48 protein-coding genes, 1 tRNA gene and 1 riboswitch (2 of these 50 only partly in view) are annotated in these 57,671 nt (G+C 71.5%); of the genes, 23 read left to right on the top strand and 26 right to left on the bottom strand.

The annotated features are described in order from the left end of the window. A protein-coding gene (locus G7063_RS09720) for a DUF6493 family protein (RefSeq protein WP_166414222.1) crosses the window boundary here: on the bottom strand, positions 1-1,477 show its 5' end (the start). The gene continues 1,787 nt to the left of window position 1, outside the view; only the first 1,477 of its 3,264 coding nucleotides appear in the window; the start codon lies at positions 1,475-1,477; the stop codon falls past the left edge of the window. Positions 1,478-1,664: 187 nt separating this feature from the next. On the opposite strand from G7063_RS09720, the gene G7063_RS09715 reads away from it, so the two are divergent. Then, positions 1,665-2,372, top strand: a complete 708-nt coding sequence (locus G7063_RS09715; RefSeq protein WP_166414221.1) for a DUF4232 domain-containing protein — start codon at positions 1,665-1,667, stop codon at positions 2,370-2,372. Positions 2,373-2,448: 76 nt separating this feature from the next. On the opposite strand, the gene G7063_RS09710 is transcribed toward G7063_RS09715, so the two are convergent. From G7063_RS09710 to G7063_RS09700, 3 genes are all read right to left on the bottom strand, one after another. Continuing rightward, positions 2,449-3,042: a hypothetical protein gene (locus G7063_RS09710; RefSeq protein WP_166414220.1), complete on the bottom strand. Its 594-nt coding sequence runs from the start codon at positions 3,040-3,042 to the stop codon at positions 2,449-2,451. Between the two features lie 75 nt (positions 3,043-3,117). Beyond that, entirely contained in the window at positions 3,118-3,618 is a 501-nt protein-coding gene (locus G7063_RS09705) for a GNAT family N-acetyltransferase (protein ID WP_166414219.1), read from the bottom strand. A 295-nt stretch (positions 3,619-3,913) separates the two neighbouring features. Continuing rightward, positions 3,914-4,381 carry a hypothetical protein gene (locus G7063_RS09700; RefSeq protein ID WP_166414218.1) on the bottom strand — a complete coding sequence of 156 codons (468 nt, stop codon included), beginning with the start codon at positions 4,379-4,381 and terminating at the stop codon, positions 3,914-3,916. Between the two features lie 320 nt (positions 4,382-4,701). On the opposite strand from G7063_RS09700, the gene G7063_RS09695 reads away from it, so the two are divergent. After that, positions 4,702-5,130 (top strand): hypothetical protein, encoded by a 429-nt coding sequence (locus G7063_RS09695; RefSeq protein WP_166414217.1) that lies wholly within the window; start codon positions 4,702-4,704, stop codon positions 5,128-5,130. Positions 5,131-5,151: 21 nt separating this feature from the next. Continuing rightward, entirely contained in the window at positions 5,152-5,892 is a 741-nt protein-coding gene (locus tag G7063_RS15130) for a hypothetical protein (protein WP_206188136.1), read from the top strand. A gap of 21 nt (positions 5,893-5,913) precedes the next feature. Here the strand turns inward: G7063_RS15130 and G7063_RS09685 are convergent, their stop codons facing one another. Continuing rightward, a complete protein-coding gene (locus tag G7063_RS09685) occupies positions 5,914-6,483 on the bottom strand; it encodes a YdeI family protein (RefSeq protein WP_166414216.1) in 570 nt (189 codons plus the stop codon). Continuing rightward, positions 6,480-6,821, bottom strand: a complete 342-nt coding sequence (locus G7063_RS09680; protein WP_166414215.1) for a hypothetical protein — start codon at positions 6,819-6,821, stop codon at positions 6,480-6,482. Before G7063_RS09680 ends, G7063_RS09685 begins: the two co-directional genes overlap by 4 nt. Before the next feature lie 89 nt (positions 6,822-6,910). Here G7063_RS09680 and G7063_RS09675 point away from each other — a divergent pair, with 89 nt between their 5' ends. Beyond that, on the top strand, positions 6,911-7,417 hold the full coding sequence (locus tag G7063_RS09675; protein ID WP_166414214.1) for a lipocalin family protein: 507 nt from the start codon (positions 6,911-6,913) through the stop codon (positions 7,415-7,417). Positions 7,418-7,444: 27 nt separating this feature from the next. Here G7063_RS09675 and G7063_RS09670 read toward each other — a convergent pair whose 3' ends face one another. After that, a complete protein-coding gene (locus G7063_RS09670) occupies positions 7,445-7,810 on the bottom strand; it encodes a cupin domain-containing protein (RefSeq protein ID WP_166414213.1) in 366 nt (121 codons plus the stop codon). A 241-nt stretch (positions 7,811-8,051) separates the two neighbouring features. Here G7063_RS09670 and ppdK point away from each other — a divergent pair, with 241 nt between their 5' ends. Further along, a complete protein-coding gene (ppdK, locus tag G7063_RS09665; protein ID WP_166414212.1) occupies positions 8,052-10,760 on the top strand; it encodes a pyruvate, phosphate dikinase in 2,709 nt (902 codons plus the stop codon). Positions 10,761-10,919: 159 nt separating this feature from the next. On the opposite strand, the gene G7063_RS09660 is transcribed toward ppdK, so the two are convergent. From G7063_RS09660 to G7063_RS09645, 4 genes are all read right to left on the bottom strand, one after another. Further along, a complete protein-coding gene (locus tag G7063_RS09660) occupies positions 10,920-11,915 on the bottom strand; it encodes a Gfo/Idh/MocA family protein (protein WP_166414211.1) in 996 nt (331 codons plus the stop codon). A 28-nt stretch (positions 11,916-11,943) separates the two neighbouring features. Then, entirely contained in the window at positions 11,944-12,543 is a 600-nt protein-coding gene (locus G7063_RS09655) for a dihydrofolate reductase family protein (RefSeq protein ID WP_166414210.1), read from the bottom strand. A gap of 145 nt (positions 12,544-12,688) precedes the next feature. Further along, complete coding sequence (locus G7063_RS09650) at positions 12,689-13,657, bottom strand: DNA topoisomerase IB (protein WP_166414209.1); 969 nt, start codon at positions 13,655-13,657, stop codon at positions 12,689-12,691. A 1-nt stretch (position 13,658) separates the two neighbouring features. After that, complete coding sequence (locus G7063_RS09645) at positions 13,659-13,925, bottom strand: Rho termination factor N-terminal domain-containing protein (RefSeq protein ID WP_166414208.1); 267 nt, start codon at positions 13,923-13,925, stop codon at positions 13,659-13,661. A 184-nt stretch (positions 13,926-14,109) separates the two neighbouring features. Here G7063_RS09645 and G7063_RS09640 point away from each other — a divergent pair, with 184 nt between their 5' ends. After that, complete coding sequence (locus G7063_RS09640; RefSeq protein WP_166414207.1) at positions 14,110-14,973, top strand: SDR family oxidoreductase; 864 nt, start codon at positions 14,110-14,112, stop codon at positions 14,971-14,973. 54 nt (positions 14,974-15,027) lie between these two features. Here the strand turns inward: G7063_RS09640 and G7063_RS09635 are convergent, their stop codons facing one another. Next, positions 15,028-15,576: a type 1 glutamine amidotransferase domain-containing protein gene (locus G7063_RS09635; RefSeq protein WP_166414206.1), complete on the bottom strand. Its 549-nt coding sequence runs from the start codon at positions 15,574-15,576 to the stop codon at positions 15,028-15,030. Between the two features lie 44 nt (positions 15,577-15,620). Then, on the bottom strand, positions 15,621-15,956 hold the full coding sequence (locus G7063_RS09630) for a YtxH domain-containing protein (protein ID WP_206188135.1): 336 nt from the start codon (positions 15,954-15,956) through the stop codon (positions 15,621-15,623). 163 nt (positions 15,957-16,119) lie between these two features. On the opposite strand from G7063_RS09630, the gene G7063_RS09625 reads away from it, so the two are divergent. Genes G7063_RS09625 through G7063_RS09615 form a run of 3 tightly spaced genes read left to right on the top strand, consistent with a single transcriptional unit; the run spans position 16,120 to position 19,339 of the window. After that, the gene (locus tag G7063_RS09625; protein WP_166414205.1) at positions 16,120-17,235 is read left to right on the top strand and encodes an acyl-CoA dehydrogenase family protein; all 1,116 of its coding nucleotides are present in this window, start codon (positions 16,120-16,122) and stop codon (positions 17,233-17,235) included. Then, positions 17,229-18,593 (top strand): PIG-L family deacetylase, encoded by a 1,365-nt coding sequence (locus tag G7063_RS09620; RefSeq protein ID WP_166414204.1) that lies wholly within the window; start codon positions 17,229-17,231, stop codon positions 18,591-18,593. The genes G7063_RS09625 and G7063_RS09620 overlap by 7 nt, the downstream gene beginning before the upstream one ends. Further along, on the top strand, positions 18,590-19,339 hold the full coding sequence (locus G7063_RS09615) for a glycosyltransferase family 2 protein (protein ID WP_166414203.1): 750 nt from the start codon (positions 18,590-18,592) through the stop codon (positions 19,337-19,339). Before G7063_RS09620 ends, G7063_RS09615 begins: the two co-directional genes overlap by 4 nt. A gap of 55 nt (positions 19,340-19,394) precedes the next feature. Here the strand turns inward: G7063_RS09615 and G7063_RS09610 are convergent, their stop codons facing one another. Further along, entirely contained in the window at positions 19,395-20,570 is a 1,176-nt protein-coding gene (locus G7063_RS09610; RefSeq protein ID WP_166414202.1) for an SLC13 family permease, read from the bottom strand. Positions 20,571-20,732: 162 nt separating this feature from the next. Here G7063_RS09610 and G7063_RS09605 point away from each other — a divergent pair, with 162 nt between their 5' ends. The 3 genes from G7063_RS09605 (at position 20,733) to G7063_RS09595 (ending at position 22,197) form a co-directional block, all read left to right on the top strand. After that, complete coding sequence (locus G7063_RS09605; RefSeq protein ID WP_166414201.1) at positions 20,733-21,212, top strand: histidine kinase; 480 nt, start codon at positions 20,733-20,735, stop codon at positions 21,210-21,212. A gap of 24 nt (positions 21,213-21,236) precedes the next feature. Beyond that, entirely contained in the window at positions 21,237-22,073 is an 837-nt protein-coding gene (locus G7063_RS09600) for a DUF4097 family beta strand repeat-containing protein (RefSeq protein WP_166414200.1), read from the top strand. Between the two features lie 51 nt (positions 22,074-22,124). Beyond that, positions 22,125-22,197: transfer RNA gene (locus tag G7063_RS09595), tRNA-Ala, on the top strand. Between the two features lie 198 nt (positions 22,198-22,395). Here the strand turns inward: G7063_RS09595 and G7063_RS09590 are convergent. From G7063_RS09590 to G7063_RS09545, 10 genes are all read right to left on the bottom strand, one after another. Next, positions 22,396-23,481, bottom strand: coding sequence for a hypothetical protein (locus G7063_RS09590; protein ID WP_166414199.1), 1,086 nt, complete (start codon positions 23,479-23,481; stop codon positions 22,396-22,398). A gap of 1,142 nt (positions 23,482-24,623) precedes the next feature. Beyond that, positions 24,624-26,282: an AAA family ATPase gene (locus G7063_RS09585; RefSeq protein WP_166414198.1), complete on the bottom strand. Its 1,659-nt coding sequence runs from the start codon at positions 26,280-26,282 to the stop codon at positions 24,624-24,626. A gap of 964 nt (positions 26,283-27,246) precedes the next feature. Then, a riboswitch (SAM riboswitch) is annotated at positions 27,247-27,362 on the bottom strand. 294 nt (positions 27,363-27,656) lie between these two features. Continuing rightward, entirely contained in the window at positions 27,657-29,108 is a 1,452-nt protein-coding gene (locus G7063_RS09580) for a tagaturonate reductase (protein WP_166414197.1), read from the bottom strand. Beyond that, positions 29,105-30,559, bottom strand: coding sequence for a glucuronate isomerase (uxaC, locus tag G7063_RS09575; protein ID WP_166414196.1), 1,455 nt, complete (start codon positions 30,557-30,559; stop codon positions 29,105-29,107). Before uxaC ends, G7063_RS09580 begins: the two co-directional genes overlap by 4 nt. A gap of 77 nt (positions 30,560-30,636) precedes the next feature. Continuing rightward, positions 30,637-31,779, bottom strand: a complete 1,143-nt coding sequence (locus G7063_RS09570) for a glycoside hydrolase family 105 protein (protein WP_166414195.1) — start codon at positions 31,777-31,779, stop codon at positions 30,637-30,639. A 106-nt stretch (positions 31,780-31,885) separates the two neighbouring features. Continuing rightward, the gene (gene kduD / locus G7063_RS09565; RefSeq protein ID WP_206188134.1) at positions 31,886-32,650 is read right to left on the bottom strand and encodes a 2-dehydro-3-deoxy-D-gluconate 5-dehydrogenase KduD; all 765 of its coding nucleotides are present in this window, start codon (positions 32,648-32,650) and stop codon (positions 31,886-31,888) included. Further along, positions 32,647-33,525: a fumarylacetoacetate hydrolase family protein gene (locus G7063_RS09560; protein WP_166414194.1), complete on the bottom strand. Its 879-nt coding sequence runs from the start codon at positions 33,523-33,525 to the stop codon at positions 32,647-32,649. The genes kduD and G7063_RS09560 overlap by 4 nt, the downstream gene beginning before the upstream one ends. Before the next feature lie 139 nt (positions 33,526-33,664). Beyond that, the gene (locus tag G7063_RS09555) at positions 33,665-34,975 is read right to left on the bottom strand and encodes an ABC transporter substrate-binding protein (protein ID WP_166414193.1); all 1,311 of its coding nucleotides are present in this window, start codon (positions 34,973-34,975) and stop codon (positions 33,665-33,667) included. A gap of 65 nt (positions 34,976-35,040) precedes the next feature. Beyond that, positions 35,041-35,961, bottom strand: a complete 921-nt coding sequence (locus G7063_RS09550) for a carbohydrate ABC transporter permease (RefSeq protein ID WP_166414192.1) — start codon at positions 35,959-35,961, stop codon at positions 35,041-35,043. A gap of 13 nt (positions 35,962-35,974) precedes the next feature. Then, entirely contained in the window at positions 35,975-36,922 is a 948-nt protein-coding gene (locus G7063_RS09545) for a carbohydrate ABC transporter permease (protein WP_166414191.1), read from the bottom strand. Between the two features lie 249 nt (positions 36,923-37,171). Here G7063_RS09545 and G7063_RS09540 point away from each other — a divergent pair, with 249 nt between their 5' ends. The 4 genes from G7063_RS09540 (at position 37,172) to G7063_RS09525 (ending at position 45,363) form a co-directional block, all read left to right on the top strand. Beyond that, a complete protein-coding gene (locus tag G7063_RS09540; RefSeq protein WP_166414190.1) occupies positions 37,172-38,623 on the top strand; it encodes a Gfo/Idh/MocA family protein in 1,452 nt (483 codons plus the stop codon). Positions 38,624-38,701: 78 nt separating this feature from the next. Continuing rightward, positions 38,702-40,654 carry a DUF6807 family protein gene (locus G7063_RS09535; RefSeq protein WP_240916021.1) on the top strand — a complete coding sequence of 651 codons (1,953 nt, stop codon included), beginning with the start codon at positions 38,702-38,704 and terminating at the stop codon, positions 40,652-40,654. 157 nt (positions 40,655-40,811) lie between these two features. Beyond that, positions 40,812-42,440, top strand: a complete 1,629-nt coding sequence (locus tag G7063_RS09530; RefSeq protein WP_166414188.1) for a UxaA family hydrolase — start codon at positions 40,812-40,814, stop codon at positions 42,438-42,440. A 190-nt stretch (positions 42,441-42,630) separates the two neighbouring features. Then, positions 42,631-45,363, top strand: a complete 2,733-nt coding sequence (locus tag G7063_RS09525; RefSeq protein WP_166414187.1) for a hypothetical protein — start codon at positions 42,631-42,633, stop codon at positions 45,361-45,363. A gap of 73 nt (positions 45,364-45,436) precedes the next feature. On the opposite strand, the gene G7063_RS09520 is transcribed toward G7063_RS09525, so the two are convergent. Further along, the gene (locus G7063_RS09520; protein WP_166414186.1) at positions 45,437-46,024 is read right to left on the bottom strand and encodes a hypothetical protein; all 588 of its coding nucleotides are present in this window, start codon (positions 46,022-46,024) and stop codon (positions 45,437-45,439) included. A gap of 271 nt (positions 46,025-46,295) precedes the next feature. Between G7063_RS09520 and G7063_RS09515 the strand changes: the two genes are divergently transcribed. Together G7063_RS09515 and rnhA are read left to right on the top strand one after the other, a co-directional pair. Next, positions 46,296-48,299, top strand: a complete 2,004-nt coding sequence (locus tag G7063_RS09515) for an Ig-like domain repeat protein (protein ID WP_166414185.1) — start codon at positions 46,296-46,298, stop codon at positions 48,297-48,299. A gap of 253 nt (positions 48,300-48,552) precedes the next feature. Beyond that, positions 48,553-48,984 (top strand): ribonuclease HI, encoded by a 432-nt coding sequence (gene rnhA / locus G7063_RS09510; RefSeq protein WP_166415296.1) that lies wholly within the window; start codon positions 48,553-48,555, stop codon positions 48,982-48,984. 104 nt (positions 48,985-49,088) lie between these two features. Here the strand turns inward: rnhA and mqo are convergent, their stop codons facing one another. Further along, positions 49,089-50,639 (bottom strand): malate dehydrogenase (quinone), encoded by a 1,551-nt coding sequence (gene mqo, locus G7063_RS09505; RefSeq protein WP_166414184.1) that lies wholly within the window; start codon positions 50,637-50,639, stop codon positions 49,089-49,091. A gap of 213 nt (positions 50,640-50,852) precedes the next feature. Between mqo and G7063_RS09500 the strand changes: the two genes are divergently transcribed. The 5 genes from G7063_RS09500 to leuS form a co-directional block, all read left to right on the top strand. After that, positions 50,853-52,820 (top strand): metallophosphoesterase, encoded by a 1,968-nt coding sequence (locus tag G7063_RS09500; RefSeq protein WP_166414183.1) that lies wholly within the window; start codon positions 50,853-50,855, stop codon positions 52,818-52,820. Next, positions 52,817-53,503: a YceI family protein gene (locus G7063_RS09495; protein ID WP_166414182.1), complete on the top strand. Its 687-nt coding sequence runs from the start codon at positions 52,817-52,819 to the stop codon at positions 53,501-53,503. The genes G7063_RS09500 and G7063_RS09495 overlap by 4 nt, the downstream gene beginning before the upstream one ends. Positions 53,504-53,552: 49 nt before the next feature. Further along, entirely contained in the window at positions 53,553-54,242 is a 690-nt protein-coding gene (locus G7063_RS09490) for a metal-dependent transcriptional regulator (RefSeq protein ID WP_166414181.1), read from the top strand. A gap of 87 nt (positions 54,243-54,329) precedes the next feature. After that, a complete protein-coding gene (locus G7063_RS09485; protein WP_166414180.1) occupies positions 54,330-54,977 on the top strand; it encodes a vitamin K epoxide reductase family protein in 648 nt (215 codons plus the stop codon). 98 nt (positions 54,978-55,075) lie between these two features. Next, positions 55,076-57,671: the 5' portion of a leucine--tRNA ligase gene (leuS, locus tag G7063_RS09480; RefSeq protein WP_166414179.1), read on the top strand. 314 nt of this gene lie beyond the right edge of the window; 2,596 of the gene's 2,910 nt are visible here — the first part of the coding sequence; the start codon lies at positions 55,076-55,078; its stop codon lies beyond the right edge, outside the window.

Here is a 57,671-nt window from a genome sequence, read left to right as displayed (position 1 = left end):
AGCTGTTGACGGACGTGAGGTCGAGGCGTGCGAGCGCGAGCTGGAGGTCACCCTCGGACGCGCCCACCCCGGCGCGACCGTAGGCGTCGAGCCGCTCGACGAGGTCGGACGCGACGATGCTGAGGTCGACGTGGCTCGGCGTCGACAGGAGGCACGGCAGCTCACCGAGCCGGTGGACGACGTGCGCGTCGCGGGCCTGCACCAGGTCGCTCGCGTGGAAGCTCCGGTCGAGCTCGTGCTCGAGGGGGCGGCGACCCGTGAGCCACGTCTCGACGTGCACCGCGACCATGCGGAACGACTCGCCCGAACCATGGGGGACGCCCGCCAGGGCCGAGCGGGCACCCTCACGGTCTGCCGCCGCGACGGCGTTCTTCGCATCGAGCAGCTGCTCCCAGACGATGTCGACTGTGCGCTCGGCACCCTGGGCGACCTCGGCGACGAGCGCCTCGAGCGCGCGCGCTGTCGGCTCCACGGGCTCGAACCGGGGAAGGGTCCACGCAGGTGGGGTGGCGTTCCACCGGCCGACGACGGGCTGCGGCGCGGGTTCGTCCTCGGTCGTGACCTTGAGTCGCCACCGCTCGACGAGCGCGCTCGCGGCCTTCTGCACGCCCCGGTCCTTCGACGTGAGGTGCGGGGCCACGAGGGCCGCCACAAGGGCCAGAACCTCCGGGTCCGACGGCGCGGGGCGCTCGAGCGCCGCGGCGAGCACCACACGTCGGGTCTTCGCGGCCCGCACGTGCAGGGTCGTCGCGAGGACGTCGCCGACGAGCGCGTCGTCCGTCGACGCGAGAAGTGCGGGCGCGAACGCCTCGACGAGGGGCGTCTCGCCGTGCCCGAGGACAGGCACGAGACGGTCGCCGGCCGCGCGCACCTCGTCGTCGCTGATGGCGAGGTTCTCGCGCAGGAGCGTCGTCCACGCCGCACGGTCCGACGGCCGACCCACGGTGTCGAGCGCCATGAGCGCGACCTCGACCGTGTCGTCGCGATCGAGCTCCCCGCGTGCGAGGAGCTCCGGGACGATGTGCGCGATCCCTGCCGTCGCGGGGATACCGTGCTCGGCTGCCGCGCGGACGTGCGCGGGCACGTGCCTGAGCACGGCCGACGGCTCGAGGGAGCTGTCGAGAGCCGTCCACGGCTCCGTCTCCGCCCCGGGGTCCGCGAGCCGCTCGAGGACGGACCGGGTGTGGAGCGCCCAGTCCTCGACGTGGGGCGCATGGTCGACGAGCGGCGCGTCGAGCGTCGCGAGGAGCCGCAGCGTGAGAGCCGAGTGCCGGGTCGGGTCGCCGGGACCGAAGCGGTTGCCGTTCCGCGCCAGCTCGCGGACGAGCTGCTCGGCGAAGGCCGGCCCGCGCAAGGCGAGGACGGGCAGGACAGCGTCGTCGTCGACCTTCCACAGTTCTCGCAGGACCCGCGCGACCTTTGCTGCCGGAGCGTGCGCAAGCTCGGGCGGGACGGGACTCATGGTCTCGGCCGTCACGGTGGTCTCCTGTCGTCGGCGATCAGTGAGGGGAGCGTAACGGGAGGGGCGGACAATGCAGGGGCCGGGCCACATGCCGTCCGCGGCCGTCGTCGGACCGCGGCCGCCCCGGTGAGCACGACGTGCGCCCACGAGCGGTCCGCGTCGAGCGAGTATCGGTGCTCGGCTCACCGCCTACGCTCGACGCATGACGACACGCGGCCGGCTAGTTGTTGCGGGGCTCCTCGCGCTCACCTCGGGCACGCTCGCAGCATGTGCGAACCCCGCCGACCCCGCCGCGACGCCGACGCCGAACGCCCCGGCGAGCACGCCCGGACCGACGGAGTCCGACCTGCCCCCGGGGTGGGACGAACCCGGCGACGGCCCGACCCCCACGCCGGCCGACGAGCTCACCGCCGAGCAGCTGAGCTCGATCCTCCGGCTCCCGGCGACAGCGCCGGTCAGCGCGGCGACCTGCACCGATGTCGACGTGCACCTCACGTTCGTCGACGCCGCGACCGGGCACCGGTACGGCATCCTCTCCGTCGAGAACGTGGGCGATGCACGGTGCGAGGTGCGCGGCTACCCGGGCCTCGGCGTGCGCGGGTCGTGGGGCTCGACGTTCGTCCTCGCGCTCGAGCAGCGCGACCCGATCGACGGCGGCACGCAGCAGGGCGTCGTCCCGCTCGACCCCGGCGCGCGGGCCGTCGCGAACGTCGAGTGGACGGGGGCGCTCGCCGGTGCCGATTCCGAGCATGCCGAGCTGCTCGTCGTGCAGCTTGCGGCCGGGGCGACGCCGGTGACCGTGCCCGTCTCGTACGACGGTGGGCACGGGACGCGCGACGTGGGCATCGACATCGGGATGGAGACGACTGTCCGCGTCGGACCGCTCGCACCAGCGACGTCCCTGTCGTGAGAGGGACCGTGCGCGCCTGATCGGGCGCTGATTGAGCAGGCGCAGCGCGACGCGAAGCGTCGCCCGCGACCCGTGCTCACCGTCGGATCGATGCCGCCTCGTGCGACGCCGCGGCCGTGCCCGCCGTGAGTCGCTGCTCGAGCGCGACGACGGCCCCGAGGACCAGCGCGAGCGCATCCGCACGCGCGGCGTCGGACGCCACCGCGAGGCTCTGGTCGGCCGCGGTCGTCGCGAGGACCGTCGGGTCCGGCAGCGTGGCGTGGTACGACGCGGCCGAGAGGATGCGGTCGGTGACGCTGCTCGTCCAGGCCGAGGCGGCTGGCGCACGTGCCGGTTCGGGCACGTCGTGCACGACGACCCGCACCTTGGTGACGGGCGACCACTCGCCCTCCGGTGACGTGCGCACGCGCACCTCGTAGCGGTCCACGACCGTGTGCTGCGGTCCCGTCAGCCGCGTGACGAGCTCCGTCCCCTGCGGGACCCGGTACAGAAGCCACGGGGTCGACGCGCCTGCCGGGCGCAGCGCGACCTCGTGGCCGCGCGTGATCCCGAGAGCCCGGGCCAGCTTGCCGAGGGCACCTGGCGACGCGGGCGTCCACACGACGCGCAACGTCTGCGTCGAAGCCCGTTGCTCGGCCGTGAAGCTCGTGACGGCGGGGTGTCGGGTCATGGAGGAGCCTCCGGGTCGTGGCGTGCGTCGTCGACGCCGACGGTAGCGCGTCCGACGACGGCGGGCGCGGTGGGCTCAGCGCCCCGCGAGCCTCGCGAGCGCCGCACCCGTGACGCGTTGCGTCGTCCACTCGTCCATGCCGACCGCGCCGAGCGCGCGGTAGAACGCGATCGACGGCGCGTTCCAGTCGAGCACCGTCCATTCGAAGCGCGGGAAGCCTCGCTCGACACATACCGCCGCGAGGGTCTGCACGAGCACCCGGCCGTAGCCGCGCCCGCGGTACGCCTCGTCGACCCACAGGTCCTCGAGCCACATGCCCTGCTCGCCCGTCCACGTCGAGTACGTCGTGAACCACAGCGCGATCGCCACGACCTCGCCGTCGAGCTCGACGACGTGCGTGAACGCCGCGGGCCGCTCGCCGAAGAGGGCGTCGGTGAGGCGCTCGACGGTGTTGACGACCGCGTCCGGCTCCTTCTCGTACGCCGCGAGCGACTGGATGCACCGGAGGATCGCCGGCTCGTCGCCGGGTCGAGCCGCGCGTACGAGGGCGCCGCCGGGAAGGGTGGACACAGGCATGCAGAGCTCCGAGCGAGGGGGTGGGGGCGCCTCCGATCCTACGGCGGCGCGACTGCCAGCCTCGTCCCACCGACGCGTCAGGGAACTCCCAGGAAAGATGCGCAAGGTAGTGACCAGCGAGGCCCCGACCCGCCGGGTGGAGCATCCCTGGCGGGTCGGGCAACCTCGCGGCAACGTCCGCCTCAGGCGGGGCAGGAGGACGCGAACGTCATCCTTGCGGGAGCGACCGGTCGCGAGCTCGACGAGGAGCGCGAGTCGCCAGGCTCGAAACCCAGCCGCTTGGCGAAGAATCCCATCAGGCGTCCTCCTCGACAGGCGTCGTGAGGTCCTCGACCCATGCCGTCAGCTGGTGCGAGCACGAGACGAGGCTCGCCCGGGGGACGTCGAACGCGAGGCTGTCGCGCTTCGGCACGTCGTCGCCGAGGACCTCGACGACGGTGCACTCGACCGTGACGTTGAGGTCGTCGGAGGCGACGAACGCGACCGTGACGCCGCCCTCGGGAATCTCGACCGCCGGTGCCGTGACCTCGGGGTGGAGGTCGGCGGCGGCCCGGAGGTAGGCGGCCGCGAGCCGTGCGAGGGCGTCCGTCGGGATCCTGCGGCCGAGGTAGCAGACGAGCCTGTCGGGGGAGAGCAGCTCGACATCGACGAGCACCTTGCCACCGGGTGCGGCGGACGGGCTCCACGGGTCGGGCACCGGGACGAGCCCGAACGCAGCGCCTGCGGGCGAGACGAGCCGCCCTGTCATGCCGATATGTCCCATCATGACTCCCTGGTCGTCGAGGTCGACGGCGGGACGCCACGCAGGTTCCCTGTTCCTGCGCGGCGTCAGGCTTCGCCGTCGTGGGTCCGACGCTAGCGGTAGCCACCGACATTCCGCGGGCTGCTGCGGTTTCTCACCCGCTCCGAGGCCGATCCGTGATGATCCGGGACCGAGGTCGCCAAGAATGTCGGTGGCTGCCGATACGTTGCCGATGAGGGTTCAGGGACCCTCGCCGAGGGGTTCAGGGCCCCTCCCGGAGCGGGTCGCCGTGTGCGGCCCGCTCCGGCACCACGACACGGAGGGCAGGTGGCCGACGGATGATGTCCGACGACTCTCCCGCGCCGGGCGCTGCAGTGCTCGCCCCGGGAACCACGGTGGACGAGTGCCCGCGCTGCGGCGCTCCCGAGGCGATCGTGCGCCTCGTCGTCGGGCTGCTCGTGCCGCCGGCCGGTATGAGCGACGACGACCTCGAGGCCTCGATGCGGCGCCACCGCGAGCGGGCCATCGGGTGCTGCGTCGGCGGCCCCACGATGCCCGCGTACGGCTGCACGGCGTGCAGCGCCCAGTTCGACGAGGACGGGCAGCGCACAGGTCCGGACGACGAGACCCTCGATGCGCCGCGACCCGCGCGGCCCGCGCAGCCGGCGAAGCTCGAGACACAGGACGACGGCGCCGCACGACGTCGGGCGGGGAACGCGGTGCGCCGCATCGTCACCCACCGCAGCACGCGTGGCCGCACCCGCGGCTGACCCCGACGACAGGAGATCCCTATGAACGACACGATCTACTCCCGCCAGAGCTTCACCCTGCGCGCCACCAGGACCGCGTCCGGCGGCGTCGACCTCCACGGCTCCGACTACCAGGACGGCGAGGACTTCGAGTACCACCACAAGATCGAGGCGGCCGACGTCCCCGCGCTGCACGCGGCGCTCGGCGGCGACAAGGACCGCGACGTCCTCGAGCTCCTGCGGATCTTCGCGCCCGTGCTCGTCTCCGCGGGCGAGGGGCGTTGGCTCGATGCGCGTGGCGTCCCGGCCGAGGTCTCCACGTGGGGCTTCCCGGTGTCCTCGATCGGCGGGACGACGCTCGTCCAGCGCGCCGAGCTCATCGCGATCAGCGCCCACGCCGGCCAGGTCGACAAGCTCGGCGTCGACTACATCGAGCACCCGCGCGCCGTCGCGGCGCGCTTCGACCCCGCGGAGGAGGAGCCTCAGCACGTCGCGGCGCTCCTGCACGACGTCATCGAGGACTCGCCCATCACGGCCGACGACCTGCGCCTCGCGCACATCCCGGACGCGATCGTCGACGCCGTCGTCCTGCTCACACGCACCAAGGACGTCGCGTCCGACGACTACTACGTCGCGATCCGTGGCAACGAGGTCGCCCGACAGGTCAAGCTCTCGGACATCGCTCACAACACCGACCCCGCCCGCGTCGCGAACCTCTCGGCGTCCGACAGGGAGTGGTTCGCGCAGAAGTACGCTCACGCCCGCGCGATGCTCGGGGCCTGAGCGCATGACCGAGCGCGGGCGTCAGAGCTGGCGTGCCACGAGCCGCTCGACGGCACGGGCGACGACCCGCTCGCGCGTCGCGCCAGGCCTCGCCGTGACGACAGGGTGGAGCACCGAGTAGCGGTTCGCGCTGTTGAGCGTCGCGAACGCCTCGGCGGCGCCGGGTGTCGCGGCGAGCGCCTCCGCGAGGTCGTCGGGCACCTCGATCGTCGCCGAGCCCGCGTATGTCCGGTCCCACCGGCCGTCCGCGCGTGCCGCATCGACCTCGGCGCGGCCGCGCGCACGCATGCGGCCCTCGGCCTCGAGCCGTGCGACGTGCTCGACGTTGCGCGCCGACCACATCGACCGGCGCCTGCGCGGCGTGAAGCGCTGCAGGAACACCGCCTCGTCGAGCGACCGCTTCTGGCCGTCGATCCATCCCGAGCACAGCGCGGCGTCGAGGGCGTCGGCGTACGTGAGCGTCGTCGGCGTCGTCGTGCCCTTCTTCGCGAGCACGAGCCAGACCCCGTCGGAGGAGTCCTCGTGCGCGGCGAGCCACGCGCTCCACGCGGCGGCGTCCGGGACGACGAACGGCTCGGGACCGTCCGTCACCGTCCGACGCCCCCGTCCGCGCCCGCGGCGACCTTGCGGTCCGCGAGCACGTGCGCGGCGCCTGCCGCGACCGCGGCGACGGCCAGGACCGACGGCCACGCGCCGATCTTCTTCGCGAGCGGGTGCGAGAGGCCGAAGGCCGCGACGTACGTCAGCCCGAGCGTCGCCGTCTCCGGGACGCCCGCCCGGACCCACGTCCGACCGGCGGCCACCCCCGCCGCGGCGAGCGTGACCCCGCCGAGCGCACGCACGCCCGTCGCGCGGGCGACCGCGTACCCGCCGACGAGGCCGGCTGCGGTGAGGACGGAGGACGGGACGGCGCACGTCTGCGGGCTCATGGGCTGAGCCTAGCGAGCGGCACGTCCCCGCGTGCGGCGCGCGGGCCGCCGTGGGACGTTGGAGGTCCCCTCGACGGACGGAGCACACGATGGACGTCACCCCGGTTGCGACCCTCGACCTCTCGCGCTACCTCGGTCTCTGGTACGAGGTCGGACGCCTGCCGATGAATCATGAGGACGATCGCGCGAGCGACGTCACCGCGGAGTACAGCCTCGAGGAGGACGGGCACGTCCGTGTCGACAACCGCTGCCTCGACGACGACGGTGATCCGACCCAGGCGCTCGGCAGGGCGACGCCCGACCCGGAGCGTCCCGGGTGCCTCGAGGTCACCTTCCTCCCCGCCGGGCTGCGCTGGATCCCCTTCACGACCGCCGACTACTGGGTCCTGCGCATCGACGAGTCGTACTCGACGGCACTCGTCGGCACGCCGGACCGCCGCTTCCTCTGGCTCCTGTCCCGTTCGCCGTACATCGATCCAGGCACCGAGTCCGCGTACCTCGCGACAGCGACCGAGCAGGGGTACGACCTCGGGCCATGGATCCGCACGCCGCAGTCCGGATCGCGCGTCACAGACGCGACCCTGGAGGCCCGCTGAGGGCGCGAACTGCCGGGCGGCCGCGCGTCAGGCCTCGGCGAGGCCCGCCGCCGAGGTCGCGGGCGTCGCGCGCGCGTCGAGCATCGTGAGGACGAGACGGCTCGGGGCGATCGCCTCGACCGAGTGCGGCACCCGCGTCGCCATGTGGAGCAGCGCTCCCGGGACGAGCTCGTGCGTCGTGCCGTCGGCGACGACGCGCAGGTGGCCGTCGAGGACGGAGAGCAGCACCGGCATCGCCGCTGTGTGCTCCGTGAGCACCTGGCCCGCGTCGAACGCGAAGACGACGACCCGCACGCCGTCGGCCCGCAGGACGGTGCGCGAGACCGTCGATTCCTCCTGCACGGGAGCCAGGGTGCCGAGGTCGGCGAGGAAGGACGTGGACGGTGCGGTCATGGCGGGCTCCTGTCGGCGGCGTGGACGTACCCTCTGACGTTATGCACGGCCTGGACGTGGAGAAAGGGACCTTGGGCTCTCGCCCGGCGGCGGGACCAAGGGACCAGGCCTGCGTGACGACGTACGGTATGTATGAACCCTAGGAAGAAGGACGGCACCGACGGCGTCCGACGACGGTCGCCACGTGCCGATGCCGTCCGCGCGGGGCGCAACGGCGCGCCCCCCGACGTGGGAGGTTGGCATGGCCACGTACGTGTACCGGTTCGCCGACGGCGGCAAGGACGACAAGGACCTGCTCGGTGGCAAGGGGGCGAACCTCGCCGAGATGGTGAAGATCGGCCTGCCGGTCCCACCCGGGTTCACGATCACGACGGAGGCGTGCCGCGCGTACATGCGCGACGGCGTCGTGCCGCCCGAGCTGCGGGTCGAGGTGACGATGGCGGTCCGCGAGATCGAGGACGCGTTCGGGCGCCAGCTCGGCGACGTACGGGACCCGCTGCTCGTCTCGGTGCGCTCGGGCGCGAAGTTCTCGATGCCCGGCATGATGGAGACGGTCCTCAACGTCGGGCTCAACGACGCGTCCGTGCGGGGCCTGGCCGAGATGGCGGGCGACGAGCGCTTCGCGTGGGACTCCTACCGGAGGCTCGTGCAGATGTTCGGCCGCACCGTGCTCGGCCTCGACGGCGACCTCTTCGCGGGCGCGCTCGACGCGCTCAAGGCGCAGCGCGGGGTGTCGAGCGACGTCGAGCTGACGGCCGACGACCTCAAGGGCCTCGTCGCGACGTACAAGGCGCTCGTCCTTGAGCACACGGGCCGGGAGTTCCCGCAGCATCCGCGCGAGCAGCTCGACATGGCGATCGAGGCGGTCCTCGACTCGTGGAACACGGACCGGGCGCGGCTCTACCGGCGCCGTGAGCGCATCCCGGACGACCTCGGCACGGCGGTCAACGTGTGCACGATGGTCTTCGGCAACCTCGGCGAGGACTCGGGCACGGGCGTGTGCTTCACGCGCGACCCCGCGACCGGCCACAGCGGCGTGTACGGCGACTACCTGCCGAACGCGCAGGGTGAGGACGTCGTCGCCGGCATCCGCAACACGTTCCCGCTCGCGCGCCTCGAGGAGCTCGACCCGGCGTCGTACCGTGAGCTGCTCGCGGCGCTGCGCAAGCTCGAGACCCACTACCGGGACCTGTGCGACATCGAGTTCACGATCGAGCGCGGCAAGCTGTGGCTCCTGCAGACGCGCGTCGGCAAGCGGACCGCGGCGGCGGCGTTCCGGGTCGCGACGCAGCTCGTCGACGAGCACCTCATCACGATGGACGAGGCGATCTCCCGCACGACGGGCGAGCAGCTCACCCAGCTGATGTTCCCGCAGTTCGACAGGTCGGGTGCGACGACGCTCCTCACACGGGCGATGGCCGCGTCGCCGGGCGCGGCGGTCGGCGAGATCGTCCTCGACAACGCGCAGGCGGAGGCGCGGGCGGCCGAGGGCGCGAGCGTCATCCTCGTGCGGCGCGAGACGAACCCGGACGACCTGCCGGGCATGGTCGTGGCGGCGGGCGTCCTCACGGCGCGCGGCGGCAAGACGTCGCACGCGGCGGTCGTCGCGCGCGGCATGGGCATCTGCGCGGTCGTCGGCGCGGACAGGCTCGACGTCGACGTGGCGGCGCAGGAGGTGCGCGTCGAGGGGCGCGTGCTGCACCCGGGCGACGTCATCGCGATCGACGGGTCGACGGGCGAGGTGTTCCTCGGCGAGGTTCCTGTCATGGACTCCCCGGTCATGCAGTACCTGTCCGACGGGCTCGAGGCCGGTCTCGCGGCCGCGCCGGACGACGCGACGCGCGAGCTCGTCGCGGCCGTCGACCGCATCCTCGAGCATGCCGACGGAGTCCGCACGATGGGCGTGCGCGCCAACGCGGACTCGGCGGACGACGCGCTGCGGGCCCGCGCGCGGGGCGCGGAGGGCATCGGCCTGTGCCGCACCGAGCACCAGTTCCTCGGCGAGCGTCGGTACTTCATCGAGGCGGTGGTCCTCGCGGAGACCGACGAGGAGCGCGAGGTGGCGCTCGCGGACCTGCTGCCGCTGCAGCGCGGCGACTTCGTCGGGCTGCTCGAGGCGATGGACGGGCTGCCGACGACGATCCGGCTCATCGACCCGCCGCTGCACGAGTTCCTGCCGGACCTCACGGAGCTCTCGGTCAAGGTCGCGCTCGCGGAGCGCGACGGCGGCGCGGATCCGCACGACGTGAAGATCCTCGGGGCAGTGCGGCGCATGCACGAGCAGAACCCCATGCTGGGCCTGCGTGGCGTGCGGCTCGGTCTGAAGATCCCGGGCCTGTTCGGGCTGCAGATCCGGGCGATCGCGGAGGCGACGGTCGAGCTGCGCGAGCGGGGCCTCGACCCGCGGCCGGAGATCATGGTGCCGCTCGTCGGTTCGGTGCGGGAGATGCACCTCGTGCGCGACGAGGCGCTCGGCATCCTCACGGAGATCGGGCGTGGTGCGGGCCAGCGGCTCGACCTGCCGATCGGCTGCATGATCGAGCTGCCGCGTGCGGCGCTCACGGCGCACCGCATCGCGGAGGAGGCGGACTTCTTCTCGTTCGGCACGAACGACCTCACGCAGACGACGTGGGGCATGTCGCGCGACGACGTCGAGGGCGCGTTCTTCCACGACTACCTCGACAACGGTGTCCTGACGATCTCCCCGTTCGAGACGATCGACGCGCTCGGCGTCGGTGCGCTCGTCAAGGTGGGCGTCGAGGGCGGGCGTACGACGAAGCCGGCGCTGAAGATCGGCGTGTGCGGCGAGCACGGCGGCGACCCGGAGTCGATCCGGTTCTTCCAGGGTGCGGGGCTCGACTACGTGTCGTGCTCGCCGTTCCGGGTGCCGGTCGCGCGGCTCGAGGCGGCGCGCGCGGCTGTTGAGTCCGGGGGCGACGCGACAGCCTGACCTGGCTCGTCCCGAGTGGCTCGATAGCCGATCCGTGCACCAGAGGTGCACGGATCGGCTATCGGCACGTCGGCGTGCGCGGGGCGGCGCGGGTTCGGGCGTCCGATAGCCGATCTGTACGCGTGAGGCGTGCGGATCGGCTATCGATAGGTCGTCTGGTCAGGCCTGAGCGCGGTACCCGGCGAGCACCGCGTCGATGACCTCGCCCGTGCGTAGCGCGGTCCGGCCCGTGCTTGGTGCCGGACCGCCGTGGCCCGTGAGCTCGTCGACGATGAGCTGGATGAGCGGCTGCTGCACGTGCTCGGGGTACGCGGCCTCGATCTCGCGGTCGACGCCACCGACGCGCACGCGGATCGGAGCCTCGCCGAAGCACGGGAAGCGCACGGAGCCCTTCGTGCCGTGCAGGGCGATCTCGTCGGTGCGCTCGGCGTCGTCGTACGCCCACGTACCCGTGCCGACGGCTCCGGACGCCCAGCGGAACGTCGCGACGACGTGGTCCTCCGCGGCAGACGCACCGGTGACGTTCGTCGCGATGCCGTGGACCTCCTCGACCGGGCCGAGCACGTGGTCGAGCCAGTCGAGCGCGTGCGAGCCGAGGTCGACGAACAGGCCGCCGCCGGAGATCTCCGGCTGGACGCGCCACGGCTGATGGCCCGGCTCCCACGCCTCGCCGGGGGAGGAGTTGCGGACGCTCACGGAGCGGATCTCGCCGAGCTCGCCCGAGCGCACGAGGTCCTCGACGACCTTGAAGCGCGGCATGGCCCGCCGGTAGTAGGCGACGAACAGCGGGACGCCCGCGGCGTCGGCCGCGTCGATCATCGCGCGGCACTCGTCGGCCGTCCGCGCCATGGGCTTCTCGACGTAGACGGGCTTGCCGGCCGCGGCGACACGGATCGCGTAGTCGGCGTGCGAGCCCGGGGGAGTGGCGATGTAGACAGCGTCGACCTCGGGGTCGTTGATGAGCGCGTCGGCGTCGTCGTACCAGCGCGGCACCCCGTGCCGCGCTGCGTAGTCGGCGGCCTTCGCGCCGTCGCGGCGCATGACGGCGACGAGCGAGGACCGCTCCGCCTTCTGGAAGCCGGGACCCGACTTGCGCTCGGTGACGTCACCGACGCCGATGATGCCCCAGCGGACGTGGGAGAGAGGTGCGGTCATAAAGGCAACGGTAGCGCTACCACGCCCCTTAGTCCGGCCGGCGCCGGTAGGTGGTGAACGTGACGGCGTCCGACGCGCGTGCCGCCGTCGGCACGAGCGTGAAGCCGGGGCGCACGCCCGCGAAGAGCTTGGCACCGCCGCCGAGCGTCATCGGGGAGACGTGGAGGCGCAGCTCGTCGATCGCGTCGAGCGCGAGGTACTGGTCGATCGTCGACGCGCCGCCGCAGATCGCGACGTCCCCGTGACCGGCGGCCTCGCGCGCGAGCGCGAGCGCCGCGAGCGGACCGTCCGTGACGAAGTAGAAGGTCGTGCCGCCCTCCATGGGCTGCGGCGCGCGCGGGTGGTGGGTGAGGACGAACGTCGGCGCGTGGTACGGCGGCTCGGGACCCCACCAGCCGTCCCAGTCCTCGCTCCACGGCCCGCGGACGGGCCCGAACATGTTCCGGCCCATGATGAACGCCTCGGCCTGCGTGATCCTCGCGATCTCTGGTGCGTGCTCGTCGGCGAAGTCGAACATCCACCGGTGGAGCAGCTCGCCGCCCGCGCCGAGCGGTTGCTCGCGCGTCTGGTCGGGACCCGCGACGTACCCGTCGAGCGACACCGTGACGTCGCACGTGACCTCACCCATGGCTGACCTCCTCGTCCGGTTCCCACGGTAGGCGCGCCAGCGCGGGTGCGGCGGGTGGAGGCACCCGGCGGCGACGACGGCTGCGGCCTGCGCATCGTGCCCGGGCGCGGCGAGCGGCGCGTGCGCTCGCGGGCGAGGACCTCGACTAGCGTCGCCTGACGAGGTCGAGGTAGGCGGCGGCGATCTCGCGGTGCGCGTCGGCAACGTCGCCGCGCCGGTACGCGTCGAGGACGAGCGGGTCGACGTACGAAGCCCGGGCGACGGCCGGCGTGTTGCCGAGGACGTCGGCGGTGAGCCGCACCGCGTCGCGGATCGTCTGCTCCTGGTCCCGCGGGTCCTCGAGAGGCCCCGCGAGCGCGAGCTCGTGCGCGGCGGTCGCCGAGCCGAGGAGGGTGCGCAGGTCCTTCGTCGTCGCGTCGGTGCCGGTGACCTCCCGGACGTACGCGTTGAGCTCGACGGCGCGCAGCGGTCGCCAGCGGTGGCCGTCGCGGTAGGCGACGAGGCGCGCCCGGGCGGACCTGTCGCGCTGGAGGGAGCGCACCGCGACGGCGAGGTCGTGGTCGGTGGCGCTCACGTGCCAGTGCATGCCGCTCTTGCCGGGAAAGTCGAGGGTCACGGTGTCGGCGTCGACGCTCGCGTGGCGGACGTCGAGCGTCGTGAGCCCGCGATGGCCAGTGACGACGGTGTGCCGTGCGTCGCCGACACGGATGCCGACCGTGTCGACGAGCCGGAACCCGACGGCGAGCGCGCGCTCGCGGCTCGCCGGCTCGGCGCCGAGGTCGCGCCGCACGTGCCGCCGGGCGCGGGGGAGCGACGCCGCGAGGTCGGGCAGCCGCGCGAACTTCTCCGCGTCGTGCGCCTCGATCCACGCCGGGTGGTAGATGTACTGGCGCCGTCCGGCGCCGTCGACGCCCGTGACGAGCACGTGGCTGCGGGGGTCGGGCGCGATCCACACGTCGGTCCACGCGGGCGGGATCGCGAGCGCGTCGAGGCGCGCGGTGACGTCCGGGTCGGAGATCCGGGCGCCTTCGTCGTCGTTGTAGAAGAAGCCCGTGCCGGCGCCTCGACGGCCCCAGCCTGGGGCGCGCAGGTCGGCGCGGACGAGCCGCGTCACGTCAGTGCTCGCGCAGCAGGTCGACGAGCTCGGCCTTGCGCATGTGGGAGTAACCGCTGAGGCCGAGCTCCTTGGCGCGGGCCCGCAGCTCGGGCACGGTGCGCTCCTCGTAGTTCTCGGCGGCGCCGCCACGACGGCCCACGCTCGAACGTCCGTCGCGCGCGGCAGCGTTGGAGATGCGGGCGGCCTTCTCCTTGGACGCGCCGTCGTCCACGAGCTTCTCGTAGAGCTCAGGGTCCTTGAGCTGGGGTGTCTTCGAGCGTGGCATGCCGACCTCCGGGTGAGTGGGTCGTCCCATCGTGGGCACGTCCGGCGCCTGCCCGCCACCGGGGCGCGCCGAGCAGAGCGCGCTGACGCGGCCGGATGCGTCTGCGGCGACGCGGGCCTAGCGTGGTGAGGACGGCGTGTGCCGTCCCGGCACGCGCTCCGCCTGACGACGACGGGAGCACGACATGTCCGAGGAGAACCAGGCCTTCCCCGCGCAGCAGCAGGAGCCGCCGGGCCTCACGGAGCCCATGGAGCCGCAGCCGGACCACGGGGAGACGACGTACACGGGGCACGGACGCCTCGACGGGATGCGCGCGCTCATCACGGGCGGCGACTCCGGCATCGGGCGGGCGGTCGCGATCGCGTATGCGCGTGAGGGCGCTGACGTCGCGATCTCCTACCTGCCCGAGGAGCAGGAGGACGCGGAGGAGACGGCTCGGTGGGTCGAGCGGGTGCAGCGCACGTGCGTGCTCGTCCCGGGCGACCTCACTCAGGAGGACGTGTGCTGGCAGACCGTCGAGCGCGCGGTCGAGGGGCTTGGCGGCCTCGACATCCTTGTCAACAACGCCGGCTATCAGATGGCGCGGCGCGACTCGGTCGCGGACGTGACGACGGACGACCTCGACCGGGTGATGCGCACGAACCTCTACGCGCTCGTGTGGCTCGTGCAGGCTGCTCTGCCGCACCTGGGTAGCGGGTCGAGCATCATCAACGTCTCGTCGATCCAGGCGTACCAGCCGTCGAACGCCCTGCTCGACTACGCGTCGACGAAGGCGGCGATCAACAACCTCACGGTCAACCTCGCGGCCGAGCTCGGCCCGCGGGGCATCCGTGTGAACGCGGTCGCGCCTGGGCCCATCTGGACGCCGCTGCAGCCGGCCACGCAGCCGAACGAGAAGATCGAGCAGTTCGGTCTCGACACGCCGCTCGGACGTGCGGGGCAGCCCGCGGAGTGCGCACCGGCGTTCGTCTACCTCGCGTCACCGCGCGACGCGAGCTACGTCTCCGGGACGGTGCTCGGAGTCACGGGCGGCAAGCCCGTGTTCTGAGCGCGCACGAGAGGCCCGGAACTCCAGGGTCCCGGGCCCCTCGACGTGCGTGCGTCAGGCGTGCTGTCCGGCGTGGACGCCCTCGCCGATCTCCTCGACGAGCTTGTCGTTGAACGCCGGCAGGTCGTCGGGCGTGCGGCTCGAGACGAGACCCTGGTCAACGACGACCTCCTCGTCGACCCACTCCGCGCCCGCGTTGCGCAGGTCGGTGCGCAGGCTCGGGTAGGACGTGAGGGTGCGTCCGCGGACGACGTCGGCCTCGACGAGCAGCCACGCGCCGTGGCAGATGACACCGACGGGCTTGCCTGCCGCGAAGAATGCGCGGGCGAGCGCGACGGCCGCCTCGTCGAGACGCAGGTGGTCGGCGTTGACGACGCCGCCGGGCAGGACGAGCGCGTCGTAGTCGTCGGACGACGACTCGCCCGTCGTGCGGTCCACGGGGTGCTCGTGGCCGTTCTTGCCGGTGAGCGTGCCCGTCTCGGGGGCGATGAGGTGGGCGGACGCGCCGTGCCCGGTGACGGCCTCCCACGGGCTCATGAGCTCGGAGTCCTCGAAGCCGTTCGTGGCGACGAACGCGATCTTCTTGCCGGTGAGGTGTGACATGGTGCCTCCTTCTCTCGGGTTCACCTGCAGGATCTTCTACGCCATCACGGTCCGCTGGTCGGCGCCACCGGGGGAGTGCTCATCGTGGGCGGCGGCGTGTGACCGTCGTCGTCGCGGTGGAGCGCGTGCGTGACCTTGTCCTTGAGCGCCGTGCCGGCGTCGCCGGCGACCTCGCCCACCTTCGCGCGGACGGCGGCGCCCGCGGCGCCTGCCGCCTCGGCGGCGCGCTCCTTGGCGGTCTCGACGACGTCCTGGACGCGGTCGTCGTCGAGCACGGCGCGCGCCTTGGCCTTGATCTCCTCGTAGCGGGCGCGGCCCGCCCGGCTGCCGAGCACGTACCCGACCGCAGCACCCGCGAGGAACGTCAGCTTCGAGCCCATGGGTTCGTCCTTCCGTCGTGTCCGGTGGCCTTCGCGGCCCGTCCCTCCATCGTGCGCCGTGCGTCGGCGGAGCGCATCTGGCGGGTAGACAGTGGCACCCGGGTCGCGCGGTAGGTCGTCGCGGGTAATCATCGGTCCACGTCCGACGACGAAGGAGGGATCGATGGCAGGTTCGACGGTGCCGGCGGGCCCGGTGCAGGACGGCGTGGCGCAGGGCGGCGCGCTGCAGGACGGCGAGGTCGGGCAGGTCTGGGACGTCGTCCCGCTCGGTGCCGAGGGCCCGCGCGACGCGCGCGACAGGGCCCTGGAGCTGCTTGCCGACGTGGGCGACGTCGACGGGGCGCTCGCGGTCGCGGCGATGCTGCCCGCGACGCTGCGCCCGGGCGGTGACGGGACGGTGGCCGTGTGGGAGCTGCTCGCGACGGTCGCGTCGCGCGACCTCGGGCTCGCGCGGGCGATCGAGCCGCACCTCGACGCGCTCGCGATCCTCGCGCAGGCGGGGCTCGCCCCGGACGACGTCGTGGCGGACGGCGCGCGGGCGTCGTGGGGCGTGTTCGCGGCGGAGGGACCGGCGGCGACGCTCGCGGCGCAAGCCTCGGACGACGGTCGCGTCGTGCTGCTCGACGGGACGAAGCCGTGGTGCTCGCTCGCGGACCGGCTCGACGCGGCTCTCGTCACGGCGCGTGACGCAGCGGGGGAACGTCAGCTGTACGCGGTCGACCTGCGGCACCCGGGCGTCGGTGCGGCGGCCGAGGAGTGGGTGGCGCGCGGCCTCACGGAGATCCCGAGCACGGGCCTCGAGCTCACGGCGGTCCCGGCGGTCGCGGTCGGGGAACCTGGCTGGTACCTCGAGCGTCCCGGCTTCGCGTGGGGTGGCGCAGGCGTCGCGGCGTGCTGGTACGGCGGCGCGGTCGGGCTCGCGCGCACGCTGCGGGAGCAGGTGGAGCGCCGGTCGGAGGCCGAGCTCCTGCTCATGCACCTGGGGGACGTCGACGAGCACCTCCACGCGGCGCGGGCCGTGCTCGGTGACGCGGCGCGCGAGGTGGCGGTGGGACGTCCGACGCCCGTGACGACCGCGCGCGTGCGGGCCGTCGTCGCCCGCACGTGCGAGCGCGTGCTGCGGACCGCAGCGCACGCGCTCGGCCCTGCTCCGCTCGCGCTCGACGCCGCTCACGCGAAGCGCGTCGTGGACCTCGAGATCTACGTGCGTCAGCACCATGCGGAGCGGGACCTCGTGTCGCTCGGCCGCAAGAACCTCGCGACGGGGCCGTCGTGGTGAGCTTCGACGCTGCCGAGCCCGGGACGGACGCGCGCGCGTGGGATGGCGCGCTCGCGGCGCTGCCCGCGCTCGCGCTGCCGGCGGTCGACCGGGTTGTGGTCCTCGCGGCGCACGCGGACGACGAGACTCTCGGGGCGGGCGGCCTGCTCGCGCGGCTCGGCGCCTCGGGGGTGATGCTCGAGGTCGTGTGCGTGACGGACGGCGCGGCGTCGCACGCGGGCGTCGAGCGTGACGAGCTCGTCGCGACGCGGCGTGCCGAGCTCCGCGAGGCGCTCGACGTCTTGTGCCCGGGCGCGCAGGTCCACGTGCGCGACCACCCCGACGCGGCGACGGGTGCGCACCGCGCCGCGGTGCGTGCCGATCTCGCCCGCGTCCTCGACGCGGGGCCGGACGGCGCGCGGCTGCTCGTCGTCGCGCCGTGGCACGGCGACGGGCACCACGACCACCGGGTCGTCGGGGAGGTTGCTGCCGAGCTCGCCGCGGAGCGCGGCGCGCACCTGTGGGAGTACCCGGTGTGGCTGTGGCACTGGGGCGACCCGGACGCCGGGCTGCCGGACGGCGCCCGGGCGCTGACCCTGCGGGACGCGGAGGTCGTCGCGAAGGTGCGGGCGCTCGGCACCTACGAGTCACAGACGATGCCGGACGCCACCGGGGCCGCCCCGGTGCTGCACGCGCGGTTCCTGCGGCACGCGGTGCGGGACGTCGAGACGTTCGTCGTGACGCCCGTCCCGGGCGTGGCCGAACGTCCCGAGCGGCTGGGCGCGGAGTACTTCACGGAGCTCTACGGCCGTCGGGAGGACCCGTGGCGGCTCGGCACGCGGTGGTACGAGCGGCGCAAGCGTGCGCTCACGGTCGCGAGCCTGCCGCGGGAGGACCTCGGGCGGGTCCTCGAGATCGGGTGCTCGCTCGGGCACCTCACGGTCGATCTTGCGTCGCGGGCGCGGGAGGTCGTCGCGCTCGACGTCGCCGAGCGGGCCGTCGAGCAGGCACGGCAGCGCGTCGCGGACGCGGGCCTCGCCGACAGGGTCGACGTGCGGGTCGGCTCGGCGCTCGACGCGCTGCCGGACGGGCCGTTCGACACCGTCGTCGTGTCCGAGGTGGGCTACTACCTCTCGCGCACGGACCTCGCGGGCCTTGCAACCCGCCTCCTGGGCGTGCTCGCCCCGGCGGGGTGCGTCGTCACGTGCCACTGGCGCCACGACGTGCCGGAGTACCCGCTCACGGGTGACGACGCGCGGGACGTCCTGGCGCGCGGGCTCGGCCTGCCGCGGCTCGTCGAGCATGTCGAGGAGGACTTCGTCCTCGACGTGCTCGCCCGCGACCCGCGCTCGGTCGCGGCGCTCGAGGGGCTGACATGACGGCGACGACTCGCGTGCGACGCGCGGAGGTCGTCGTGCCCGCCCACGAAGAGGAGAGGCTCGTCGGCCGGTGCGTCGAGGGTCTCGCGGCTGCCGTCGGGCACGCCCGCGCGCACGGCCTCGACGCGCGGGTGACGCTCGTCCTCGACGCGTGCCGCGACGCGACCGGCATGGTCGCGGCGGAGGCCGCCGCGCGCGCGGGCCTCGACCTCACGGTCGTCGAGCTCGACGCGTGCGCGGTCGGTCGCGCCCGCGAGGCGGGGGTCGCGGCGGTGCGCGCACGGCTCGCCCGCGAGGCTGCCGTCGCGGACGAGGAGGTGTGGCTGCTTCATACGGACGCGGACTCCGTCGTTGGGCACGACTGGATCGTCGAGCACGTGCGGCTCGCGGACGCGGGGGCCGACGTCGTCGTCGGAACCGTCCGTCCCGACCCTGCGGACCTCGGGCCCGAGCGCACACGCGCGTGGGCCGCGACGCGCGTGCCCGGGCGGCCCAACGGGCACGTCCACGGCGCGAACCTCGGCCTGCGCCTGTCTGCGCACCTCGCCGCGGGCGGCTTCGAGCCGGTCGTCGCGCACGAGGACGTCGGGCTCGTCGCGCGGCTGCGTGCGCTGCCAGTGAGGATCGTCGCGTCGGACGTCGTCGACGTCCTCACGTCGGGCCGGCTGGAGGGTCGCGCGCCGCACGGGTACGCGCAGTACCTGCGAGAGCGGTTCGCGTCGGCGGGTTCGGGCGCGCCGTCCTGAGGGACGTGGTCGGGCGCGCGGGCCCCCGTGCGTGCTCGACCGGACCGGGACGCAGTCAGAGCGTCGCGGCCAGCGTGAGCGTCGCAAGGAGCACCGTGAGCGGTGCGACGAGCAGACCGAGCGCCATGTAGCCGCCCCAGCGGACGCTCACGCCGAGGCGCGTGAGGCGGTCGTGCCAGAGGAGCGTCGCGAGCGACGCCCACGGCGTGACGAGCGGCCCCGCGTTGACGCCGACGAGCAGCGCGACGAGGCGCGCAGGGGAGTCCGTCACGGGCTCGAGGGCGAGGTAGGCGGGCAGGTTGTCGACGAGGTTCGCGCCGAGCATGCCGGTCGCTGCGACGCGCACCAGGTCGGCCGTCCCCTCGCCGTCACCCGCGACGCGCGCAAGCCACGCGCCGAGGCCCGCCCCGTGGGCGGCCTCGAAGACGACGAAGAGGCCGCTCACGAGCACGAGCGTCGGCCAGGGGACGAGGTTCCAGCGAAGAGCGCCGGGTTTGCCGGGGGCGCCGCGCTCGCGGAGCGCGAACGCGACCGCGAGCACCGCCGCGGCGACGACGGCGGGGACCCACACGTCGACGCCCGAGACGAGCGCGGGCACGAGCAGTGTGACCGTGACGCCTGCGGTCCGCAGGAGCACGGGGTCGCGAGGCTGGGGCGGCCGCTGCTCGTGGCCGTGGCGGCCCGTGAGCGCGCGGCGGAAGAGCGCGAGCAGGACGAGCATGGGGACGACGGTCGCGACGAGAGCGGGCGCCCACGTGAGGCGCGCGAACGCGAGCGGGCTCGGGTCGCCGAACGCGTGCAGCGCGAGGAGGTTCGTGAGGTTCGACGTCGGCAGCCACAGCGAGCCCGCGTTGGCGAGCCAAACGGTCGTGAGCGCGAACGGCAGGGGAGCGACGTCGACGTGGCGGGCAAGCACCACGACGACGGGGGTGAGGAGGACGGCCGTCGTGTCGAGCGAGAGGAACGCGGTCGAGACGGCGCCCGCGACGACGACGAGCCCCCACAGTGCGAGCGTGCTGCCGCGGCCCCAGCGGGCCACGCGGGCGGCGACGGCGTCGAAGAGCCCGGCGCGTGCGGCGAGGTCGGTAACGACGGTCATGCCGACGACGAACGCGAGGACGGGGCCGACGCGGGCCGCGAGCCGGGCGACGTCGGCCGGAAGGAGCACGCCGGTCGCGACGAGGAGCACGCCGACGGCGAGGAGGGCGAGGCCCACGATCGTCGTGCGCATGGTGGGCTCCGGTTCTCGGTTGGGTGTGCCCGTCGGGCGGGTGGTCCGGGGCCGCGGGATCCTGCGGGCCGTGGACGATCGTAGCGCCCCGCGTCCCGTCGGTTCGCACATTGGTGTCGTCGAGGTGTCGACATGACATCACTGTGATGTCATAGTGGAGTCATGGACCTCACCCGGTACGCCGACGACCTCACGCGACGACTCGCCGCCGCGGTCGACCCCGCCGAGACCGCCGCCGTCGAGCGGCTGCTCGCCCCCTTCGACGCCGCCGTGCGGCTCGTCCTCCAGGACGTGCTCGTGGCGGCGGCCGACGAGATCTCGGCCGAGCTCGCGCCCGGCGCCGTCGAGGTCCGCCTGCGCGGGGGAGCGCCCGAGCTCGTCGTCACGCCGCCGCCCGCGGCCGCAGCGCCGGCTGCGGCCGTCGAGGTCGACGTCGACGGCGCGTCCACGTCGCGCACGACCCTGCGCCTGCCCGACCACCTCAAGTCCCAGGTCGAGACCGCCGCCACGCGCGACGGCGTCTCCGTCAACACCTGGCTCGTCCGCGCCGTCGCGACCGCACTCGGTCAGCAGGCGGCCGCACCCGCTCGTGGCGCAACCCCCGGGAGCGGCGCCCGCCGCGTCACCGGTTGGGTCCGCTGAACCGTCCCGTTGCCTGGAGTCCTCATGACCACCTTCGCTGCACCCGCCCCTGTCGTCGTCGACGTGCCCTTCGGCGTCCTCGAGGTTCGCGCCACCGAGCGCGACGACCTCGTCGTCACGGTCACCCCGACCGACCCCGCCAGGTCCGGCTCCGTCCGCGCCGCCGAGGCCATCCGCGTCGAACGCGACGCCGACGCCATCCGCATCACCTACCCCGGCTCGTGGACCCAGTACGTCCTCCCGTTCGCAGCCGGCACCGCCACCATCACCCTTGAGGTGCCCCTCGGCACCCACCTGTCCGGCAAGGCCGGGGTGCTCAACGCCCAGGGCAGCCTCGGCGTCGTCAACCTCGCGCTCACCGCGGGCGACGTGCGGCTCGACGACGTCGACCGGCTCGACCTCGCCGCCTCCGCCGGCTCCGTCGTCGTCGGGCACGTCGCCAGCAGCCTCAACGTCAAGGCGAGCGCTGGCAGCGTCCGCATCGGCACGCTCGACGGCGACGGCCGCATCCGCTCGGCCGCCGGCACGACGACCGTCGCCACCCTGCACGGCACGCTCGAGGTCGCGGGCAGCGCGGGCGACGTCGTCGTCGGCGACATGACCGGAACCCTCACCGCGAAGACCGCGCACGGCAGCATCCGCGTCGACCGCGTGCGATCGGGGAGCGTCACCGCCAAGACTTCCTTCGGCACCATCGAGGTCGGCGTCCCCGAAGGCACCGCGGCCTGGCTCGACGCAACCACGGCTCAGGGCCACGTCCGCAACGAGCTGCCGCCCACCGACGGCCCCGCAGACGGGGACGAGACCGCCGAGATCCACGCTGCGACGGCGTTCGGAGACGTGCTCGTCCGGCGGGCGTAGCTCTGTGGTCCGCGGCAGCCTCCGCGAGCAGCTAGTATCTTCTCTGTTCGCGGGGCTGTGGCGCAGCTGGTAGCGCACCTGCATGGCATGCAGGGGGTCAGGGGTTCGAATCCCCTCAGCTCCACCCGTGTGATGAGTCGGGACATCGTTCAGAGATGCCCCGCAGCATCGTTTGTAGTTCGAGAGCCCGGCCATTGGCCGGGCTCTCGGTCGTTGTTGCGCCAGCATGTGAATGGCGTAGTTTGCAGGGATCTCGCTGGCGATTCGGTGGACGGCGACTGTGGGAACTACAACTAGCGGTCGCGTAGTGCCTTGGCGTGGCCTATTCGTGCAGATCCTCGAGCGTGTGGTGGAACGGTCCTGTCCATCCCTCGAACATGGCTAGCAAAGCGATGATCGCCTCTCCGACTATCTGGTCAGTGGCTAACCAGTCCGCCCCGTCAAAATGGAGCTCAGGAAGGCCGATGAGGGGATCGTTCCAGATCAATTTGGCTACATCGACTGAGCCGATGCCATAGTGCACGAGGATATTTCGCAGGGATCGTGCGCCGCCCGTAGTCATTGGCTTGATCGATTCTCCGTCAAAGAGAGCCGCGAGATCCTTGCGCATGGCCTCCGGTAGGGCGAAGTCGCCGCCCGGACCCAGAATTGATCGTAGGGTCTCGAGAACCTGCCAGACTCCGGAAAACCTGAACTTGAAGGTCGTCGGAGCGAGCGGATCCGAGAGGGGAACCATCTCGCGAATCAGCTTTAGTGTCACCAGGTCGCTCTTGAGGATCCCAAGTGCTATTGCTTCTGGCAACTCGGTTGACGGGAACAACGCAGCGTACAGTTCCCTAAACTGGGCGTCTTTCACGACAATGAGGCGTGAAGGCCACTCTCGGAGATAGTCGTCGCCACCCCATTCGTCGACCTCGGTGCCAGCGAGTGCGCGGAGGCTGGCGGCGAGTTCGCGGGCGCGGTCGAACGTCTCGGCACCTTCGTCCTGTGGACTGATCCCAGCGTGAAACCTGATTGAGTGCGACGTGCACATGATCTGCTCGCCGTAGAGCACGACGGATGTGTCGTTTACCCGAAGACCAAGCGCAAGAAGACTCTGGACGAGCCGCGGCGCGCGGTTGTTGTCTAGGTACCAGTTGCGGTCTCGGGCTGCGGCGCTGACGAACTCGGCGAGAAGCTCGAGCTGTGACTTCTTCGTGTCATTGAAGAGTTTGGTGCTGTGCCTAGATGCTGCGAGAGCTAGTTCGTGCGCCCCCGCCCGAGCGTGAATCGACTCTCTTGCGGTCCGTCGCATGAAGTGGCGCACCTCGTAGGCGACAAGTGACAGGAACTGGAGGTGAGAAAGCGCGAGCCATGAGCTCGTCTCGTCCCGGCCACGGTTCGCGGAGACAGCTCCAAGGACTGCCATGGCGAACCTAAGGTCAGATCGGATGAGGCGGTGCGCCACCTCCTCGCTCGGCGACGACACCACCATCACCCCCTCACTGGTCTCAACCTGAGTGCCTCCGCTCAGGAACAATTATCATCATACTGCTACGCGGCCTGCCGTGTCGGGCCCCGACAAGACGCCCCGCATCGCGGGAGCCCCCCGTTCCTTCCGCCGTACGGACTAGTGGCAAAACCTAGGTGGGGAGGTGATCGACAATCGTACCGATCCTAACGGTCTCGCCACCGACATTGAAGTGAATTCGATTTGTCGTTGGACGGAGTTTAGTATGCCACTCGCATCGAACGATCTGCTTATCGAATGTGAAGTCGCGCCTGCGGATCGCCGCCTTGTTCTTGTGGGTATTTGGGCTCTCCGGAGAACACGAAACACCAACAGCTGCCATCGCGGCCTGGCGCTCGTCGCGCGTCGAGGTCCGTTTCCAAATCTGGGGAGCTTCGTCGTTGAGTACGCCTAAGTGATGAACTAGGAGCGGGATGTTCTCGTCAGGCGGACCAACCAGTGATCCTGCGTGATCCCACGCGCCCGGATGAAACTCCAGATTTGGGAACATTCTTTGCGCAAAGTCCGGGAGTTCGCTCAGGTTGGGGGCGTTGGAGAGGTAGGCCTCACGCCAAGCGCGCGCCACCGGTATGCAAGAAGGCTCAGAATCGCTATTCGAGTGGATGATGTGCAGTCGAGACTTATCGCATAGGTCGCATGTGACAGGGTCCATGGCCCAGCAGCCTGCGTACGACGACAAGACCAATTGATTGGCACTTCCGGCTGACCTTAGGTCTTCGATAAGCCGTCGCCCGTTCCCCGCGTCGCCGAGGTGGGGTGAGTATTCGGCCGCTAGATGAAGCGTGCAGATTTCTCGAGGCAACACGGATGTTGGCATGGCCCTCGACATGAACTGTCCGATAATCCTCCAAAAGTCATTAGGGGCCAGCGACGTTGAACTTGGCGGCTGATCCGCAAGTTCTCCCAGTGCCCTCATTGTAGCGGGGCCGATGCGGAGTGCGCGGTCGTCGGCGCGCGCAAGCATGCGTTCCCAGAATTCTACGCCCGAGGCGGCGTTCGGGGAGGGAATGACGATCTCAGGGTCGAGCATCCACGTGAGTTCAACCATTGTTGTGAGACTCGCTGCTCCGCTGAATGTTCATTCTCAGGATGGCGCGAATATCCTCTTCGGCTGAAGAAAGAAAACCGGCTGGCCACTCGCTTAGGTCGCCAAACTCGCTAAGTCGCAGTTTCCTGGTTTCCGATCCGGTCTTATGAGGCTCGACGAAGACGATGTCAACGTCCGCAACGTCTATTCCCCCTTCAGCCGCACGGCGGCGTACGCGTGTAATGAACGCCTCGCTATGAGTTTCAACAACTAGCGCGACGTCTGGCCGTGCCATCAACAGGAAGTCGGCGAGTCGAGCTTGCACGGCTGGATGTAGGTGCAACTCGGGTTGCTCGACGATGAATATCGAGCCGCGAGGAGCGGAGAGCAGTCCGACGAGAAGAGGCAGCGCTTGGCTGACGCCGACGCCCACCGATGTTAGGTCCCGAATCGAGTCTCCGAGCCTTAGGTCGAATCCAACGCCCAACTTGCCCCGTGAACGGGCCGTAACTTTCTCGCCAATCTGTAGATGAGTTAGCCACCGATTCACCGCTGTGGATAGCGTGGCATCAGTTGGACCACCTTCTGGCGGATGATACTGCACCACATTGCTTCCGGATCGCGATAGCACGGCTGCTGAGTATTCGCCACGTGTGCCAACCGGTAGTCCGCGGGCTAACTCGTTCCAGTGGTTCCAGACCACTCGCGGCTCGTCTCGCAGCGGTCCGAGATACTGTACTCGTTGTGCCACTCGATCGAGAATGTCATTAATGGATCGCAACACCTCGTATGTTGCACCAAGTTTTTGCTCGAGTGAGCCCTCCAGGACGCCGGGCGATATTCCGTGCCCCCAAAGAGTGCCCTGTATCGGAAGTAGTGCAAATGGTCTCCCCTTGCGCTGAGCGGCGGCGGTTGAGATTGCCTCGGCTTGGAGAGTCAAGTCCAATTTGTTCCAAATGCGCTCAAACATGTAGGGGTTTCCGTTGCGCACTTCGTGGAATTGCTCGGCCAGGGACCGCTTGGTTGGGTCATTGGCGGCTGCGTCCGAGAGAAGACGAGATAGTTCGCGTATTGCTACCGGCAGCGCTCCGGATGATATTCGCGCGCTTCTGCTGCGGTACTTTCCGGAGAGGAGGGCTTCGAGAGCTGAGGCGTATCGCCGCTCGACGAGCTCCGGAGCCATTAATTGCACGACGGCGACGGGCCTGAATCCTTGATGGATGACGTAGGTGCGTAGCAGCAGCTTCTCGCTTCCGAGCAAGGACTTCAGGTGCAGCGCTTCGGTCTGTCCAAGGTGGTGCGTGGCCTGCAACGCTTGCTCAACGTCGCTTCCGCGGGAGTTCTGCTGCGACAGCACGAGCGGATGCGCACTGTGGGCCGCGCTTTGCACCGAGACTCGTCGCGCACGAAGCGATGACCGATCCTCAGTTGCGACGAGTTCGTAGTCGACTCGCACGCGATCGTGGGTTCCTCCGTCCAGAAACTGGGGATCGAAACCGATGCTGAACTGAGTGCTGCCGCTGGTTGCTCCCTCTCGAACCAGATCCTGAGCGTCTCCGAGTCGGACCAGAGGGCCGTTCAGCACGCAAGAAGTGTCGTTGTAGAGGCTCTGGGTCATAAGCAGGAGCGACTGGATCATTGAGGACTTGCCGCTGCTGTTGACTCCCGTCAAGATTGTCGTCTTTCCCGGACGAATGTCTAGCTCGGCCGAGATGACTCCTTTAAAGTCTCTTAGTCGCCACAGCACGGATCTTCTCCTGATCGGTTGGGTAGCAAGGTCGCAGGGTGCTGGAGGGGGCGCACCCGTGTTCAACGAGAGTACCAACCTGGGCGCTGTTCGCTGCACTGCGTTTGGTGCACGAGCCCGCAGTGCGGATCGGGGTCAACCTTGCTTGGTCGGTGAGGGTGGTGAGAGGGGACATGATGGGCCTAGCTGCGGTCACAGGCACTTGACTATTGGTTTGAGCGCGTGACTGGTGCCGCGGGTGATAGCTCGGCTCACGCAAGTCAGCGGGAGTAATCTGCACTGCAACTCGTGCCCCCGACGGGGGTGATCCGGGGTCTTCGTCGATAGTGGCGCGAGGGTTGACTATGCCAAGGTGCTCAAGTCCCGCGCCTGATGTGTTTCATTGCTACTCTAAGGGCGCTGCTTTTCGGGGTCTGGGATGTTCCGTGGTTGCATCGGCTGGAGCCTGTCTCGTAGCAGTGTGATGGCAAGCGTGGTTCGGCACTCGTGTCGAGGGCGGTCGAGACTTCAGTGTGGGTCGCGGCGCGCCTGTCGTGCCCGCTGTGGCGCACGGACCCGACTTCGAGCGCGTCGGAGAAGGGGCGCAGCCGCGCCGCGAGGGGCTTTGTTGACGCCTCGACGCGTCGCACGTCCGCTAGGTTCCTGCTTGGGCTGTGACCCGTGCGTGCTCACGGCGATCGTGACCGCGCGGCACGTGGCGCAGATTAGCCGGGAGCAGTACAAGTAGCTCGTCTGCCAGCTGCCGACGGGGCACGCGTCGTACACGAACCTGGGGCGCTCGTCATGCCGTGCGGACCGGTTCGGGACGTGGGCAGTGGACACCGGACGGGTGTGCGAGTCGGCCTCGGCGAGGGTCGTGCCGGGGGCGAGGTGCATGGCAGTCTCCTGGTGCTCACGCTTCCCGCCACGATCGGGACGGGCCGGTGTTCCTCCTGGGGCACCGTGCGCGATATGCGCGGTTGCCGGACCAGCACGCGGAGGGCGTGTCGCTGGTCGCTCGTGACCTGTCGGAGCAGTTGGCCGACCCCTCCGACATTCGCCGTCCTGCGGGTGTTTGCGTGCCGCCGTCATGCGCCGCAGCGATCGCGGCTCCCGTGCCGTCGGTCGTGCCGTGTCCGCGGCAGGCCCGGTGGGTGACGTCACGGCCGCAGCACCAACGCAGCCCCGCACCTCCTGGAGTAGACGTGCGGGGCTGCGGATCCCGGAGCCGGGGCACCCCTGCCTGGCTCTCGGTCGTCCACGGCGTCCCGTGGCACGTCGTCGTCGGCGTCCGCGAGGGGAGTGCGGACCCCGACGGTCTCAGGCGGCCGGCAGCTCGACGAGCGCCCGCTCGATGCCGACCTCGAGGATGCGCGCGGCGTGCGTCGCGACCTCGTCGGCGAGCCGGTCACGGCAGCCGTCACAGTCCGTCACCCAGCCGGCCGCGGCGATCGACGCGCGGACCCACGCGGGGACGTCGGCCGGGTCGAACGCGTCACGGATCGCGGCGACGACGGCCGCGTCGTCGTGGGGCTCGAAGCCCTCGGGGCCGCGCACGTAGAGGGTGAGGAGCGCGGCGGCCGCGAACGCGGTCCGCGGCGCCTCGCGCCCGTCCTTGAACGCGGAGAGCAGGACGGGCAGGTTGCGTGCGCCCCACTTCGCCACCGAGTTGAGCGCGATGTCCGCGAGCCGGTGGTGGAGGTAGGGGTTGCCGAAGCGCTCGACGATCTTTGCGGCGAACGCCCGCAGCTCCTCGCGCGGCTCGGAGATCGATGGCAGCACCTCGTCCTCGAGCAGCGCGTCGAGGTAGGCGCGCACGTCGGGCCGCTCGAACGCCTCGCGCACGGACTCCGCCCCCAACTGGAGGCCGACCGCCGCCATGGCGGTGTGCAGCCCGTTGAGGATCTTGACCTTCTTCGCGCGGAAGGGCCGGATGTCGGTCATGAACTGCACGGGCTGGCCCGCACGGTCGAGCGGCAGCACCTCCTGCACGACGGGGTCCCCGCCGATCGCCCACACCCCGAAGTACTCGCCCTTGACGACGACCTCGTCCGCGTAGCCGAGCTCCGCCTGGATGTCAGCGATCTCGTCGCGCGGGTAGCCGGGCACGATGCGGTCGACGAGCGTGTCGTGGAACGAGCAGGCGGTGTGCACCCAGCGCTCGAAGTCGGCGCCGTAGCCCGCGGCGCGCGCGTGCCGAAGCACGTACTCGCGCAGCGTCGTCGCGTTGTCCTCGATGAGCTCGCAGCACACGATGCGCAGACCTGCGGACGCGGCGCCGTCGAAGGCCACGAACCTGTCGTGGAGCAGCGCGGCGATCTTCGCGGGGAAGGACGCGGGCGGCTGCGCGGCGAGGTCGTCGCCCTCGACCCACGCGATGCCGGCCTCCGTCGTGTTGGAGACGATCACCTGGATCTCGGGGGAGAGGTAGAGCGCGCGGTACTCCTCGAACTGATCGTGCGAGCGCACGATCTTCTCGATGACGTCGACGCGCGTGAACTCGCGCACCGGTTGGCCGTCGCGCACACCCTCGAGCAGGACGTGGTAGAGCCCGTCCTGCTCCTCGAGCAGCTCGAGCGCGCGGTCCGGCCCGGGCGTCGCGTGAACGACGGCGACCCCGGCGTTCATGACGCCCGCCGTGTTCGCGGCGTGGATCATCTGGTCGACGAAGGCCCGCAGGAAGTTGCCGCCGCCGAACTGCAGGACGGTGATCGGGCGGGCCGTGCGCCCCGCGGTCGTGGCGGACAGGCGGGGCAGGGTCGTGGTCGTCACTGGGCACCTCCGGCGCGGTAGGCGAGGCGGGGCAGGTGGTAGGCGAGGTCGGCCGCGGTGTCGACGGCCTCGTCGAGCGTGAGCCGGTGCTCGGCGACGAGCCGCGCGAGGTAGCCCGCGTCGACGCGCCGGGCGAGGTCGTGGCGCGCCGGGATCGAGCAGAACGCGCGCGTGTCGTCGACGAAGCCCGACATGTTCGCGAAGCCCGCGGTCTCGGTGACGGCCTCGCGGAAGCGACGCATCGCGTCGGGAGCGTCGAGGAACCACCACGGGGCGCCGAGCCGCACCGACGGGAAGACACCGGCGAGGGGCGCGAGCTCGCGCGAGTACACGGTCTCGTCGATCGTGAAGAGGATCGTGCGGAAGTTCGGGTGGTGCCCGAAGGCCTCGAGCATGGGCCGCACACCGCGCGCGTAGTCGACGGCGAGCGGGATGTCGTAGCCCTTGTCGGGTCCGAGACGACGGTGGACGGCCTGGTCGTAGTCGCGCAGGACGCCGGGGTGGAGCTGCATGACGAGCCCGTCCTCCGCGGACATCGCGGCCATCTGGAAGAGCATGTGCCCCGCGAACGCTCGCGTGCCCGCGGCCGTAGTGCGGCCCGCGCGGGCCGCGGCGTAGAGCCGCGACGCCTCGGCCTCGTCGAGCGGCGTCGTGTCGATGCCGAGGTGACCGTGGTCGGTCGCGAGCGCCCCCGCGGCGACGAAACGGTCGCGCTGCACGCGCAAGGCGGAGAGGAACCCGGCGTACGTGCTGACGTCGACGCCCGCGGCAGCGCCGAGCAGGTCGACGTCGCCGACCCAGGTCGGACGGTCGAGGTGGCACACGGCGTCGGGCCGGAACGTCGGCAGCACGCGGCGCCCGAGCCCGTCGGCGGCGAGCGCGGCGTGCGCGTCGAGCGTGTCCCACGCGTTGTCCGTCGTCGCGATCGTCTCGATGTTGAAGCGGTCGAGGAGAGCCCTCGGACGGAACGACTCCTCGCGCAGCACGGCCTCGATGCGGTCGTAGATCGCGTCGGCGCTCGTCTCGCTCGGCACCTCGCGCACGCCGAAGATCTCGACGAGCTCGTGCTCGAGCCAGAACCGCGAGGGCGTCGCGCGGAAGTACTTCCAGCCCGCGCAGAACCGTCGCCAGATCGTCCGCGGGTCGCTCTCCGCGGGCGGCGCCGACGGGTCGATCGGCCGCACGCCGAGGTCCTCGGGCCGCGCACCCTGCGAGACGAACATCCGCACGACGTAGTGGTCGGGGACGACGAGCAGCTCGGCCGGGTCGCTGAACGGCCGGTCCTCGGCGAACCACTCGACGGGGACGTGGCCGTGCATCGAGACGATCGGCAGGTCCGCGACCGACGCGTAGATGTCGCGCGCGATCGCGCGCACGCCCGGGTCGGCGGGCAGCGCCCGGTCGGGGTGGAGGGTGAGGGTGGCGTCCACGGTGGACGACGGCGACGGCATTGGTGGCTCCAGGTGGCGCAGGTCGAGAAGGCTCGTGCAGGTCGAGGAGGGGCGTGCGGAGTGCGAGCGGGGAGGGCTCAGCGCCGGTGCATCTCGGCGGCGAGCAGGAGGAACGGTCCGACACCCTTGTGGTCGTTCGTGACGATGGGCTCGCTCATGTAGTAGGCGTACGTGCCGTCGCGGCGGGTCGCGCCGCCGAGGCCGGCGACCTCGCACATGCGGTGGACGTTGACCCAGCCCTCGGCGGTGACGGTGAGGAACGACTCGGTCGCGTGCGCCCAGCCGGTCTCGAGCGCGTCCTCCCACTCCGAGCCCGTGAGCAGGCCCGTGCGGAGGGACTTCGCGATCGCGGTGAGGATCATGAGCGAGCCCGAGGACTCGAGGTAGTTGAGCGGGCGGCCGGGCTGGTCGGGGATCTGGTACCAGAGGTTCGTCGCCGGGTCCGCGTGCCGCTGGACAGCCTCGAGCAGCGCGACGAGGTTCGCGTGGACGCGGTCGCGGCCCTCGAGGTCGACGGGCATGTGCTCGAGCGTGTCGACCATCGCCATGGCGAACCAGCCGAGTGCACGCAGCCACACGTGCGGCGAGTGCCCGGTGGCCGGGTCGGCCCAGTATATCGAGCGGGTCTCGTCGTACGCGTGGACGCACAGGCCCGACGCGGGGTCGAGGCTCGCGTCGTACGCGGCGAGGAACTGGTGGACGACGTCCGCGTGGAGCTCGGGCCTCTCGAAGGCCGTCGCGGCGCGCGCGTAGAACACCGAGCCCATGTAGAGGCCGTCGAGCCACATCTGCTGCGGGTAGATCTCCTTGTGCCAGAAGCTCCCGTTGTCGAGGCGCGGCTGGTGCTCGAGCTGGTCGAGAAGCGTGAGGGCGGCGGTGCGGTAGCGCTCGTCGCCCGTCTCCTTCCAGAGAGAGAGCACGGCCTTGCCGTTGTTGACGTGGTCGAGGTTCCACTCGTCGCGGACGTAGCCGTGGATCTCGCCGTCCGGGCCGACGAACGCGTCGATGTTCTCCTTGACGTAGTCGAGGTAGCGCTGCTCGCCTGTGACGGCCGCGATCTCGCGGATGCCGTCGAGCACGAGACCGTCCTCGTACCGCCACTTCCGTGCGGGGCTGATGCTCGGCTCGCGGCCGAGCATCGTCTCTGCGCCGATGCGGGCCCAGTCCGCCGTCGGCCCGCCGAACGAGGGGTAGGTCGTGGCGTCGGTCGGGGCGGTCATCGTGGGCCTCCTGAGGGGAGCGGGGCGGGGGACTCGGGTGCGCGTGACGCGCGAGAGGACGGGTGGCATCGGGCCGAGGGCCGTGGCGGGCGGTCGGGGCGCGGGCTCAGCGGACGAGCCAGCCGCCGTCGACGGGGATGATCGCGCCGTTGAGGTAGTCGGAGGCGGGCGAGGCGAGGAACACGAACGCGCCCTGGAGGTCGGCCGGGGTGCCCCAGCGGGCCGCGGGGATGCGGTCGAGGATCGACTTCTCGCGCGCCGCGTCGGCGCGGATGGGCGCGGTGTTGTCCGTCGCCATGTACCCGGGGGCGATCGCGTTGGCGTTGACGCCGTGGGCAGCGAGCTCGTTGGCGAAGGACTTCGTCACGCCCGCGACCGCGTGCTTCGAGGCGGTGTAGCCGGGCACGAGGATCCCGCCCTGGAAGGAGAGCATCGAGGCGATGTTGATGATCTTGCCCGAGCCCTGCGCGACGAAGCGGCGCGAGGCCGAGCGCGAGAGGTGGAAGACGGCGTCGAGGTTGATCGCGAGGACGTCGTCCCAGTCCTGGGCGGGGTGGTCGAGCAGGGGTGCGCGGCGGATGATGCCCGCGTTGTTGACGAGGACGTCGATCGAGCCGAGGTGCTCGACGACGCCCGCGACGACGGCGTCGAGGTCCTCGGGCGTGGCCTCGAGGAGGTTGACCTCGATGGCGTGGGCGCGGCGGCCGAGGGCCTCGATCTGCGCGATGGTGTCCTCGGTGCCGAGCAGGTCGAGGACGGCGACGTCGGCGCCGGCCTCGGCGAGGGCGAGCGCGGCCGCCTGGCCCAGGCCGCGGGCGGCACCGGTGACGAGGGCGACCTTGCCGTCGAGTCGGAAGGAATCGAGGATCATGAGGGCTCTCCGGAGGTGGTGGGGGAGACGAAACGGGTGGTGAGGGAGCCGAGGCCGGTCGCGGTGATCGTCACCGCGTCGCCGTCGGCCATCGGGACGTGCGAGGCCGAGGCCTCGGGGGTCTTGGCCGCCGAGCCGGTCGCGACGACGTCGCCCGGCTCGAGCGGGATCACCTGGCTGAGCAGGTGGAGCAGGCGCGCGACGGGGAAGACCATCTGCGCGGTCGTGGCGCGGGCGACGACGACGCCGTCGCGCTCGACCTCGAGCTCGACGCCCGTGAGGTCGCCGGCCTCGTCGACCGTGACGACGGCCGGGCCGAGCTGGCCGAAGCCGGTGAAGTTCTTGCCGAGCGTCCACTGGCTCGTCGCGTGCTGCCAGTCGCGCGCCGTGACGTCGTCGTAGAGCGTGTAGCCGGCGACGTGCGCGAGCGCGTCGGCCTCGGCGACGTCGACCATCCGGCGGCCGACGACTATCGCGATCTCGCCCTCGTAGTCGACCGCGGCGGGGACGCGCGGCAGGACGACGTCGTCGTGCGGGCCGCTCAGCGCGTTGCGTGTCTTGACGAAGACGTTGGGCGTCGACGGCAGGGAACCGTCGCGGGAGGGGCCGCGGTGGCCCTCGTAGTTGTAGCCGATCGCGAGGACCTGGCCGGGGCGGACGGGCGGCGCGAGCCGCACGTCGTCGAGCGCGGGGAGCAGCGCGGGGTCCGCAGCCTCGATCGCGGCGCGGGCCGCGTCGGCGAGGGCGGGGTCCGTGAGGATGTCGAGCGTCGTGGCCGCGACGCCAGCGAGGTCGACGACACGCGTGGTGCCGTCGTGCTCGACGAGCGCTCCGGGGCGCTCGGAGCTCTCGTGGACGTGGGTGACGAGTCGCAACGTTCCTCCTGGGGACGGTGAGGGCGCGGGCCCTCGAAGAAGCGGGGTGGGTGGTTCTGGCAGTGCGGGGGACCGCGCGGTCCGGGTCGTGAGGCTGAGGGGCCCGGACCGCGCGGTCGGTGCGGTGAGGACGCTGCGATCAGGAGGTCGCGGCGGTCATCTCCTCGATCCAGCGCTTGGCGCCCTCGGCCGGCGTGATGTTGCCGAAGAGGACGTCGGAGTTCACGCGACCCGTGATCTCGGTCGCCTTGCCGGAGCCGACGGGCGGGACGGGCGTGCCGTCCTTGATGACACCCTCGAGGCCCGAGACGAAGTCGGCGCCGAGCGTGTCGGCCTCGCCGAGCAGCGGGACGACGGCCGCGCGGACGTCGGTGTTCCCCGGCAGACCGCGGTCGGTGAGGATGAGCTTGCCGGCCTCCTCGGAGTTGATGAGGAAGTCGATGAAGAGCTTGGCCTCCTCCGGGTGCTTCGACTTGGCGGAGGCGGAGTAGAACATCGACGGCTTGAAGAACTGCCCGCCGCGCGTGAACTGGGACTCGCCCGGTGCGCGGAGGATCGCCATGGGACGGCCGGCGGCCTTGGAGATCGCGGGGAGCTGGTTGGACCAGAACCACGCCATCGCGCCCTTGCCGGACGCGGGCAGCGAGCCCTCGACGCCGGCGCCCTGGACCTCGGTCGAGACCGAGGCGTCGGGGGAGCCCTTGCCGAGCAGGTCGACGGAGCGCTGGAACCACTCGGTCACCGTGGCCTCGGAGACGCCGATCTTGCCGTCCTTCGTGAAGACCTCCTCGCCCTTCTGGCGCGCGACGATCTTGAGGACGACCTCGTTGAAGCTGTAGTTCTGGACGCCGTAGTACTTGCCGCCCGACTTCTCCGAGATCTCGTTGGCGGTGGCGACGTAGTCGTCCCAGGTCCACTTCGTGTCGTCGGGGATCGCAACCCCGACCTCCTTGAAGATCTCCGGGTCGATGACGACGCCGTGGACGTTGATGCCCGTGGCGACGCCGTAGAGCTTGCCGTCGATCGAGCCCGAGTCGAGGATCGTGCTGTCGATCTTCGCGGTGTCGAGGCCGAGGCCCTTGAGGTCGAGCAGCAGGTCGCGCGTCGCGTACTCGGTGAGGAAGCGCTCCTCCTGCGTGATGACGTCCGGCAGGTTGCCGCCGGCGGCCGCGACGTTGAGCTTCTCGAAGTAGGAGTCCCAGCTCGTGTAGTCAGGGGTGACCTTGATGTTCGGGTGCTTCTTCTCGAACTCCGCGATGACCTTCTGGGTCACCTCGTGACGCGTGTCGGAGCCCCACCACGCGAACGTGATGTTGACCTTGTCGTCACCTGCCGCACCGGGTGCCTTGTCGTCGGACCCGCAGGCTGCGAGCCCGAGGACGAGGGCGGAGGCCGCCGCAGCCGCGGCGATGCGCCGGGTGCGGATGGCAACCTTGGTGTTGGCCTTCATGGACGTCTCTCCTTTGATACGTGACATGGCCTGGTACTTCCGGAAGGGCCCGGCGGGCCCTCCCGTCACTTGATGCCCGTCGTGGCGATGCCCTTGACGAGGTACTTCTGCCCGAGGAGGAACACGAGGAAGATCGGGATGATCGTGACGATGGACATCGCGAACATCGGTCCCCACGAGCTACCTGACGACGAGTCGAGGAAGTTGCGCAGCGCGAGCGGTGCGGTCTTCATCTCGTCCGTCGTGAGGAAGATGAGCTGGCTGAAGAAGTCGTTCCACGTCCAGATGAACGTGAAGATCGCGGTGGTCGCGAGCGCCGGCGTGGCGAGCGGGAGCATGACCTGGCCGAAGATGCGGCCGTGACCGCAGCCGTCGAGGCGTGCCGCCTCCTCGAGCTCCTTGGGGATGCCGCGGAAGAACTGCACCATGAGGAAGATGAAGAACGCGTCCGTAGCGAGCAGCTTGGGCACGATGAGCGGCCAGAACGTGTTGATCCACTCGAGCTGGTTGAACATGATGTACTGCGGCACGATGAGCACGTGCACGGGCAGCATGATCGTGACGAGCATGATCATGAACCACAGGTTGCGGCCCTTGAACTGGAGCCGGGCGAACGCGTAGGCGGCCATCGAGCACGAGACGAGGTTGCCGACGAGGGCGCCGGCGACGATCGTCAGCGAGTTGAGCATGTACCGCGAGAACGACGTCTGGAACGCGTTCCACCCGTCGGGGTAGTTCTCCGGGTGCCACTGGTCCGGGATGATCGAGAGGTTGCGGAAGATCTCCTCGGTCGGCTTGAAGGATGCGCCGAGCATCCACAGCAGCGGGTAGATCATGAGGGCCGCGGCCGCGATCATGACGACGTGGCGGAGGATCGAGCGGGTGCGCGTGCGCCAGAGGACGGGCGACCTCACCGGCTCGGACTCGGCGGCGAGCTCTGCGAGGCGGGTGGCCTGGTCGGGCTGAGGGGTCATGGTGACCGACATCTCCTGGTTCCTTTCAGTCCTCGTAGAACACCCAGAACTTCGAGACCCAGAAGTTCAGAGCGGTGAGGGCGAGGATGATGAGGACGAGGATCCACGCCATGGCGGAGGCGTAGCCCATGTTGAGGTTCTTGAAACCCTCCTGGTACAGGTACAGCGTGTAGAAGAGGGTCGAGTCCGACGGGCCGCCGGTGCCGCCCGAGACGACGTACGCCTGCGTGAAGGCCTGGAACGAGCCGATGACCTGCATGACGACGTTGAAGAAGATGATCGGGCTGAGCAGCGGGAGCGTCACCGAGAGGAACTGGCGGCGCTTGGAGGCGCCGTCGAGGGACGCGGCCTCGTAGTACATGTCGGGGATCTGCCGCAGGCCGGCGAGGAAGATGATCATCGGCGAGCCGAACGTCCACACGTGGAGCAGGATGATCGTCCACAGCGCGGTGTCGGGGTGGGAGATCCAGCCCATGCCCTCGAGGCCGAACAGCCCGAGGAAGGCGTTGAAGATGCCCTCCTTGCCGAAGACCTGGCGCCAGAGGATCGCGATCGCGACCGAGCCGCCCATGAGGGACGGCAGGTAGAAGACCGAGCGGTACAGGCTCATGCCGCGCATGCCGCGGTTGAGCACGAGCGCGAGGCCGAGCGCGACGGAGAGCTGGAGCGGCACGCCGACGACGGTGTAGATGGCGGTCACCTGGAGCGACTTGTGGAGCCGCGGGTCGCTCAGCATGTCGATGAAGTTCTCGAGGCCGATGAAGTTCGGGGCCTGGAGGAGGTTGTAGTCGGTCATCGACAGGTACAGGGACGCGACCAGCGGGAACAGCGTGATCGCGAAGAGGCCGACGAACCATGGTCCGAGGAACACCAGCGCGGCGCGCCCGTCGGCCTTGCGCAGGTTGGTGGTGGTCTTCGGCGTCGTGCCGCCGCGCTTCCTGCTTAGCGCGCGGAGCTCGCCCAGTGCTGACATGCACACTCCCTCGTGTGGTTCGGGACGTCAGTGTCCGTGGTTCCTAGGAACCGGTTGCTACGAAGATACACGACCTCCGACGTCGCGCAACTCCGGAAGTGTGGATGCGCTCTCTTTCGCAAGAAATCAACGCTGCTAGGGGTGTACTCACCCGCTGTTGCGTGGGACCAACGGCCTATCGCTGCAGGCGTTCCTCCTGGACGCTATGGTTGCTCCCTGAAACCCATTTCTCCACGGGAAGGCTCAACGATGAGCGATCTTGACCAGAACCCCACGGCACCTCGGCGCGGGGCCTCGGCCTCGACCGTCGCGGACGCGATCGTCGTCCCGAAGTTCGCCCCCGTCCCCGCAGGGCGCCCCCGCCGGCGCTACGCCGTGCTCGGCACCGGTCACCGCGCCGGCATGTACGTCGGAGCGATCACGGGCGACCACGCGGACGTCGCCGAGCTCGTCGCGTGGTGCGACACGAACCCCGGCCGCATGGACTTCTACGACCGCGAGGTAGGCGCGGCGCTCGGTCTCGACGGACCCGCGGGCCTGCCGCAGTACGGCCCCGACGACCTCGAGCGCATGATCGCCGAGCAGCGCGTCGACGTCGTCGTCGTGACGACCCCCGACCGCCTCCACGCGGAGCACGTCGCACGCGCCCAGGCCGCGGGCGCCGACGTCGTGGTCGAGAAGCCCCTCACGACGACCGCCGAGGGCGCGCGCACGATCGCGGCGTCCGTCGCGGCGACCGGCCGCGACATCGTCATGACCTTCAACTACCGCTACGCGCCGCGGAACTCCACGCTGCGCGAGATCATCGCGTCGGGCGCGATCGGGCGGCCGACGTCGGTCCACTTCGAATGGGTCCTCGACACGGTCCACGGCGCCGACTACTTCCGCCGCTGGCACCGCGAGCGCAAGAATTCCGGCAGCCTTCTCCTCCACAAGTCCTCGCACCACTTCGACCTCGTCAACTGGTGGCTCGGCGACACGCCGGTGCGCGTCTACGCGTCGGCCCACCGCGACGTCTACGGCGCGGGCCACGCGGAGGACCGCGGCGAGCGCCCCGCGCGCGGCTCGGCGGCCGACGGCGACCCCTGGTCGCTCGACCTGCGCCGCGACCGCCGGCTGCGCGAGCTCTACCTCGAGTCGGAGCACCACGACGGCTACGTGCGCGACCGCGACGTCTTCGACGGGGATATCGACATCGAGGACAACGTCGCGGTCCTCGTCGACTACGCGGGAGGCGCGACGATGACGTACTCGCTCAACGCGCACAGCCCGTGGGAGGGCTACACGGTCTCGGTCAACGGCACGCTGGGACGCGCTGAGCTGCGCGTCGTCGAGCGCGGCGCGATCCGCGTCGACGGCGACGGCCGGGTCGTCCTCGACCCGTCGGCGACCCCGGACGCGGTCCCTGTCGCGGAGTCCCGTCCGGAGGGGGAGCAGCTCCTCCTGCAGCGTCACTGGGAGGGTGCGGAAGAGATCGTCATCCCGCAGGGACGCGGCGGCCACGGCGGCGGCGACGCGATCCTCCTCATGGACGTCTTCCGCCGTGACCTGCGGGTCGGCGACGACCCGCTCGGGCGCGCCGCGGGCGTCGTCGACGGCGTCCGCGCGATCGCGGTCGGCGTCGCGGCCAACCGTTCGCTCGAGACCGGGCAGGCCGTCCTCGTCGACGACCTGGCCCTCGGAACCGACCTCACCCGCTGACCGTCGACCCGTGACGCGCAGGATCCTGCGCGTCGCGGGTCCCCGGTCCCACCTCTCCCGACACCTAGGATGGGCCCTGTGCGAAGCAGCAGAGCAGTGAGCGCCGGCGCGACGATCAGCGACGTGGCCGAGGCCGCGGGCGTCTCGCGCGCGACCGTCTCACGCGTCATGAACGGACTGCGCGGCGAGGACGAGATCACGCGGCGCGTCCGCGAGGTTGCGGAACGCCTCGCGTACCGGCCGTCGGCGACCGCTCGGTCGCTGTCGCTCGGGCGCACGCTCGCGGTGGGCGTCGTCGTGCCCGACCTCGCCAACCCCATGTTCCAGGCGGTTCTGCGCGCCGTGACGGACGGCGCCTACCGCTCGGGCTACGGCGTCGTCATCGCGGAGACCGCGGGCCGCGACGAGCGTGAGGTCGACGTGGTGCGCGCGACGCGCGCGCGGTGCGACGCGCTCGTGCTCGTCTCGCCGCAGATGTCCGAGCAGGCGCTCGAGGCCGCGGCCGACGAGCTCGGCCCGCTCGTCCTCGTCAACCGTTCGCTGCCCGGCTCGCGCATCCCGTCGGTCAACGTCGACTACGCCGAGGCGATGTACACGGTGCTCGAGCACCTCGTCGAGCTCGGGCACGGGTCGATCGCCTACCTCCAGGGTCCTGCGTCGAGCCCGTCGAACCGGGCGCGCCTCGAGGGCGTCGACGAGGCGCAGGTGTCGTTCGGCGGCACGAGCCTCGTGACGCTGCCGTGCGGGCCGACGGTCGCGGACGGCTATGCGGCGGCCGAGGCCGTGCTCGCGACGCGGGCGACCGCTGTTGTCGCGTACAACGACCAGGTGGCGTTCGGCCTGCTCGCGCATCTCGGCGAGCTGGGCGTCTCAGTGCCCGAGGACGTCTCTGTCGTCGGCTTCGACGACATCGAGCTCGCGCGGTACGCGGCACCGTCGCTCACGACGGTGCGGGTCCCGCACGACGAGCTCGGCGCGCACGCGTGGGAGCGGCTGAGCGCGCTCGTGGCGGGGACCTCGGCGACGGCTGACGACCACGAGTCCGACACCCGCACGGAGATCCTGCCGACACAGCTCGTCGTGCGCGCGTCGTCGGGCCCTGCCCCTGCGGGCAGCGCGACCCCGGTCGCGGTGGCGCGCCGCACGCCGCAGCCGGACGGTCTCGCGTGGGTCGTCGACGGCGCGGACACGGTTCTCGCGGCGGGGGAGTCGCGGCTCGCGCGTTACCGCGAGGGCGCGTCGATGGCCGACGTCCATGCGCCGCGCCCGCACCTGCACCCGGTGCGCTCGCTCGCGGGCACCCGGATCACGGCGGCGTCGCCCGCGGACCGCCGTCATCACCACGGGCTCTCGCTCGCGCTGCAGGACGTCGCGGGCTCGAACTTCTGGGGCGGGCGCACGTGCGTCCCGGGTGAGGGCATGCAGGTGCTGGGCGACCAGGGCCGGCAGGTGCGGGTCGCCGTGGAGGTCGCGGACGGGCGGCCGGGCCGCCTGCTCGAACAGCTCGAGTGGCACGGCCGCGACGGCGAGGTGCTGCTCGACGAGGCGCGGACGCTCGACGGCGAGCTGCTCGAGGGTGGCGCGGGCTGGGCCCTGCGCTGGTCGAGCGAGCTCACGGCGCGGCGTGCGCTGCGGATCTCCAACCCTGCGGAGGAGTCGGGCTCGTTGCCGGGCTACGGCGGGGTGTTCTGGCGGTTCGCGCCCGCGGACGAGCACCGGGTCGCGTCGAGCCTCGGCTCGGGCGACGTGGCGCACGGGTCGCGCTCGCCGTGGCTCGTCGTCGCGGCGCGGCACGGGACGGCGTGGACGACGGTCGTGCTCGTCCAGGACCGTGGGCGGCCGTGGTTCGTGCGGACGACGCCGTACCTCGGGGCGGGGCCGGCTGTCGCGTCGGGTCGTCCGATCGACCTTGCGGAGGGGCACTCGCTCGCGGTGCGGCTCGCGGCGGTCGTGCTCGACGGGTTGCACAGCCCGTCGGCGGTCGCGGAGCGCTGGTACCCGTTCGGGGCGCGGCTGCTCGCCGAGGGCTGACGCCCGTCCGAGCGTCGCTGCGCTCATCGTGCGCGCGTGCGCGCCGTGGAGCGGAACCGGTTTCCGCGCTATGATCTAGCCACACCCAGACTTCACGACGGCTCGATGGCGAGCCGACGGCAACCGGTTGCTCCGGGTGTCGAAGAAAGGACCACCCATGACGGACCAGCGCACGGACACCCTCGCCGCAGGCGTCCTGCTCCTGAGGACGGGGGACGACGTCGCCGTCGCGACCCGCGCCCTCGAGCCCGGCGACGAGATCGCGCCCGACGGCCAGGCCGTCGTCGTGACGACCGTCGTCCCGCGCAGCCACAAGGTCGCCCTGCGCGACCTGCCCGCGGGCGCGCCCGTCCACAAGTACGGACAGGTCATCGGAGTGACGACCGAGCCCGTGCCCGCAGGTGCCCACGTCCACTCGCACAACCTCGTCTTCGAGGACGGCGAGCGCGCGCACGAGCTCGGCGGCACCCACACCGAGCTCGAGGTCCCCGCGGGACCGCGACCGACGTTCCGCGGCTACCGCCGCGCGGACGGACGCGTCGGCACCCGCAACTACGTCGCGATCCTCACGAGCGTCAACTGCTCGGCGTCGACCGCGAAGATGATCGCCGCGCAGTTCCCCGACAGCGCGCTCGAGGCCTTCCCGAACGTCGACGGGGTCGTCGCGCTCACGCACCAGTCCGGCTGCGGCCTCGTGCCGGAGTCGGAGGGCGGCTCGATCCTCCTGCGCACGCTGCGCGGCTACGCGGCCCACCCGAACATCTCGGCGATCCTCGTCCTCGGCCTCGGCTGCGAGATGATCCTCACCTCCCAGCTGAGCACGCGCTCCGGCGCAGGCGTGGGGCCGTCGATCGCGCTCGGCATGCCGACGATCGGCGCGCCGCGCCACGGCGACGAGCTCCTCGCGGACATCCCCTCGGACACGCTCGTCGAGACCATGACGATCCAGGAGACGGGTGGCGTGCGCGCGAGCGTCCGCGCGGGCGTCGAGGCGGTCCGCCGCATGCTCCCCGTCGTCGACCAGCGCGAGCGCGAGGACATCGACGTCTCCGAGCTCGTCCTCGCACTCAACTGCGGCGGCTCCGACGGCTACTCGGGCATCACCGCGAACCCCGCCCTCGGCTGGGTCTCCGACCGCCTCGTCGCGTACGGCGCGACCTCGGCCCTCGCCGAGACCCCCGAGGTCTTCGGCGCCGAGCACCTCCTCACGCGACGGGCCCGCACGCCCGAGGTCGCGCAGAAGCTGCTCGACCAGATCGAGTGGTGGAAGGGCTACGCCGCCGCGGGCGGCGGCTCGCTCGACAACAACCCGTCGCCCGGCAACAAGGCCGGCGGCCTCACGACGATCCTCGAGAAGTCGCTCGGCGCCGTCGCCAAGGGCGGCCAGGCCGACCTCTCGGAGGTCTACGACTACGCCGAGCCCATGGCGCCCCACGCGGGCTTCGTCTTCATGGACACCCCGGGCTACGACCCCGTCTCGGTGACCGGCCTCGTCGCGGGCGGCGCGAACGTCGTCGTCTTCACGACCGGCCGCGGCTCCGTCTTCGGCTGTCGTCCCTCGCCGTCGATCAAGGTCGCGACGAACACCGAGATGTACGACCGCATGAGCGAGGACATGGACGTCAACGCGGGCCGCATCGTCGACGGCACCGCGACCCTCGAGGAGGTCGGCCAGGAGCTCTTCGACCTCGTCCTCGCGGTCGCGTCGGGGGAGCGGACCGTGAGCGAGGACATGGGCATCGGCGTCGAGGAGTTCGTGCCCTGGCACATGGGCACGGTGACCTGAGCGGGTGCGCCTGCCGCGGCGGCGGGGCGGTCCGCGGCGGGTGCGTCGCGACGCACGGACCGGGCCGCACGGCACGCTCACCAGGCACGCCTCGTCGGCGTGGTCAGTGAGGCGCCCTGGCGTGACGAACCGGACTCGCCTAGCATTCTCGGCGACCGTGGGACCACAGCACGCGCAGCAAGGACGCTCCATGACACGCACTCGTTCCGCCCTGCTCTCGTCAGCGCTGGCGCTCGCCCTGGCCGCGACGGTGGCTCCCGCGGCCTCGGGGGCCACGGTCGCGTCGGCGTCGGCGACCTCCGCGCAGGTCGCCGAGGTTGTGCCCTCCACCCGCTCGAACGCCGGCGGCATCACCGTCGTCACGGACGCAGACGGCGCCTTCGTCTCGTGGACCGCGCCGGTCGGGGACAGGCTCACCGACGCCCGCACGCAGTTCCGGCTTCCGGACGGCAGGGTCGTCCTGCCGACCGCGACCGGGCGGTCCTACAGTGCGCGCGTCCTCGGGGCGACGGACCTGCGCGCGAGCCAGGTCGCCGTCGTCCGGGGCGGACGCGTACTTGCGGGCGCGAGCGAGGGCGTGGCCGGCCAGACGGCGCCGACCTCGCCCGGCGTGCTCGCGTCGCGCCCCTCGGCGCTCGTGTCGAAGGACCCGGGCAAGGCCGGGAAGTACGCGACACGCTCGTTCACCTACTCGTCGACCGGCATGAAGGTCCCCGGCTACGCCGCACCGGTCGAGACCAGGGCGCACGTCGTCATGCCGCGCGACGCCAAGGGCGCGCGCCCTGTCGTCGTCATGCTCCACGGGCGGCACTCGGTGTGCTACTCGGGCAACGGGATCGTCGACGACTGGCCATGCGCCCCGGGGACGAAGGCGATCCCCAGCTACCTCGGCTACCTCGACCAGCAGAAGCTCCTCGCCTCCCAGGGCTACGTCACCGTGTCGATCGCAGCGAACGGCATCAACGCCCAGGACTTCTCCGAGGCCGACGGCGGGGCCGGCACGCGCGCCAACCTAGTGCGCAGGCACCTCTCGTTCCTTGCCTCGTGGAACCGCGGCACCAAGGGCCCGCGCGGAACCGAGCTGCTCAAGGGCCGCCTCAACCTCTCGCGTGTGGTGACGATGGGTCACTCGCGTGGCGGTGAAGGTGTGAGCCGCGCGGCGATCAAGGCCCGCGTGGGCGACCCGTTCAAGATCGTCGGGCAGGTGCTCATCGCACCGACCGATTTCGCGACCCAGGTCGCGGTGGGCATCCCGACGACGGTCCTGCTGCCGTCGTGCGACGGCGACGTGTCCGACCTCCAGGGGCAGGCCTACGTCGACCGTGCGGTCGGGATCATGCCGGGCGACCACGCCATGCGGTCCTCGGTCCTCGTCCTCGGTGCGAACCACAACTTCTTCAACTCCGAGTGGACGCCGGGCATCTCGAAGGCCCCGTCGATCGACGACGGGGACGCCTCCGGCACGTGCGGCACCAGCGCCAAGGGGCGGCTCACCGCGAAGCAGCAGCGCGCGGTGGGGGCGACCTACGTCGCCGCGGCCGTGAAGGCCTACCTCACGGGTGACGACTCGGCGCGGCAGCTCCTCGACGGCTCGGCCGTCCGCGCCGCGTCCGCCGGGGCCGCGACGGTGCTCAGCCACGCAGTCGGCGCCCGGCGCACCCCTGTGCTCACGGCTGACCGGCCCGCCAAGGTCTCGACCCGTGGCTCCGCGACCGCCGTGAGCTGTGCGGTCGTGGCCCGCGAGGAATCGACGCAGGAGTGCTTCGGCAACCAGGCCTCGCCCCACAACGGCGGGCTCTACGGCACGACGATGCCGGCCGACCCCGCACTCCTGGTCCGGTGGACCGCCAAGGACGCTCGTGTCCGACTCACCGGGCTTCCCGACCTCAGCAACCGGTCCGCGCTCGCGATGCGCGTCGTCCTCCCCTCGCAGAGGACGACCCCGAGCTTCGATCTCGTCCTCACCGACACCAAGGGTCGCAGCGCGGTCGTCAAGGCCGATCGGGCACCCGAGCGGCTGCCTTCCATCGCGAGGGTCGGCCAGGCCTGGGCCCAGGAGGTCCGCTTCAGTCTTCCCGCACGGTCGGTCGTCGACACGTCGCGACTTGCGCGGGTCGACCTGCGGACCCGTAGCGCTGCGGGCAAGATCGTCGTGCTCGACATGCACGGGTTCTCGAGCGGGCTCATCAGGTCGTCTGCGTCCGTCAACACCGTCGCACGGGTCTCGGTCCCCGCGCGGACGAAGATCACGGCGGCCGGCTCGGGGTCGCAGGTCCTCCGGATCCCGGTGACGGGAAGCCGCAAGGTCACGGCCCGCGTCTGGGTCGAGCGGCTCGACCTGCGGTCCTGGAAGAGCGTCGGGGAGTTCCGGACGATCAAGCCCGGGCAGACCTCGATCGACGTTCGCTACACGCTCGCCGAGGACGACGCCGTCTCGGTCAGCCCCGAGGGCGTCGAGCTCGGCCTCGTCACGGTCATCGCCGACCGTGGCGCGGTCGTCGACCAGCCCGCCGGCGTCGCGTGGACGCCCCCGGGCGTGGCGCCCAAGGTGTCGGTCGTCGACCCTGTCGCGACGGCGTCCCCGGGTGGCAGCCTCCGCTGGGAGCTGCGCCTCTCAGGTCCGACCATCGAGGGCTCCTGGTTGCCCTTGACGTTCACGCCCGTCGCCGGCGAGCTCCGTGCGGAGCAGCTGGTGCCGGCCTGGCTCGCCCCACGCTTCGGGAGCACCGAGCTCTCCGGCCCGCTGAGCTCGAGCCTCGGAGGCATCACCACCACCGTCGAGCCAGGCGCGACGTCGGTGATCTTCGAGATCCCTGTACGGCGCACCGCGGACGTCGCGCCCCGGCGCTCCGTGCGGATCGTCGTCGACCGCTCGGCATCCGGCGAACCGGACCTCGTGCTCACGGGCACCGTAACTCCCTGACGTGGGGTCCGGACGCACGAGGGGCTCCCCACCGTGAGGTGGGGAGCCCCTCGTGCGTCGGGCGGCGAACCGCTCAGGCGTAGTCCTTCATCCACTTCTGCAGGTCGTCGCGCAGGACCGAGTGGAGCGAGCCCGCCGCGCCGCGCGAGTACGTGAAGACGAGGTGCGGCACCCCGGCGTGCACCTGGACCTCGAAGATCTCGGCGCGCCGCGGGTCGCGGCACGTCGCGAGGAACCCTTCGTGGCTGCCTGGGAGCGTCACGTACGTCGCGCCCGGCTGGACGCCGACGTCGGTGAGGTTCTGCCAGTGCTCCGCATACTCACGGGTCGTCGAGTCGCCGAAGAGCTTCGAGTGCCGCGGCTTGTCGAGCTTGTGCGTGCGGCCCTGCGTGTAGGGCACCCAGCCGCCGTCCTCGAGCAGCGCGAGACGCGGGCCCACCATCCAGCCGCGCAGCCCTGTGTCGGAGTAGCGCGTGACGACGCTCTTGCCCTGCGTGCTCTCGCGCGCAATGAGCACACGGCCGGGAGGGACGGAGCGGACGATCGTCTTCGCGGTACGCCGCAGCTCGAGCTCAAACTCGTAGAGGAGGTCTGCTCGCACGGAATCAAGCTCGGCCGACCTCGGGTCGGTGGAACGGGAGGAGACGTCTTCGGCTCTCATGTGCATACCGTAGGGCTTTTCGCAGTGGAAGCGTAACCAGCGTGACCTCACCGTGACCCCGCGACGACGATCCCCGACCTAGGACCCCTCGCAGCGGTCCCGAGGGTGGCGGGCCACGGCGCGTCCTGGGACGTCAGAGATGTCGAGAGGCAAGGCTGAGAAGCGGGTCGCATGCACTACGATCTGCACATCAGACGTGGCTCCGAAACTTGCTACGAACCAGGCAACCTGTCCACAGGGGGACCAGATGTACCGAGCTAGATGGGCTGCCGTGTGCGCCCTTGCCCTCGTCCTCGGGGGAGCGCCCGCCGCGACCGCCGCGCCGATCGCCGGCGGCGAGACCGTCGGCAGCAAGACCGCGAGCGTGCCCGACGCGATCGTCGAGGGCGAGCTCATCGTGACGCTCGGCTCCGGCCGCGACGCGTCCGGCCGCCCCGTCGAGACCCGGTCCTTCGGGGTCCGCACCGCGTCGGGCGCGTACGTCCCGCTCACCGAGGCCTCCGTGAGCCGCACGCGCGGTGCCGCGACCGCCGGCGACACCGTCCGTGTGGAGATCGACGCACCGCGTGAGCTCGCGACCTCCGCGCTGCGCGCCGCGTCCTCCGACCGTGTGGCCCAGCTCCTCTCCCGCTCGGGGGCCGTCGACGCGAGCGCGGTCACGGTGCTCGCCTCGACCACGCCGAGCGCGACGACCAAGGCGGCTCACGTCGCCCACGTCGTCACTGTCGCCGACCGAGAGACGACGGGCAACTACTCGCAGGCTCGCGCGAAGGCGGTCGTCGAGAACGGCGGCAAGTACTGGGTGCGCGAGAGCGGGGGCGTCGTGAAGTCTCTCGCGGTCGCGTCGCTGCGGACGATGCCGTGGGACAACGTCTGCGACTTCATCGCCGAGGCCGAGGACGCTGGCTCCGGCGAGGCCTACGAGGAGATCTGGGCGGAGGCCCAGAACCTCGTCGGCAAGGGAGCCGTCGCGAGCAAGGCACGCAGCCACCTCGTCGTCATGCTGCCGGAGGGCTGCGCGAGCTCCGAGGGCGGTCCCCTCGGCTGGACGGGCCTTGCGATGGTCGGCAAGAACTTCGCCTCGGGTGGTGCGATCTTCCTCATCGCCGACGACCAGCACACCGCCGCCCACGAGATGGGCCACAACTTCGGCCTGGGCCACTCGAACCTCGACGCCGGCGACGACGCCTTCGAGTACTTCGGCGCGCACTCGGTCATGGGCGCGTCGGTCGGCGACGTCGACGGCAAGGTCTACGCGCCGCCGGCGCTCGACCCTGCCTTCCGCGAGTACCTCGGCATCCTGCCGGCGTCCGCCGTCACGGGCGGCCAGTACGGCAAGGACACGACGATCAAGGCTGTGACCTCGGGCGGCGTCATCACCGAGAAGTGGGCGCTCACGCCCCAGAACGACGTCTTCATCGAGTACCGCAACGGCCTGGGCGTCGACAAGAACGCGTTCTACGCAGTGTCCGGCCCGTCCTACCAGTTCGACCTCGGCCCTGGTGTTCGCATGTCGACCGTCGTCAGCGACGCCAATGGCATCCCGACGCTCTACACGCTGGGCGGCGAGACCGGGAACGGCGGCTACTGGGCGACCGTCCGCCAGGGTGAGGACGTCACGTTCAACGGCGGTCGCAAGCTCACCGTCTCGCGGACGACGGCGACGGCCGCGCGCTTCCGCATCACGGGCTTCGCGCGTGGCAAGACGACGACGAAGCTCGCGATCGCGAAGATGACCTACGGCACGCGCGCCGCGGTGCGGGCGACCGTGTCGGGTAGCTACAACCGCCACGGCACTGTCTCGTTCTATGTCGGCACGCGCCGCGTCGCGACCGTGCGCGTCGGGGCGGGCGGCATCGCGCGCGCTCTCCTCCCCGCGAACGTCCGGCCTGGACAGCAGACCATCAAGGCGGTGTACTCCGGTGACGCGACGCTCGGCGGATCCAGCGTCGCGCGCAAGGTCACGGTCTCCAAGACCAAGGTCGGGCTCAAGGTCGACAAGGCGTCGACCGTCAAGGCCGGCCGGACGGCGACGTTCACCGTCCGGGTCACCGGGCGCAGCACCGCGTCGCCGCTCGGCACGGTGTACGCAAAGGTCGGCTCGAAGACCGTGTCCGCCAAGGCCAAGGTCGTCCGCAAGGGCTCGGCCTGGGTCGCGGTGGTGAAGACCTCGAAGCTGCCCCGCGGCAAGGTCTACCTGGTCCATGTCCCGGCGCGGGCATCGAGCCCGTACTACCTGAGCACGACGATCTTCTCGGGTCGCACCGCACGCTGATCCGCCGTCCGTGTGACGCACCTCGGCCCCGCTCGCGCATCGCGAGCGGGGCCGAGGTGCGTGCCGGGTCGTCGTGCGCGCGGCGGGGCCCGCTTGCGGGGGCGAGAGGCGCCACGAGACAGCCTGCGCCGGAGCGGCTCCGCACGGGCGTGCCACTACGATGGGCACCATGCCCCAGACCCCTCCCACGGCCCTCGACGACGCCCTGACGACCCCGGCCGACGGGCCCGGTGCGCCCCTGCCTGTCGTCGAGATGTGGACCGACGGCGCGTGCAAGGGCAACCCCGGCGTCGGCGGCTGGGGCGTCCTCATGCGTTCGGGCGGGCACGAGCGTGAGCTGTGGGGCGGTGAGGCGGCGACGACGAACAACCGCATGGAGCTGCTCGCCGCCGTCGAGGGGCTCAAGGCGCTCAACCGCCGGTGCGCGGTGACGCTCCACGTCGACTCGACGTACGTCATGAAGGGCATGACGACGTGGATCCACGGGTGGCGTCGCAACGGCTGGCGCACCGCGGACAAGAAGCCCGTGAAGAACGCCGAGCTCTGGCAGCTGCTCGAGGCGCAGGTCGCACGGCACGACGTCCGCTGGGCGTGGGTCAAGGGTCACGCGGGCGACCCGGGCAACGAGAAGGCTGACGAGCTCGCCAACCGGGGCGTCGACGACGTGCGCGCCGGGCGGGCCTGAACGGCCTCCACGTCGCAGGACGAGGCTCGCGCGGACGTCCACGAACGACGTAGGGCGCGGCATCCCCCCGGGATGTCGCGCCCTACGTCGTGCTGGTGGGCCGGTCAGGCCTCGGTCGCACCGACCTCGTCGAGCTCGGAGAGCGCCGTGAGGCTCTCGCGCTCGGCCGGGGTGTCCCAGTCGTCCGTCGCGAGGGACGGCGCGATCGCGGCGAGGCGCGGGCGCCACGCGGCGAGGTGCTCGGGGAAGCAGCGCTCGAGCACGTCGACCATCGCCCACGCGGCGGTCGACGCACCGGGCGAGGCTCCGAGAAGGCCCGCGATCGTGCCGTCGGCGCCCGTGACGACGTCCGTCCCGAACTCGAGGCGGCCGCCCTTCTTCGGGTCGCGCTTCATCACCTGGACGCGCTGGCCCGCGGTGATGAGCTCCCAGTCCTCGGGGCGCGCGGTCGGCATGAACTGTCGCAGCGAACGGAACTTCGCGTCGAAGGACTTCGTCACCTCGGAGACGAGGTAGGCGGTGAGGTCCATGTTGTCGAGGCCGGCGCCGGCCATCGTCACGATGTTGCCCGGGCGGATCGACGCGAAGAGGTCGAGGAACGAACCCTTCTTGAGGTACTTCGACGAGAAGCCTGCGTACGGGCCGAACATCACCGAGGTCTCGCCGTCGACGACACGCGTGTCGAGGTGGGGGACAGACATGGGCGGGGCGCCGACGTCGGCCTTGCCGTAGACCTTGGCGTTGTGCTGCGCGACGATCTCGGGGTTCGTCGTGCGGAGGAACTGACCCGAGATGGGGAAGCCGCCGTAGCCCTTGATCTCCGGGATGCCGGAGCGCTGCAGGAGGGGCAGGGCGCCGCCGCCTGCGCCGACGAAGACGAAGCGTGCGTTGACCGTGCGGACCGGGTCCTTCGCGTTCCACGAGGTGTCGCGGACCTTGACGTCCCACGTGCCGTCCTTGCGGCGGCGAAGGTTCTTCACCTCGTGCTGCGCCGCGAGCGTGGCGCCGTGGTCGACGAGGTGGCGGAGCATCGAGCGCGTGAGGGAGCCGAAGTCGACGTCGGTGCCCGACGTCGCGCGCGTCGCGGCGATCGGCTCGTCGCCGGCGCGCTCCTTGACGAGGAGCGGCGCCCACTGCGCGATGACCGCCGGGTCGTCCGTGAACTCGAGGTCGGAGAAGAGGGGGTGCGCGCTGAGCGCGGCGTGGCGCCGGCGGAGGTAGTCGACGTTGGCCTCGCCGCGCACGAACGTCATGTGCGGGGTGAGGCTCATGTACGTCGACTGCTCGGGGAGCATGCCCGCCGTCGTGAGGTGGTGCCAGAACTCGCGCGAGATCTGGAACTGCTCGTTGATCTTCACGGCCTTCGACGTGTCGATCGAGCCGTCCGGGCGCTCGGGCGTGTAGTTGAGCTCGCACAGCGCCGCGTGCCCCGTGCCCGCGTTGTTCCACGGGTTGGAGGACTCGAGCGCGACGCCGTCGAGGCGCTCGAAGATCTCGATCTTCCACGTCGGCTCGAGCAGGGAGATGAGCGTCCCGAGGGTCGCGCTCATGATGCCGCCGCCGACGAGGACGACGTCCACGTTGTTCTTCTTCGTCCGGTCCACGTCTTCGAGTGTAGGTAGGATGACTGGGACCTGGGTCCTGGATCTCAGCATCGGAACCGTGAGAAATCCCACTCCGTCCGGTCGCTCACGAACGCTTGACGCCGCTGTCCGGGCGGTGCGTCGGAGCCTGTCCGGCCCAGCCACGAGGACGGCGACGGCGCCGCGTGCGCAGGGGGCCGCGACGCGCCTAGGCTCGTCCTCAGGTGCACGGGCCGCCGCACCGACGGACCCGGCTCGCCAGCCGCGCACGAGGGGAGACGACCGATGCCCGCTGAGGCGCACCCGCACGGCCGTCCGGGCCGCGCGCTGCCGCCCGCCTGGGCACGTCGGCTCGTCGTGGTGCTCGCGGTCGTGCTCCTGTCGTGCGTCGTCGGCGTCGTCACCGCCCGGGCGGACCGTGCGCTCGGGCCGCACGAGGCCACCTACGAGGTGACCGCGGACGGCATCGTCACGCTCGACCTCGGGCCGCTCGGCACGATCGAGGTCGACTCGCCCGCGCCCCTCGGGATCGGTGTGCGTGCGACGGTCAAGGAGATCCCCGCGGACCTCCGTGCCGTCGTGGGCCGCACGACGCTCGACGCGCTCGACGACGACCTCGCCGCGTACCTCCAGTTCTTCTCGGGTCCGCAGGACACCGTCCGGCACGTCGCCGAGGCCCTCGTCGCGGACGCGGCGCGCCGGGCCCTCGCGTGCGCCGCGCTGTCGGTCGCGGTCCTCCTCGGTCTCGGCCTGCTGCTCGGGCGTCCGCGACGCACCGACCTGCTCGAGCGGTTCGCCCCGCACACCGTGACGCTCGCGGGCGCCGTCGTCCTCGTGCTCGTCGCTGCGACCTTCTCCAACGGCTCCGCAGCCCGCGCGCGCCTCGACGCGCTGCCCGCGAGCACCGTCTTCGCGGGGACCTCGCTCGAGGGCGCTCGGATCACAGGGCGCCTCTCGGGCGTCATCGAGGAGTACGGCGGCCAGCTCCTCGACATGTACGACGACAACGAGTCGTACTACGAGAACGTCGTCGGCGAGCTCGACACGGCCTGGCTCGCCCGGCTCGAGGCGGACGAGCGAGAGTCCGCCCTCATGCTGCGCGTGTCCGCGCCGGTCGCGGACGACGCGACGCTCCCCGCCGACGGCACGCCCCCGGGCTCGACACCGGACGCCGGTGCGACGGCCGACGGCCCCGACCCCACCCCGGCCGGCACGACGACGGCGACGGAACCCGACGGCGTCGCCACGACGGACGCCGACGCGGACGCCGACGTCGTGACCTTCCTCCAGGTGAGCGACCTCCACTGCAACATCGGCATGGCGCCCGTCATCCGTCGCGCGGCGCAGCTCGCGGGCGCCTCGGCGATCCTCGACACGGGCGACACCACGATCAACGGCACCGCGGTCGAGCGGGTGTGCGTCGAGGCGTTCGTCGACGCCGCGCCGTCAGGCACCGAGTACGTCGTCGCGACGGGCAACCACGACTCCGCGCAGACCGCCGACCAGGCGCACGACGCAGGGGCGACGGTCCTGCGCGGCGACGTCGTGCGCGTCGCCGGCGTCCGAATCCTCGGCGACAAGGACGCGCGCGAGACCCGCATCGGCGTCGGGACCGTCCAGGTCGGCGAGGAGGACCCGGGTGCCCAGGCCGAACGGCTCGCCCGCGACGCGTGCGCCGAGCGGCCCGACCTCCTCATGATCCACACGCCGTACGTCGGCGCCCCGGCGCTCGCGACCGGGTGCACGCCGCTGCAGATCTCCGGCCACCGCCACACGCGCACCGGGCCCGTGCGGTCCGGCCTCGGCGTGCTCTACGTCTCGGGGACGACCGCGGGAGCCGCTGAGGGCAGGCTGACGATCGGCCCGCTCGGTGGTGTTGCGCAGATGACCCTGTGGCGCTTCGACCGCACGAGCCGGACGTGGCTCGACTCCCGCCTCATCTCGATCACGCCGTCGGGCGCCGTCGAGGTCGGCGCCGCGATCCGCGTGCCGCGGCCGCTTCCCGCGGGGTCCCCCGTCGTGGACGACCCGTTCGGCGCCGCGACTTCGACGCCCGGCCTGCCGACGCCCGAGCTGCCGACGCCCGACGGGCCGTTCGACGGCGACGTGCTCCCGACGGGGACCCCGTCACTCGACCCTTCCGTCGACCCGACCGCCGAACCTTCGACAGACTCGTCCACCGACCCGACCCTCGGGTCGACGCCAGGCGCCACGCCGACGCCGTCCGCGGAACCGACAGAGGAGCTCCCATGACCGCTGCACACCCGACGCGCCGCCGCCGTCTCGTCGTCGTCATCGCGTCGCTCGCGGTGCTCGTGCTTCTCGTCGTGCTCGTCGGGCCCCGCATCTACGCGTGGTGGGGGGACAGGTCCGCGCCGCCGCCGCTCGCTGTGACGACGAGCGCGCCCGCGCCGGCGACGGGGCCGCTCGAGGTCGACGGCACGTGGACGCTGGGCCCGGGCACGACCGCGGGCTACCGGGTCGAGGAGGTCCTGCGGGGCGAGGACGTCACCGTCGTGGGCCGCACGGAGGACGTCACGGGCACGATCACGGTGACGGACGGCAGCATGACGGCCGTCGACGCGACGGTCCAGGTCGCGACGGTCGCCACGGGAGTCGGTCCGCGCGACTCGTTCATGCGCGACCTCCTCGAGGTCGACCAGCACCCGACGGCGACGTTCCGCCTCGACGCCCCGGTCCGGCTTCCCGATCTCGGGTCGGGTGGACGGGTCGAGGTCCCCGGGACGCTCACGCTGCTCGGGGCCGACCACCAGCTGACGTTCTCGCTCGACGTCGTGCGCGACGGCGCGGGGCTCCGCGTCGCAGGTTCGGCCCCCGTGACGTTCTCGGACCTCGGCATCGAGGCGCCGAGCCTCGGCTTCGTCGAGGTCGAGGACGCCGGGACGCTCGAGCTGCTCCTCGTCCTGAGCCGCTGACGTGCGGCGCCTCACGGGGTGCCGGGCGCGCGCTCGGTAGGCTGGGCACGTGGCGGCACGAGACAGCGACATCACCCCGGTCGTCGAGGACTACCTCAAGGTGGTCTGGTCGGCGGGGGAGTGGGCCGAGACCCGCGTGACGACGAAGCTCCTCGCGGAGCGCCTCGGCGTCGGTCCGTCGACCGTCTCGGAGAACGTCCGGCGCATGGTCGGCCTGGGCCTGCTCGACCACGAGCCCTACGGCGCGATCTCGCTCACTGCCGAGGGCGAGCGCCTCGCGGTCGCGATGGTGCGCCGTCACCGGCTCATCGAGACGTATCTCGTCGAGCGGCTCGGGTACGCGTGGGACGAGGTCCACGACGAGGCCGAGGTGCTCGAGCACGCCGTCTCCGACCTCATGCTCGCGCGCATCGACGCGGCGCTCGGGCACCCGACGCGTGACCCGCACGGCGACCCCATCCCGACCGTCGACGGCGAGCTGCCGGCGTCGGACGCGTGCACGCTCGCCGACCTCGCGAGCGGTGTCACGGGCGTCGTCGTCCGGATCTCGGACGCGGACCCGGAGCTGCTGCGCTGGTTCACGGAGCTCGGCCTGGGCCTCGACGCACGCGTCGAGGTCGTCGCGCTGCGCGAGTTCGCGGGCACCGTGACGGTCGCCTGGACGCGGCCCGACGGCACCACCTCGGAGGCGTCGCTCGGGCTGCCCGCGGCGCGCTCGGTGTGGGTCGCCGAGGGCTGATCGCCCGCCACGTCTCGGCCGGGGCAGGTCGTTCGTCCCGGATCGTGCGATAGTGCGTCGCGGAACCGCACACCTCCGGAGGACCCCGTGGCCGACACCGACCTCACCCAGCACGACGACGCGTCCGTCGCGGACGATGCCGTCGCGCGCCCGCTCACGGACCGCGCGCTCGGTCTCGTGCTGCTGCTCGGGGGCCTCGTCGGTCTCGTGGGCTCGGCTGCCCTCGCGATCGAGCGGTACCTCACGCTCGTCGACCCCTCGCACGTGCCGTCCTGCTCGCTCAACGCGCTGCTCACGTGCAGCCCCGCGATGGACTCCGCGGCGGGCAGCCTGTTCGGCTTCCCCAACCCCTACCTGGGCCTCGGCGCGTTCCCGGTCGTCATGACGATCGGCGTGCTGCTGCTCGTCGCCCCGGGCGTCGCCCTGCCGCGCTGGTTCTGGCGGGCGTTCCTCGCGGTCGCGACCGCGGGCATGGCGCTCGTCGTCTTCCTCGTGTGGACCTCGGTGGCCGAGCTGCGCGCGCTGTGCCCGTACTGCATGGTCGTGTGGTTCTCGACGCTGCCCGTGTGGTGGTACGTCCTCGTGCGCAACATCGAGGCCGGGCTCGCGGGAGGCGCGCCGACCTCGGTCCTCGTCCGGATGCGCGGCTGGGTGCTCGCGGCCCTCTACCTCGTGCTCGTCGCGGTGCTCGTCGTCGGGCTCGGCCCCACGCTGCTGTCGACCCTGCGCGGCTGAGCCGTCGGGCCTGCGCGGCCGGGAGCGGCCCGCGCGGGCGGCGTCCGCCTGCGCACGGACGGGCCGGTCGGCGGCCTGCGCGCGGGTAGGATCGTCGGGTGACCGAGAACTCCACGACGCCAGATGTCACTGCCCGCACGAGCGCGGAGCCGACCTTCCGCTACACGCCTGCGCTAGCGCAGGAGATCGAGCTTCGGTGGCAGGACCGCTGGGCCGAGCGCGGCACGTTCTTCGCGGCCGACCCCGCCGGTGGGCTTCCCGACGGCGACGGCAACCACGCGGACCCGTCCTCGTCGTCGTTCTTCGTCATGGACATGTTCCCGTACCCCTCGGGCGCTGGCCTCCACGTCGGCCACCCGCTCGGGTACATCGCGACGGACGTCACCGCTCGCTTCCGCCGCATGTGCGGCGACAACGTCCTGCACGCCCTCGGCTTCGACGCGTTCGGCCTGCCGGCCGAGCAGTACGCCGTGCAGACGGGCCAGCACCCGCGCGTGACGACCGAGGCCAACATCGCGAACATGCAGCGTCAGCTGCGTCGCCTGGGCCTCGCGCACGACCCGCGTCGCTCGTTCGCGACGACGGACTCCGACTACGTCCGCTGGACGCAGTGGATCTTCCTGCAGATCTTCGACTCCTGGTACGACGCGGACGCTGTGCGTCCGGACGGCGGCACGGGTCGCGCCCGCCCGATCGCGGAGCTCGAGGCCGAGCTCGCAGCAGGCACGCGCGCGCTGCCCGACGGTCGCGCATGGGCCGACCTCGACGCGGCGGAGCGTCGCGCGGCGCTCAACGAGCAGCGCCTCGCGTACGTCTCGGACTCGCCCGTCAACTGGTGCCCGGGCCTCGGCACGGTGCTCGCCAACGAGGAGGTCACGTCGGACGGCCGTTCCGAGCGCGGCAACTTCCCCGTGTTCCAGCGCAACCTGCGCCAGTGGAACATGCGCATCACCGCGTACGCGGACCGCCTCACGGACGACCTCGACCTCATCGACTGGCCCGAGAAGGTCCGCTCGATGCAGCGCAACTGGATCGGCCGCTCGCACGGCGCGCGCGTGACGTTCGCGGTCGAGGGCGGCCAGGAGGTCGAGGTCTTCACGACGCGCCCCGACACGCTCTTCGGCGCGACCTTCATGGTCGTCGCACCCGAGCACCCGCTGCTCGACGAGGTCCCCGCCGCGTGGCCCGACGGCACCCGCAGCGCGTGGACGGGCGGGCACGCGAGCCCCGTCGAGGCCGTCGCTTCCTACCGTGCAGAGTCCGCGGCGAAGACAGCCGTCGAGCGCCAGGCGGACGCGGGCCGCAAGACAGGCGTCTTCACCGGCCACCTCGCGATCAACCCCGTCAACGGCGTGCTCCTGCCGGTCTTCACGGCCGACTACGTCCTCATGGGCTACGGCACGGGCGCGATCATGGCCGTCCCGGGCGGCGACGAGCGCGACTACGCGTTCGCGCAGGCCTTCGAGGTGCCCGTCATCTACACGGTCGACGCCCCGGAGGGCACGCCCGACGGCGCCCGCACGGGCGACGGCGCGATCATCAACTCGGCGAACGACACGATCACCCTCGACGGGCTCTCGGTGCCCGAGGCCAAGGCCGCCATGACCGCGTGGCTCGTCGAGCGCGGCCTCGGCGAGGGCACGACGACGTACCGTCTGCGCGACTGGCTCTTCAGCCGCCAGCGCTACTGGGGCGAGCCGTTCCCGGTCGTCTACGGCGACGACGACCAGCCCATCGCGCTGCCGGAGTCGATGCTGCCGGTCGACCTGCCCGAGGTCCCTGACTACGCGCCCCGGACGTACGCGGCCGACGACGCCGCGTCCTCGCCCGAGCCGCCGCTCGGCCGCAACGACGAGTGGGTCACCGTGACCCTCGACCTCGGTGACGGTCCGCGCGCCTACCGCCGCGACACGAACACGATGCCCAACTGGGCGGGCTCGTGCTGGTACTACCTGCGCTACCTCGACCCGACGAACGCCGACGCGATGGTGTCGGCGGAGCTCGAGCGCTACTGGCTCGGTCCGGAGCACAACGCGACCGCGGGCGCAGCCGGTGGCGTCGACCTCTACGTCGGCGGCGTCGAGCACGCCGTGCTGCACCTGCTCTACGCCCGCTTCTGGCACAAGGTGCTCTTCGATCTCGGTCACGTCACCGGTGCCGAGCCGTTCCACACGCTCTTCAACCAGGGCTACATCCAGGCCTATGCGTACACGGACGAGCGCGGCGCGTATGTCGACGCGTCGACCGTCACGGAGGAGGCCGGAGCGGACGGCGAGGTGCGCTACGTCGCCGACGGCGTCGAGGTGCACCGCGAGTACGGCAAGATGGGCAAGTCGCTCAAGAACGTCGTGACGCCTGACGAGATGTACGAGGCGTACGGCGCCGACACGTTCCGCGTCTACGAGATGGCCATGGGCCCGCTCGACCTCTCGCGCCCCTGGAACACGCGCGACGTCGTCGGCTCGCAGCGGTTCCTCCAGCGCCTGTGGCGCAACGTCGTCGACGAGACGACGGGCGAGGTCACCGTGTCGGAGGACGCGCCCGGCGAGGAGACGCTGCGCGCGCTGCACCGCGCGATCGCGGACGTCCGCACCGAGATGGAGGGCATGCGCCCCAACACGGCCATCGCGAAGCTCATCACGCTCAACAACCACCTCACGACGCTCGACCGCGTGCCGCGCGTCGCGGCGGAGG

This window comes from Sanguibacter sp. HDW7, assembly GCF_011300875.1.
In the GTDB taxonomy this organism is placed as follows: domain Bacteria; phylum Actinomycetota; class Actinomycetes; order Actinomycetales; family Cellulomonadaceae; genus Flavimobilis.
This window is presented reverse-complemented; position numbering and strand designations above follow the sequence as displayed.

What these genes read in the sequence shown, in the direction of transcription:
- G7063_RS09715 (WP_166414221.1), top strand. Translation starts at nt 1,665, where the DNA reads ATGACGACACGCGGCCGGCTAGTTGTTGCGGGGCTCCTCGCGCTCACC.
- G7063_RS09710 (WP_166414220.1), bottom strand. Translation starts at nt 3,042, where the DNA reads ATGACCCGACACCCCGCCGTCACGAGCTTCACGGCCGAGCAACGGGCT.
- G7063_RS09705 (WP_166414219.1), bottom strand. Translation starts at nt 3,618, where the DNA reads ATGCCTGTGTCCACCCTTCCCGGCGGCGCCCTCGTACGCGCGGCTCGA.
- G7063_RS09700 (WP_166414218.1), bottom strand. Translation starts at nt 4,381, where the DNA reads ATGGGACATATCGGCATGACAGGGCGGCTCGTCTCGCCCGCAGGCGCT.
- G7063_RS09695 (WP_166414217.1), top strand. Translation starts at nt 4,702, where the DNA reads ATGTCCGACGACTCTCCCGCGCCGGGCGCTGCAGTGCTCGCCCCGGGA.
- G7063_RS15130 (WP_206188136.1), top strand. Translation starts at nt 5,152, where the DNA reads ATGAACGACACGATCTACTCCCGCCAGAGCTTCACCCTGCGCGCCACC.
- G7063_RS09680 (WP_166414215.1), bottom strand. Translation starts at nt 6,821, where the DNA reads ATGAGCCCGCAGACGTGCGCCGTCCCGTCCTCCGTCCTCACCGCAGCC.
- G7063_RS09675 (WP_166414214.1), top strand. Translation starts at nt 6,911, where the DNA reads ATGGACGTCACCCCGGTTGCGACCCTCGACCTCTCGCGCTACCTCGGT.
- G7063_RS09670 (WP_166414213.1), bottom strand. Translation starts at nt 7,810, where the DNA reads ATGACCGCACCGTCCACGTCCTTCCTCGCCGACCTCGGCACCCTGGCT.
- ppdK (WP_166414212.1), top strand. Translation starts at nt 8,052, where the DNA reads ATGGCCACGTACGTGTACCGGTTCGCCGACGGCGGCAAGGACGACAAG.
- G7063_RS09660 (WP_166414211.1), bottom strand. Translation starts at nt 11,915, where the DNA reads ATGACCGCACCTCTCTCCCACGTCCGCTGGGGCATCATCGGCGTCGGT.
- G7063_RS09655 (WP_166414210.1), bottom strand. Translation starts at nt 12,543, where the DNA reads ATGGGTGAGGTCACGTGCGACGTCACGGTGTCGCTCGACGGGTACGTC.
- G7063_RS09645 (WP_166414208.1), bottom strand. Translation starts at nt 13,925, where the DNA reads ATGCCACGCTCGAAGACACCCCAGCTCAAGGACCCTGAGCTCTACGAG.
- G7063_RS09640 (WP_166414207.1), top strand. Translation starts at nt 14,110, where the DNA reads ATGTCCGAGGAGAACCAGGCCTTCCCCGCGCAGCAGCAGGAGCCGCCG.
- G7063_RS09635 (WP_166414206.1), bottom strand. Translation starts at nt 15,576, where the DNA reads ATGTCACACCTCACCGGCAAGAAGATCGCGTTCGTCGCCACGAACGGC.
- G7063_RS09630 (WP_206188135.1), bottom strand. Translation starts at nt 15,956, where the DNA reads ATGGGCTCGAAGCTGACGTTCCTCGCGGGTGCTGCGGTCGGGTACGTG.
- G7063_RS09625 (WP_166414205.1), top strand. Translation starts at nt 16,120, where the DNA reads ATGGCAGGTTCGACGGTGCCGGCGGGCCCGGTGCAGGACGGCGTGGCG.
- G7063_RS09615 (WP_166414203.1), top strand. Translation starts at nt 18,590, where the DNA reads ATGACGGCGACGACTCGCGTGCGACGCGCGGAGGTCGTCGTGCCCGCC.
- G7063_RS09610 (WP_166414202.1), bottom strand. Translation starts at nt 20,570, where the DNA reads ATGCGCACGACGATCGTGGGCCTCGCCCTCCTCGCCGTCGGCGTGCTC.
- G7063_RS09605 (WP_166414201.1), top strand. Translation starts at nt 20,733, where the DNA reads ATGGACCTCACCCGGTACGCCGACGACCTCACGCGACGACTCGCCGCC.
- G7063_RS09600 (WP_166414200.1), top strand. Translation starts at nt 21,237, where the DNA reads ATGACCACCTTCGCTGCACCCGCCCCTGTCGTCGTCGACGTGCCCTTC.
- G7063_RS09590 (WP_166414199.1), bottom strand. Translation starts at nt 23,481, where the DNA reads ATGGCAGTCCTTGGAGCTGTCTCCGCGAACCGTGGCCGGGACGAGACG.
- uxaC (WP_166414196.1), bottom strand. Translation starts at nt 30,559, where the DNA reads ATGCCGTCGCCGTCGTCCACCGTGGACGCCACCCTCACCCTCCACCCC.
- G7063_RS09570 (WP_166414195.1), bottom strand. Translation starts at nt 31,779, where the DNA reads ATGACCGCCCCGACCGACGCCACGACCTACCCCTCGTTCGGCGGGCCG.
- kduD (WP_206188134.1), bottom strand. Translation starts at nt 32,650, where the DNA reads ATGATCCTCGATTCCTTCCGACTCGACGGCAAGGTCGCCCTCGTCACC.
- G7063_RS09555 (WP_166414193.1), bottom strand. Translation starts at nt 34,975, where the DNA reads ATGAAGGCCAACACCAAGGTTGCCATCCGCACCCGGCGCATCGCCGCG.
- G7063_RS09550 (WP_166414192.1), bottom strand. Translation starts at nt 35,961, where the DNA reads ATGTCGGTCACCATGACCCCTCAGCCCGACCAGGCCACCCGCCTCGCA.
- G7063_RS09545 (WP_166414191.1), bottom strand. Translation starts at nt 36,922, where the DNA reads ATGTCAGCACTGGGCGAGCTCCGCGCGCTAAGCAGGAAGCGCGGCGGC.
- G7063_RS09540 (WP_166414190.1), top strand. Translation starts at nt 37,172, where the DNA reads ATGAGCGATCTTGACCAGAACCCCACGGCACCTCGGCGCGGGGCCTCG.
- G7063_RS09530 (WP_166414188.1), top strand. Translation starts at nt 40,812, where the DNA reads ATGACGGACCAGCGCACGGACACCCTCGCCGCAGGCGTCCTGCTCCTG.
- G7063_RS09525 (WP_166414187.1), top strand. Translation starts at nt 42,631, where the DNA reads ATGACACGCACTCGTTCCGCCCTGCTCTCGTCAGCGCTGGCGCTCGCC.
- G7063_RS09520 (WP_166414186.1), bottom strand. Translation starts at nt 46,024, where the DNA reads ATGAGAGCCGAAGACGTCTCCTCCCGTTCCACCGACCCGAGGTCGGCC.
- rnhA (WP_166415296.1), top strand. Translation starts at nt 48,553, where the DNA reads ATGTGGACCGACGGCGCGTGCAAGGGCAACCCCGGCGTCGGCGGCTGG.
- mqo (WP_166414184.1), bottom strand. Translation starts at nt 50,639, where the DNA reads ATGCTGAGATCCAGGACCCAGGTCCCAGTCATCCTACCTACACTCGAA.
- G7063_RS09500 (WP_166414183.1), top strand. Translation starts at nt 50,853, where the DNA reads ATGCCCGCTGAGGCGCACCCGCACGGCCGTCCGGGCCGCGCGCTGCCG.
- G7063_RS09495 (WP_166414182.1), top strand. Translation starts at nt 52,817, where the DNA reads ATGACCGCTGCACACCCGACGCGCCGCCGCCGTCTCGTCGTCGTCATC.